57 protein-coding genes (1 of these 57 running past the window's edge) are annotated in these 57671 nt (G+C 50.5%); 18 read left to right on the top strand and 39 right to left on the bottom strand.

The features are described 5' to 3' along the window. The 3 genes from Q0499_RS16630 to Q0499_RS23700 form a co-directional block, all read left to right on the top strand. On the top strand, nt 1–50 hold the 3' end of the coding sequence (locus tag Q0499_RS16630) for a DEAD/DEAH box helicase (protein ID WP_299201516.1). 1717 nt of this gene lie to the left of the window's left edge; only the last 50 of its 1767 coding nucleotides appear in the window; the start codon falls outside the window, past its left edge; it ends in the stop codon at nt 48–50. Between the two features lie 237 nt (nt 51–287). Next, nucleotides 288–680, top strand: coding sequence for a hypothetical protein (locus Q0499_RS16625; protein WP_299201513.1), 393 nt, complete (start codon nt 288–290; stop codon nt 678–680). A 204-nt stretch (nt 681–884) separates the two neighbouring features. Further along, nucleotides 885–998 (top strand): Na+/H+ antiporter NhaA, encoded by a 114-nt coding sequence (locus Q0499_RS23700; protein ID WP_363317816.1) that lies wholly within the window; start codon nt 885–887, stop codon nt 996–998. Nucleotides 999–1182: 184 nt separating this feature from the next. On the opposite strand, the gene Q0499_RS16620 is transcribed toward Q0499_RS23700, so the two are convergent. Then, the gene (locus Q0499_RS16620; RefSeq protein WP_299201510.1) at nt 1183–1698 is read right to left on the bottom strand and encodes a MerR family transcriptional regulator; all 516 of its coding nucleotides are present in this window, start codon (nt 1696–1698) and stop codon (nt 1183–1185) included. 197 nt (nt 1699–1895) lie between these two features. On the opposite strand from Q0499_RS16620, the gene Q0499_RS16615 reads away from it, so the two are divergent. Beyond that, on the top strand, nt 1896–2489 hold the full coding sequence (locus Q0499_RS16615; protein ID WP_299201507.1) for a LysE family translocator: 594 nt from the start codon (nt 1896–1898) through the stop codon (nt 2487–2489). Here the strand turns inward: Q0499_RS16615 and Q0499_RS16610 are convergent. The 12 genes from Q0499_RS16610 to sdhC all read right to left on the bottom strand — a co-directional run bounded on the left by Q0499_RS16610 (nt 2451) and on the right by sdhC (nt 15593). Further along, nucleotides 2451–3266, bottom strand: coding sequence for an AraC family transcriptional regulator (locus Q0499_RS16610; RefSeq protein WP_299201504.1), 816 nt, complete (start codon nt 3264–3266; stop codon nt 2451–2453). The genes Q0499_RS16615 and Q0499_RS16610 overlap by 39 nt on opposite strands. 113 nt (nt 3267–3379) lie before the next feature. Beyond that, complete coding sequence (locus Q0499_RS16605) at nt 3380–3874, bottom strand: MOSC domain-containing protein (protein WP_299201502.1); 495 nt, start codon at nt 3872–3874, stop codon at nt 3380–3382. A 5-nt stretch (nt 3875–3879) separates the two neighbouring features. Next, the gene (locus Q0499_RS16600; RefSeq protein ID WP_299201499.1) at nt 3880–4158 is read right to left on the bottom strand and encodes an HlyU family transcriptional regulator; all 279 of its coding nucleotides are present in this window, start codon (nt 4156–4158) and stop codon (nt 3880–3882) included. 155 nt (nt 4159–4313) lie between these two features. Next, nucleotides 4314–5189, bottom strand: coding sequence for a succinate--CoA ligase subunit alpha (sucD, locus tag Q0499_RS16595; protein WP_299201495.1), 876 nt, complete (start codon nt 5187–5189; stop codon nt 4314–4316). Nucleotides 5190–5191: 2 nt separating this feature from the next. After that, nucleotides 5192–6358 (bottom strand): ADP-forming succinate--CoA ligase subunit beta, encoded by a 1167-nt coding sequence (sucC, locus tag Q0499_RS16590; RefSeq protein WP_299201492.1) that lies wholly within the window; start codon nt 6356–6358, stop codon nt 5192–5194. Between the two features lie 159 nt (nt 6359–6517). Beyond that, nucleotides 6518–7951, bottom strand: a complete 1434-nt coding sequence (lpdA, locus tag Q0499_RS16585; protein WP_299201489.1) for a dihydrolipoyl dehydrogenase — start codon at nt 7949–7951, stop codon at nt 6518–6520. Nucleotides 7952–7991: 40 nt separating this feature from the next. Beyond that, a complete protein-coding gene (odhB, locus tag Q0499_RS16580) occupies nt 7992–9209 on the bottom strand; it encodes a 2-oxoglutarate dehydrogenase complex dihydrolipoyllysine-residue succinyltransferase (protein ID WP_299201486.1) in 1218 nt (405 codons plus the stop codon). 47 nt (nt 9210–9256) lie between these two features. Then, a complete protein-coding gene (locus tag Q0499_RS16575) occupies nt 9257–12088 on the bottom strand; it encodes a 2-oxoglutarate dehydrogenase E1 component (RefSeq protein WP_299201483.1) in 2832 nt (943 codons plus the stop codon). 292 nt (nt 12089–12380) lie between these two features. After that, a complete protein-coding gene (locus Q0499_RS16570; protein ID WP_299201480.1) occupies nt 12381–13085 on the bottom strand; it encodes a succinate dehydrogenase iron-sulfur subunit in 705 nt (234 codons plus the stop codon). Nucleotides 13086–13097: 12 nt separating this feature from the next. After that, a complete protein-coding gene (gene sdhA, locus Q0499_RS16565; RefSeq protein ID WP_299201478.1) occupies nt 13098–14873 on the bottom strand; it encodes a succinate dehydrogenase flavoprotein subunit in 1776 nt (591 codons plus the stop codon). A gap of 1 nt (nt 14874) precedes the next feature. Beyond that, complete coding sequence (gene sdhD, locus Q0499_RS16560; protein WP_299201475.1) at nt 14875–15222, bottom strand: succinate dehydrogenase, hydrophobic membrane anchor protein; 348 nt, start codon at nt 15220–15222, stop codon at nt 14875–14877. Continuing rightward, nucleotides 15216–15593: a succinate dehydrogenase, cytochrome b556 subunit gene (gene sdhC / locus Q0499_RS16555; RefSeq protein ID WP_299201473.1), complete on the bottom strand. Its 378-nt coding sequence runs from the start codon at nt 15591–15593 to the stop codon at nt 15216–15218. The genes sdhD and sdhC overlap by 7 nt, the downstream gene beginning before the upstream one ends. A 514-nt stretch (nt 15594–16107) precedes the next feature. Here sdhC and gltA point away from each other — a divergent pair. Both gltA and Q0499_RS16545 read left to right on the top strand, forming a co-directional pair. Then, a complete protein-coding gene (gltA, locus tag Q0499_RS16550; RefSeq protein ID WP_299201470.1) occupies nt 16108–17388 on the top strand; it encodes a citrate synthase in 1281 nt (426 codons plus the stop codon). Nucleotides 17389–17574: 186 nt separating this feature from the next. Next, nucleotides 17575–17988: a hypothetical protein gene (locus Q0499_RS16545; protein ID WP_299201467.1), complete on the top strand. Its 414-nt coding sequence runs from the start codon at nt 17575–17577 to the stop codon at nt 17986–17988. A 169-nt stretch (nt 17989–18157) separates the two neighbouring features. On the opposite strand, the gene Q0499_RS16540 is transcribed toward Q0499_RS16545, so the two are convergent. After that, nucleotides 18158–19369, bottom strand: a complete 1212-nt coding sequence (locus tag Q0499_RS16540; RefSeq protein ID WP_299201464.1) for an ammonium transporter — start codon at nt 19367–19369, stop codon at nt 18158–18160. Between the two features lie 363 nt (nt 19370–19732). After that, a complete protein-coding gene (gene rlmKL, locus Q0499_RS16535; RefSeq protein WP_299201461.1) occupies nt 19733–21931 on the bottom strand; it encodes a bifunctional 23S rRNA (guanine(2069)-N(7))-methyltransferase RlmK/23S rRNA (guanine(2445)-N(2))-methyltransferase RlmL in 2199 nt (732 codons plus the stop codon). Nucleotides 21932–22365: 434 nt separating this feature from the next. Here rlmKL and Q0499_RS16530 point away from each other — a divergent pair, with 434 nt between their 5' ends. Further along, nucleotides 22366–22572 carry a ribosome modulation factor gene (locus tag Q0499_RS16530; protein ID WP_299201458.1) on the top strand — a complete coding sequence of 69 codons (207 nt, stop codon included), beginning with the start codon at nt 22366–22368 and terminating at the stop codon, nt 22570–22572. A gap of 143 nt (nt 22573–22715) precedes the next feature. Here the strand turns inward: Q0499_RS16530 and Q0499_RS16525 are convergent, their stop codons facing one another. Both Q0499_RS16525 and Q0499_RS16520 read right to left on the bottom strand, forming a co-directional pair. Next, nucleotides 22716–23741: a quinone-dependent dihydroorotate dehydrogenase gene (locus Q0499_RS16525; RefSeq protein ID WP_299201455.1), complete on the bottom strand. Its 1026-nt coding sequence runs from the start codon at nt 23739–23741 to the stop codon at nt 22716–22718. Nucleotides 23742–23805: 64 nt separating this feature from the next. Next, nucleotides 23806–24024 (bottom strand): DUF2835 domain-containing protein, encoded by a 219-nt coding sequence (locus Q0499_RS16520; protein ID WP_299201451.1) that lies wholly within the window; start codon nt 24022–24024, stop codon nt 23806–23808. 361 nt (nt 24025–24385) lie between these two features. Between Q0499_RS16520 and Q0499_RS16515 the strand changes: the two genes are divergently transcribed. Beyond that, nucleotides 24386–26173: a BatD family protein gene (locus Q0499_RS16515; protein ID WP_299201448.1), complete on the top strand. Its 1788-nt coding sequence runs from the start codon at nt 24386–24388 to the stop codon at nt 26171–26173. Between the two features lie 54 nt (nt 26174–26227). Here the strand turns inward: Q0499_RS16515 and Q0499_RS16510 are convergent, their stop codons facing one another. Then, complete coding sequence (locus tag Q0499_RS16510) at nt 26228–27133, bottom strand: TIGR01777 family oxidoreductase (protein WP_299201445.1); 906 nt, start codon at nt 27131–27133, stop codon at nt 26228–26230. Between the two features lie 108 nt (nt 27134–27241). Here Q0499_RS16510 and Q0499_RS16505 point away from each other — a divergent pair, with 108 nt between their 5' ends. From Q0499_RS16505 to Q0499_RS16485, 5 genes are all read left to right on the top strand, one after another. Then, on the top strand, nt 27242–27850 hold the full coding sequence (locus Q0499_RS16505) for a riboflavin synthase subunit alpha (protein WP_299201442.1): 609 nt from the start codon (nt 27242–27244) through the stop codon (nt 27848–27850). Between the two features lie 393 nt (nt 27851–28243). Further along, nucleotides 28244–30106, top strand: coding sequence for a thiamine pyrophosphate-dependent enzyme (locus Q0499_RS16500; RefSeq protein ID WP_299201439.1), 1863 nt, complete (start codon nt 28244–28246; stop codon nt 30104–30106). Then, nucleotides 30106–30753: an indolepyruvate oxidoreductase subunit beta gene (locus Q0499_RS16495; protein ID WP_299201436.1), complete on the top strand. Its 648-nt coding sequence runs from the start codon at nt 30106–30108 to the stop codon at nt 30751–30753. The genes Q0499_RS16500 and Q0499_RS16495 overlap by 1 nt, the downstream gene beginning before the upstream one ends. Nucleotides 30754–30904: 151 nt before the next feature. Beyond that, entirely contained in the window at nt 30905–31819 is a 915-nt protein-coding gene (locus Q0499_RS16490) for a DMT family transporter (protein ID WP_299201433.1), read from the top strand. Nucleotides 31820–31899: 80 nt separating this feature from the next. Beyond that, nucleotides 31900–32988, top strand: a complete 1089-nt coding sequence (locus Q0499_RS16485) for an NAD(P)/FAD-dependent oxidoreductase (protein WP_299201430.1) — start codon at nt 31900–31902, stop codon at nt 32986–32988. A gap of 33 nt (nt 32989–33021) precedes the next feature. Here the strand turns inward: Q0499_RS16485 and Q0499_RS16480 are convergent, their stop codons facing one another. The 12 genes from Q0499_RS16480 to Q0499_RS16425 form a co-directional block, all read right to left on the bottom strand. After that, nucleotides 33022–34326: a DUF58 domain-containing protein gene (locus Q0499_RS16480; protein ID WP_299201427.1), complete on the bottom strand. Its 1305-nt coding sequence runs from the start codon at nt 34324–34326 to the stop codon at nt 33022–33024. After that, a complete protein-coding gene (locus Q0499_RS16475; RefSeq protein ID WP_299201424.1) occupies nt 34323–35306 on the bottom strand; it encodes a MoxR family ATPase in 984 nt (327 codons plus the stop codon). The genes Q0499_RS16480 and Q0499_RS16475 overlap by 4 nt, the downstream gene beginning before the upstream one ends. Continuing rightward, on the bottom strand, nt 35303–36511 hold the full coding sequence (locus Q0499_RS16470; RefSeq protein WP_299201422.1) for a DUF4350 domain-containing protein: 1209 nt from the start codon (nt 36509–36511) through the stop codon (nt 35303–35305). The genes Q0499_RS16475 and Q0499_RS16470 overlap by 4 nt, the downstream gene beginning before the upstream one ends. Next, entirely contained in the window at nt 36498–38033 is a 1536-nt protein-coding gene (locus Q0499_RS16465; protein ID WP_299201419.1) for a hypothetical protein, read from the bottom strand. The genes Q0499_RS16470 and Q0499_RS16465 overlap by 14 nt, the downstream gene beginning before the upstream one ends. Then, nucleotides 38020–39006, bottom strand: coding sequence for a stage II sporulation protein M (locus Q0499_RS16460; RefSeq protein WP_299201383.1), 987 nt, complete (start codon nt 39004–39006; stop codon nt 38020–38022). The genes Q0499_RS16465 and Q0499_RS16460 overlap by 14 nt, the downstream gene beginning before the upstream one ends. Continuing rightward, nucleotides 39003–39707: an RDD family protein gene (locus tag Q0499_RS16455; protein WP_299201380.1), complete on the bottom strand. Its 705-nt coding sequence runs from the start codon at nt 39705–39707 to the stop codon at nt 39003–39005. The genes Q0499_RS16460 and Q0499_RS16455 overlap by 4 nt, the downstream gene beginning before the upstream one ends. Nucleotides 39708–39722: 15 nt before the next feature. Beyond that, entirely contained in the window at nt 39723–41024 is a 1302-nt protein-coding gene (locus tag Q0499_RS16450) for a BPSS1780 family membrane protein (protein WP_299201377.1), read from the bottom strand. A gap of 171 nt (nt 41025–41195) precedes the next feature. Continuing rightward, nucleotides 41196–41390 carry a hypothetical protein gene (locus Q0499_RS16445; RefSeq protein WP_299201374.1) on the bottom strand — a complete coding sequence of 65 codons (195 nt, stop codon included), beginning with the start codon at nt 41388–41390 and terminating at the stop codon, nt 41196–41198. 299 nt (nt 41391–41689) lie between these two features. Further along, a complete protein-coding gene (locus Q0499_RS16440; RefSeq protein ID WP_299201371.1) occupies nt 41690–42280 on the bottom strand; it encodes a hypothetical protein in 591 nt (196 codons plus the stop codon). A 357-nt stretch (nt 42281–42637) separates the two neighbouring features. Next, nucleotides 42638–43024 (bottom strand): GFA family protein, encoded by a 387-nt coding sequence (locus tag Q0499_RS16435; RefSeq protein WP_299201369.1) that lies wholly within the window; start codon nt 43022–43024, stop codon nt 42638–42640. Between the two features lie 244 nt (nt 43025–43268). Next, a complete protein-coding gene (locus Q0499_RS16430) occupies nt 43269–43775 on the bottom strand; it encodes a DinB family protein (RefSeq protein ID WP_299201366.1) in 507 nt (168 codons plus the stop codon). Between the two features lie 43 nt (nt 43776–43818). Further along, on the bottom strand, nt 43819–44325 hold the full coding sequence (locus Q0499_RS16425; RefSeq protein ID WP_299201363.1) for a gamma-glutamylcyclotransferase family protein: 507 nt from the start codon (nt 44323–44325) through the stop codon (nt 43819–43821). Nucleotides 44326–44754: 429 nt separating this feature from the next. Between Q0499_RS16425 and Q0499_RS16420 the strand changes: the two genes are divergently transcribed. From Q0499_RS16420 to Q0499_RS16410, 3 genes are read left to right on the top strand one after another with little or no spacing between them, the layout of a single operon-like run. Then, nucleotides 44755–44895, top strand: a complete 141-nt coding sequence (locus Q0499_RS16420; RefSeq protein ID WP_299201360.1) for a hypothetical protein — start codon at nt 44755–44757, stop codon at nt 44893–44895. A 33-nt stretch (nt 44896–44928) separates the two neighbouring features. Next, complete coding sequence (locus Q0499_RS16415) at nt 44929–46446, top strand: ATP-binding protein (protein ID WP_299201357.1); 1518 nt, start codon at nt 44929–44931, stop codon at nt 46444–46446. Further along, complete coding sequence (locus Q0499_RS16410) at nt 46443–47087, top strand: glutathione S-transferase C-terminal domain-containing protein (protein WP_299201354.1); 645 nt, start codon at nt 46443–46445, stop codon at nt 47085–47087. The genes Q0499_RS16415 and Q0499_RS16410 overlap by 4 nt, the downstream gene beginning before the upstream one ends. Before the next feature lie 100 nt (nt 47088–47187). On the opposite strand, the gene Q0499_RS16405 is transcribed toward Q0499_RS16410, so the two are convergent. Beyond that, nucleotides 47188–47712 carry a helix-turn-helix transcriptional regulator gene (locus tag Q0499_RS16405; protein ID WP_299201351.1) on the bottom strand — a complete coding sequence of 175 codons (525 nt, stop codon included), beginning with the start codon at nt 47710–47712 and terminating at the stop codon, nt 47188–47190. Between the two features lie 250 nt (nt 47713–47962). Between Q0499_RS16405 and Q0499_RS16400 the strand changes: the two genes are divergently transcribed. Further along, the gene (locus tag Q0499_RS16400) at nt 47963–48589 is read left to right on the top strand and encodes a heme-binding beta-barrel domain-containing protein (RefSeq protein ID WP_299201348.1); all 627 of its coding nucleotides are present in this window, start codon (nt 47963–47965) and stop codon (nt 48587–48589) included. 158 nt (nt 48590–48747) lie between these two features. On the opposite strand, the gene Q0499_RS16395 is transcribed toward Q0499_RS16400, so the two are convergent. From Q0499_RS16395 to Q0499_RS16385, 3 genes are all read right to left on the bottom strand, one after another. Beyond that, entirely contained in the window at nt 48748–49407 is a 660-nt protein-coding gene (locus Q0499_RS16395; RefSeq protein WP_299201345.1) for a Vat family streptogramin A O-acetyltransferase, read from the bottom strand. A gap of 27 nt (nt 49408–49434) precedes the next feature. Beyond that, entirely contained in the window at nt 49435–49680 is a 246-nt protein-coding gene (locus Q0499_RS16390) for a DUF2164 domain-containing protein (RefSeq protein WP_299201342.1), read from the bottom strand. Between the two features lie 71 nt (nt 49681–49751). Further along, nucleotides 49752–50186: a GNAT family N-acetyltransferase gene (locus tag Q0499_RS16385; RefSeq protein WP_299201339.1), complete on the bottom strand. Its 435-nt coding sequence runs from the start codon at nt 50184–50186 to the stop codon at nt 49752–49754. 537 nt (nt 50187–50723) lie between these two features. On the opposite strand from Q0499_RS16385, the gene Q0499_RS16380 reads away from it, so the two are divergent. Next, the gene (locus Q0499_RS16380) at nt 50724–51470 is read left to right on the top strand and encodes a DUF533 domain-containing protein (protein ID WP_299201336.1); all 747 of its coding nucleotides are present in this window, start codon (nt 50724–50726) and stop codon (nt 51468–51470) included. Between the two features lie 160 nt (nt 51471–51630). Here Q0499_RS16380 and Q0499_RS16375 read toward each other — a convergent pair whose 3' ends face one another. From Q0499_RS16375 to pqqE, 5 genes are all read right to left on the bottom strand, one after another. Further along, a complete protein-coding gene (locus tag Q0499_RS16375) occupies nt 51631–52479 on the bottom strand; it encodes a transposase (protein ID WP_299201333.1) in 849 nt (282 codons plus the stop codon). 515 nt (nt 52480–52994) lie between these two features. After that, nucleotides 52995–53453 (bottom strand): hypothetical protein, encoded by a 459-nt coding sequence (locus tag Q0499_RS16370; protein WP_299201330.1) that lies wholly within the window; start codon nt 53451–53453, stop codon nt 52995–52997. 390 nt (nt 53454–53843) lie between these two features. Continuing rightward, entirely contained in the window at nt 53844–54422 is a 579-nt protein-coding gene (locus Q0499_RS16365) for an alkylphosphonate utilization protein (RefSeq protein ID WP_299201327.1), read from the bottom strand. 110 nt (nt 54423–54532) lie between these two features. Beyond that, complete coding sequence (locus Q0499_RS16360; RefSeq protein ID WP_299201323.1) at nt 54533–56488, bottom strand: S9 family peptidase; 1956 nt, start codon at nt 56486–56488, stop codon at nt 54533–54535. Nucleotides 56489–56534: 46 nt separating this feature from the next. After that, the coding region (pqqE, locus tag Q0499_RS16355) for a pyrroloquinoline quinone biosynthesis protein PqqE (protein ID WP_299201320.1) at nt 56535–57671 on the bottom strand (1137 nt) is incomplete at its 5' end.

The following is a 57671-nucleotide window of genomic DNA, read 5'->3' as shown; positions in this document are numbered from 1 at the left end:
GCAGTGATCGCGGAGCTCCGCGCAAGCCACGCCCACGTCGCGACGCGTAAACCGCTTAGCAGAAATAGATCAAAGAGAGCTTCAGGCTCTCTTTTTTTATTTTCCGATACACAATATCACTAACCACCTGAAAGTTACCCCTTTAACTCAGACTTGATCCAGCCCACTAGATAATCCTCCTACTCATCAGTATCCTATACTGATGCAACATACAATTGTCGCCATAGATCTGAACAGACACTAAAACGTATAGCGAACAAGATAACTCTGGCTGAAGGAAATAAGTTATGAAAAAGTTGATCACTCTGGTTTCCGCACTAACTATTATCACCGCTTTACCTGCCTTTGCAGAAGATCACACTAAAACTGAGATCACCCCTGATTATATTGCTGGTTTCCTTGCGGGAGCAGATCTTACTGATGGCGCGATTATTGACAACATCAACTCAGACAATGAAAGTGATTTTATCCAGCGTGCTTACCGCACCCGCCTAGGCAAAGAGCATCCAAGTGAGCAGCCAACTTATCTGGCAGGCTTCTGTATTCCTGAAGGGATTAGCGAAGACACGTTGATCAGCAATATCAGTGCTCAACTGAAAACAACCACCATGCCCGTCAACACTCAAAGAGACACGATTGTTTACAGCGCAATCAAGACACTTTACCCCTGCAAAAAATAGAACACAGCACTGACCAATCAAAACGCGCATAACGCAATAGTAGTGTTATTTCTGGTGGCTGGAGGGAATATAAACAGGAGCGTAAACCGGATCTTAAACGGAAACTACGTGTAGGCTAGCTGGCAAATATTAAGCAAGCATCTCGGCCTATTATTGCCCCTGCTGGCGAATTGATGTGTAGGATTCCCCAGACCGACCGTTAAAATGAAAGCCAGCGACCTACCTTCCGGCCTTAACCTTAATCACATCATTGGCGTCGCCTTTATGGGGGGTATCGGCTTTACCATGTCAATTTTTAGGCTTTGCCCAACCTCCTGATGGCTTAGACAGGCATCCTGTTCGCCTCAGTAATATCAGGCCTGATCGGTTTTAGCTGGCTGCACTGTAAATCACCCAAATCTGATTGATCACGCAATTCTTTTGGACAGATTAAAGAGAGCCTGATGACTCCCTTTATCTATTACAAAACCGCTTTACCCGAAGATCCGCTTCAGCAACATTCTCAACAACGCGACCACGCCCGAATTCGAACGATCTCCTCTGCCTCTATCTGCAAAGACTGAAGAAACTCCTGATGCGCTTCAGGCTCCAGTGTTTCAAACTGGATGTGCCAGTTATGCATATCATCATCACTTAGCCCTGCGGCGCTCATGATCTCTGTCCAGCGCTCTTTCGTCACCATACTATTCTCCTCAGTGTCTGGCTGTTTCATAAATTTAAGAATCGCCATCTGCTGCTGGTGAAGCCGCTCTATCTCTGCCTGTAGACGCTGCAACTGATCCTGCAGAATTCGCTTCTGCTCACCGTTTCCATCCAACAACCGCGCTATCTCCGAAACAGGAACGCCCAGTGCCCGGTAGCTCACTATCTGCGATAGCCGGGACAACGCCTTGTCGCCATAAAGCCGATAGCCATTGCGATCCCTCTTAACGGGGCGCAACAATCCTTCCCGCTCATAATAGAGAATAGTCGTCCGCGAAAGATTGAACTTTTTAGCCAGTAAAGAAATAGTCAGCACATCAACACCTCAGTCACGATTCACAGGTAGCCTAAGGGCATCACCTGTAGACAGGTCAAGAGACTTTCTGTAGCACGCCAGAAATAAATTGAACCATTTCACCTGCCAGCCCTATTTATCTGGATAAAAATCAATTTTGTTCAATATCTTGCTCATCGGCAACGGCATACTCAGCTCTTTTCGTTCAGGAGAACATCATGAGCCTGTCTATAATTTTATCCATGTCGACCTTTGCGCTGGCTGCATCTATCTCACCCGGGCCGGTGAACCTTGTCTGCCTTAGTTGCGGCACAAGATACACCATCTCCACAGGACTAGTATTTGTCACCGGTGCTACTCTCGGCTTTATCGCTTTATTTATCGCTATCGGGCTTGGCCTCTATACTACTCTTGAAGCAATCCCTGCTTTAAATAGTATACTGCGCTGGGGCGGGGTAATTTTCCTACTTTATCTGAGCTTTAAACTTGCCGTTTTTGACGGAAAATTGTCAGAAAACCAGTCAGATCAGGCTCCGAGCCTTATAACCGGTGCGATGATGCAGTGGCTCAACCCTAAAGCCTGGCTCGCCTCAGCCTCAGGAATAGGCGCATATACCAACGGTAACGATATTCAGCAGGTTCTTCTGTTTGCAGCTATTTATCTGCCTATCTGTTGGCTGTCTCTGGGGAGCTGGGTTTATGCCGGCGCGTTCTTACAGCGCTATGTAAACCAGCCATCAATACTGAAAGTAATCAACCGGATACTGGCAGCACTACTTGTGCTGAGCGCTGTTTACCTTATTGCTAAGTAAAGATTGCCGGTACTGGTTTGGGGTTGCGGCGACTACTCGCTTGAAAGTACGCTGAAAATGCGGCTGATCGGTAAAGCCCGTCGTCAATGCAACGTCAACAATTGAGCTGCCTTGCTTCAACGCCGCCTGCCCCTGCTGAATCCGTCGATTGATCTGATAGGCATGGGGCGTAAGACAGAAATACTGCTTAAATGATCGGATAAGATGACCGGAGCTGTAACCGGTGCGAAGACACATCTCCTCAAGTGCAACCTCTACTGCCGCATTCTCATCAAGATAGTCAGCAAGATCCCTGAGCACTACCGGCACTTTCTCTAGCGGCAAAGAACGCTTATCAGCAAGACACCTCATCAAGCCTGAAAGATATTCAATCACAGCGCTTTGCTTCTCTGACAGACCCACCTCAGAGTTCAGCAAGCAGGACGCGACCTGACTATACCCATCATAAAAACGCGACTCAGAGACGACTGCAGTGCCAATATCTTCCCACACAGGCTCATCGAGGAAACCGAGCTGATAGCGCAGAGCCGTCAACCACTCAGCATCGATATAGAGCATCAGGTAAGCCCAGGGCTGATTATCGATAGGGTTACAGGCGTGGACCCAGCCAGGATTCATAAGCACCAGATCTCCGGCAGCAACCTGGCATCGATCATCACGATAGCAAAAAGTGCTTTGGCCTGCGGTAATAGCGCCGATAGACCATTGCGCATGGCTATGAGGTGCATAGCATACCTCCCGCCCATCAGAGACCATACGCAGCTCAACATGCGGCATTCGCGAATCACGCCAAAAAACAGGCTTAGATCTACCCATACAATCGCTATTATCTGACAATATTTTATACCTCTGGCCTGCCTGAAATCTCAGTACACCCGATAACGATTCAACTAGCTTTCCAGCGGGATAAGCAGATCACCGACCCTTATAACCCCTGACTCAAGAATCCGCGCGCAAACCCCGCCATATCCGAGCATAGCGGCGGTACCACCCTGCCCCAACGCCTGATCCATCCGCACACAGGGATGACACAGAGCCGTGGCCTCAAACCGTGCTGCGCCAATACTAAACTGCTGATGTCTTAATGCGTTAAGATTGATGCCACTGACCACCAGATTGCGCCGCAGAATCGCTGGATCAATCTGTTCAATTCCAGTGTAGGCTTCGATCATCTGGATAAACTCAGCAGAGATCAGCGTAACCTGCCGGGCAGATCCCGGAGTTTTACTACAGCGGTGATCACCTTCCAGTCCCAATCCCGCCAACGCTTCAACAGAATCGACAATATGCAGATCCTCTTTACGCTTTGGCCGCAAACCAATCCACTCGAGCTTGCCGGGCTTAAGATCCTTAAGATAACGGGCAAATAGTTGTTTCTGTGTCATAACGATTAAAAAATCCCATCACCCTGCTGGTCAATCATCTGCTTCGCTTTACGGATCATCTCCTCGGCACAGCTATCACTGGATGACAACATATCTGCGCGGATATAACGATGACTCTGCTCCCCCTTGGTAATCAGACCATTCACTCGATAGCCGCCATCTTCACGAATCGGCGCGGGCGTAATGGTAAAGCCCTGATACTCTTCAGACGGGAGCGCTTCAGGCTCTTTAGGGCCGCTTTCAGCAGAGGCAAATATTGATTTAATAGATGAAAACAGACTCATAACAACTCCTTAAGAATATAGGCATCCAGAATACCCGCAGAACTAACGTTAACTCAATCCGCAGACACAAAAAAACCGCCCTAAGGCGGTTTTTTTAATCTAGCGACTAGTAAGTGACGAAGTCACGTCTAGCCACTGGAATAATCGCTAAGCGATTATTCCCAACCCGTCACTTCGCGCAGACCGTCAGCGATCTGAGCCAGTGAGCGAACAGTCTTAACGCCTGCAGCTTCAAGTGCAGCAAACTTCTCGTCTGCAGTACCCTTACCACCAGAGATGATCGCACCAGCGTGACCCATACGCTTACCCGCAGGTGCAGTAACACCGGCAATGTAAGACACAACAGGCTTAGTTACGTTCGCTTTGATGTACGCTGCAGCTTCTTCTTCAGCAGAACCACCGATCTCACCGATCATAACGATCGCTTCAGTCTGTGGATCGTTCTGGAACAGTTCCAGAATATCGATGAAGTTAGAACCCGGAATTGGGTCACCACCAATACCAACACAGGTAGACTGACCGAAGCCTGCATCTGTAGTCTGCTTAACTGCTTCATAAGTCAGTGTTCCGGAACGGGACACGATACCGACTTTACCTGGCAGGTGAATGTGACCCGGCATGATACCGATCTTACACTCTCCCGGAGTGATAACACCCGGGCAGTTTGGTCCGATCAGACGAACGCCCAGATTGTCACAGACAACTTTACACTCAAGCATATCCATAACCGGAATGTGCTCAGTGATACATACGATCAGCTTGATACCGCTGTTCGCAGCTTCCAGGATAGAATCCTTACAGAAAGCAGCAGGTACGTAGATAACAGAAGCATCAGCGCCAGTAACTTCAACCGCTTCAGCAACAGTATTGAATACTGGCAGGCCCAGATGTTCAGTACCGCCTTTACCCGGCGTAACACCACCAACCATCTGAGTGCCGTATGCGATAGCCTGTTCAGAGTGGAAGGTACCCTGACCACCAGTGAAACCCTGACAGATTACTTTGGTGTCTTTATTAATCAGAACGGACATTATTATTTACCCTCCGCTGCTTTCACTGCTTGCACAGCTGCATCAGTCAGACTGGTAGCGGCGATGATAGCCAGACCAGATTCAGACAATAGCTTAGAGCCCAGCTCAGCATTGTTACCTTCCAGACGCACCACAACAGGCACTTCTACGCCTACCTCTTTAACCGCACCAATGATACCTTCAGCAATCAGGTCGCAACGTACAATCCCGCCGAAGATGTTAACCAGTACCGCTTTAACCTTGCTATCTTCAAGGATGATCTTGAATGCTTCGGTTACACGCTCTTTAGTCGCGCCGCCGCCAACGTCAAGGAAGTTAGCCGGGAAGCCACCGTGCAGAGAGACGATATCCATCGTACCCATCGCCAGGCCTGCACCGTTAACCATGCAGCCAATGCTGCCATCCAGCGCTACGTAGTTCAGTTCCCACTCAGCCGCGCGTGCTTCACGCTCGTCTTCCTGAGACGGATCCTGCATCGCCTGAAGGTCTTTATGACGGTAAACAGAGTTACCATCGATCGCTACTTTAGCATCCAGACAGTGCAGGTTGCCTTCGGTAGTGATAACCAGAGGGTTAATTTCCAGCAGCGCAAGATCTTTCTCTTTAAACATCTTAGCCAGACCCAGAAAGATCTGAGTAAACTGCTTGATCTGAACACCTTCCAGACCCAGTTTGAATGCCAGTTCGCGAGCCTGGTAAGGCTGCGCACCGGTCACCGGATCAATGGTGGCTTTCAGAATTTTTTCTGGAGACTCTTCCGCAACTTTCTCGATCTCAACACCACCTTCGGTGGATGCCATGAATACGATACGACGAGAAGAACGGTCAACAACCGCACCCAGATACAGCTCGTTAGCAATATCGGTACAGTCTTCTACCAGAATTTTGGAGACAGGCTGACCATTTGCATCAGTCTGATAGGTCACCAGGTTTTTACCCAGCCACTTAGCTGCGAATGCCTGAGCTTCAGCAGGAGAGTCAACCAGCTTAACGCCACCAGCTTTACCACGTCCACCCGCGTGAACCTGAGTTTTAACAACCCACTTATCACCGCCAATTTTCTCGGCAGCTGCAGCAGCAGCTTCCGGAGTATCCACCGCGATTCCTTTAGAAACCGGCAGACCATATTCGGCAAACAGTTGTTTGCCCTGGTACTCATGAAGATTCATGCTCTAATCCGTCGTCTTTATCACACTTATCAGGAACCTGCAAAACGATATAAGAGAGAGTATCTTTTCACAGCCCAATTGCTTCAGGTGACAGTGTTTCACCCTCAACAATAATCGACCGGGTCACCCCGGTCGAAATTTCAAACTATTGTACAGCGATTAACGCTTTTTGCGATTAGCCATATGGATAGCATGACCATCAACCGCCAGCGCAGCTTCGTGCACTGCTTCAGATACCGTTGGGTGAGCAAACACCGTCAACTGCAGATCTTCAGCGGTAGAGCCAAACTCCATCGCGATAGCTGCCTGAGCAATCAGCTCAGATGCGATACCGCCAACCATATGCACACCCAGGATCCGATCAGTCGCTTCATCAGCAATCATCTTCACGAAACCATCGGTATCATCAGCAGCCATAGCACGACCAGAGGCTGCAAATGGGAATTTACCCACTTTGATAGCAACACCAGCAGCTTTCAGCTCTTTCTCAGTCTTACCAACCCACGCCAGTTCCGGGTGAGTGTAGATGATGCTTGGAATAACATCGTAGTTCAGCTGCGCATGATGGCCGGCAATAATATCAGCAACCATAATGCCCTCTTCAGACGCTTTATGCGCCAGCATAGGACCACGCACAGAGTCACCCACAGCGAAAACGCCAGGCGCTTCAGTACGGCATTGGCCGTCAACAAAGATAAAGCCGCGCTCATCCAGCTTAACGCCGGAATCATCCGCCAACAGACCCTGAGTCTGTGGACGACGACCCACCGCAACGATCAGCTTATCGACAACCAGCTCTTTGTCACCTTCAGCGTCGGTATACTTCAGGGTAACTTCGCTACCGTTAACTTCAGTACCGGTGCAACGGGCACCCAGCTTGATGTCCAGATTCTGCTTTTTGAAGATCTTGGCAGCTTCTTTGGCAACATCCGTATCGGCCATGGACAGGAACTCATCCATCGCTTCCAGCACAGTCACTTCAGTACCCAGACGTGCCCAGACAGAACCCATCTCAAGACCGATAACACCCGCACCGATGACACCCAGACGCTTAGGAATCTCATCAATGTTCAAGGCGCCGACGTTATCCAGAATCAGACCTTCAGTCAGTGGTGCTGGCGGAATCTCAACCGGAACAGATCCGGATGCCAGAATCACGTTCTCAGCTGCATAAACAGACGCAGTGCCATCAGCGGCAGTTACCTGAACCTGCTTATTAGCCAGCAGCTTACCCATACCCTGAAGCAGTGTTACACCGTTAGCCTTGAACAGGCCTGCGATACCACCGGTGAGGTTGCTGACGATCTTATCCTTACGGGCGACCATCTTCTTAACATCCATGGTGACGTCACCGGTCTGGATGCCGTGCACATCTGCATGCTGAGTCTTGTGGAACTGATGAGTCGACTCAAGCAGCGCCTTAGACGGGATACAACCTACGTTCAAACAGGTACCACCGAGGACAGCTGCACCCTTATCATCAACCCACTTTTCAACGCACGCAGTGTTCAGACCCAACTGGGCAGCACGAATCGCAGCGACATATCCGCCAGGTCCTGCACCAATTACAATTACGTCAAATTTATCAGACATTTATTACCTACCTATCTATTCGTTCTAGTAAGGGACCGACTCAGACTTCCAAAAGCATACGTGCAGGGTCTTCCAGAAGGTCTTTAATAGTCACGAGAAATTGTACTGCTTCCTTACCATCAATCATACGATGGTCATAAGAGAGCGCCAGGTACATCATTGGCAGGATCTCTACCTGTCCATTCACCGCCATTGGGCGATCCTGGATCTTATGCATACCCATAATGGCAGTTTGTGGCGGGTTCAGGATCGGGGTAGACATCAGGGAACCGAACACACCACCGTTAGTGATAGTGAATGTACCACCCTGCATATCATCAAGACCCAGCTTGCCATCACGACCGCGCTTGCCAAAGTCAGCAATAGCAGACTCAACACCCGCCAGGCTCATGCTATCTGTATCACGCAGAACAGGCACCATCAGACCACGTTCGGTAGAAACCGCGACACCGATATCCTGATACGCATGGTAAACCATATCGTTACCATCGATTGATGCGTTAACCGCAGGGAAACGCTTCAGTGCTTCAGTTGCTGCTTTTACGAAGAAGGACATAAAGCCCAGACGCGTACCGTTATGGGTCTTCTCAAACAGATCTTTGTACTGCTTGCGCAGTTCCATGATCGGTTTCATGTTGACTTCATTGTAAGTCGTCAGCATTGCGGCACTTTGCTGTGCTTCTACCAGACGCTTAGCAATAGTGGCTCGCAGACGGGTCATCGGAACACGTTTTTCAACCCGCTCACCGGACGCGATGTTCAGTGCGGCAGCATTATCAACTTTAACCGGTGCAGACGGTGCTGCAGCAGGCTTATTCTTGATGAAGTTAACCACATCTTCCTTGGTGATACCGCCATTCTTGCCAGTACCTGGAATCTGGTTAACATCCAGACCATTTTCTTCGATCAGTTTACGAGCGGCTGGCCCAACTTTTTCAACATCAGTTTCACCTGATGCAGCAGCGGGTGCAGCAGTCGCTGCAGGCGCAGATGCCGCTGCCGGTGCTGCTGATGCCGCAGCGCCCGCTTCGAAGATCGCCAGGAGCTCTTCGCTCAGTACGGTATCGCCTTCACCTTTGAGGATCTCTTTGATCACACCATCACAAGGGGCGACAACTTCCAGAACGACTTTATCAGTTTCAATATCAACGATCAGTTCATCAGTAGAACAAGCCTCACCAGGCTGTTTGTGCCAGGTCGCTACAGTACCGTCGGCTACGGATTCAGGGAAGGTCGGCGTTTTGATTTCGATTGACATGTTTTTTCCTTTCTCAGTGCTACTAACAGGCTTTTTTGTCGGGCCTGTTAGCCATTGATTGCTTCATTAACCAGTTTTTCCTGCTGCTCAAGGTGTACAGAGATGTAACCTACGGCAGGAGCTGCGGCGTGCGGACGACCCACACCTTCCATATGAATCTTGTCGTTATGACGAGCCAGCGCATGGCGCATATGATGCTGTGAACAGTACCATGCACCCTGGTTCATTGGCTCTTCCTGACACCAAACAACCGATTCAAGGTTAGTGTAATCTTTGATCGCTGCGAACATCTGATGTTCCGGGAACGGATACAGCTGCTCGATACGAATAATAGCAACATCGTCTTTTTCAAGTTCTGCACGACGGTTATACAGGTCGTAATAGACCTTACCGCTACACAGCACCAGGCGCTTAACCTTCTTCGGATCCAGCTGATTAGTTTCAGCGATCACCGGCAGGAACTCACCATCAGACAGTTCTTCCAGAGTCGATACAGCCTGCTTGTGACGTAACAGACTCTTCGGCGTCATCACCACCAGAGGCTTACGCAGAGGCCGGACAATCTGGCGACGCAGCAGATGGAAGATTTGCGCTGGCGTGGTTGGTACACATACCTGAATATTATGCTCTGCACAGAGTTGCAGGTAACGCTCCAGACGGGCTGAAGAGTGCTCTGGCCCCTGTCCTTCGAAACCATGTGGCAGCAGCATTGTCAGGCCACAGAGACGCGCCCACTTATGCTCACCACTGGTAATGAACTGATCAATAACTACCTGAGCACCATTGGCAAAATCACCAAACTGAGCTTCCCAGATAACCAGTGAATTCGGCATAGTCGTCGAATAACCATACTCAAATGCCAATACCGCCTCTTCAGAGAGGAAGGAGTCATGCAATGTGAGTGGTGGCTGATCTACAGCAATATTTTTCAGCGGTTCATACACTTCACCATTGCGCTGATCATGAAGCACAGCATGACGATGAGAGAATGTACCCCGGCCAACATCCTGACCGGTCAGGCGAACAGGATAGCCTTCAGCCAGAATCGTGGCATAGGCCAGTGATTCAGCCATACCCCAGTTCAGTTCCATCGCACCGACCGCCATACGTTTGCGGTCATCGTAAATTTTCTGCACCTGACGCTGCACCTGGAACCCTTCAGGGACTTCACAGATCTTGGTACCCAGTTCCTGTAGCAGTTTATTGTCAACACGGGTATCGCAATCAAATGACCACTCGTGGCCAATATAAGGCGTCCAGTCAACAAACAGTTCCTGATTCGGCTCAAGTACCAGAGAATGGGTTACGTGTTTGCCATCTTCAAGATCTTTACGGTAATCCTGCTCCAGCTGCTTACTCTGATCTTCAGTGATGACGCCTTCAGCAATCAGCTGCTGGGCATACAGTTCACGGGTAGACTTCTGAACTTTGATCTGTTTGTACATCAGCGGCTGAGTACCAGACGGTTCATCCGCTTCGTTATGGCCACGACGACGGTAACAAACCAGATCGATAACCACGTCTTTCTTAAACTCAGTACGGTAATCAACGGCCAGTTGAGTCACAAAGCGAACCGCTTCCGGATCATCACCATTCACATGAAAAATGGGTGACTGAACCATTTTAGCAACATCAGTACAGTACTCAGAAGAACGAGAGTCTTCCAGTTTGTTGGTGGTAAAACCAACCTGGTTGTTGACCACAATATGGATGGTACCACCGGTTTTATACGCACGGGTCTGAGACATCTGGAATGTCTCCATCACCACGCCCTGACCGGCAAATGCCTGGTCACCGTGGATGTTGACAGGTACAACGGTTGTACCGACAGTGTCCTGACGACGATCCTGACGAGCACGCACGGAGCCTTCAACAACGGGCGCAGAGATCTCCAGGTGAGATGGGTTGAATGCCATCGCCAGGTGAACTTCCCCCCCCCCGGTCATAACGTTGGAAGAAAAGCCCTGGTGGTACTTTACGTCACCTGAGGTTTCCAGCGTTTTCTTACCTTCAAACTCACCGAACAGTTCTGCCGGGTTTTTACCGAAGATATTCACCAGAGTATTCAGACGTCCCCGGTGAGCCATGCCGATAACGACTTCACGGGCGCCCTGCTTACCAGCACGCTGTATTAGCGTATTCAGGGAAACAATCAGAGATTCACCACCTTCCAGACCGAAGCGTTTTGCACCGGCAAAGCGGGAACCCAGGTATTTTTCCAAACCTTCAGCGGCTGTTAGTCGCTCAAGCACCATCATTTTGCGGTCGACATCAACGACAGGATGGGAGCGGACAGGTTCGAGTCTGGACTGTATCCAACGTTTTTCCTGAGTATCAACAATATGCATATACTCAGCACCGACTGTCGTACAGTAGGTCTTCTTGAGATCGTTAATAATCTCTTTCAGGGTTGCTTCTTCAGTTCCGAAGAACAGAGAACCCAGCTGGAATGTCGTATCGAAATCCGCCTCAGACAGCTCATGGAAGCGTGGATCAAGATCTGGCACCGGTTCACGCTGCATCAGATTAAGCGGATCGATATCGGCAGCCTGATGGCCACGTACACGATAAGCGTTGATCATTCGCAAAACGCGAATTTGCTTCTTCTCATGCTCAGAACTTTGACCACCGCCCGCAGCAGGTGCTGCACGACGCTGGTTTTTAGCCAGATAGAGGAAATGATCCTGTACCGTAGAATGAGGAACATCCTGGGTCAGGTTATCGCCGACTTTGGGTAGTCGATCGAATTCTTCACGCCATTCCTGAGGAATCGCGTTGGGGTCCATCAGATAGGATTCATATAGCTGCTCAATGTAAGACAGGTTGCCACCGTATAGATGGGCATTCTTCCACATCAGCTCCATTATGCCTTCTTGCATTCTTGATCACCCTGGCTCAGGGGTACTATCGAAGTCCAGGATGCACCACGTCCCGTCCAACTGGCCTGTTCCGGCCGTCCCCTGTTTAGTTACCGTTTATAATTTCTCACGTATATAGCCTGATAGAGGTACAGGTTACGGGACGTGATTCTACGCTTTTTATGGCGAGGTTTATATATCAATGCAGAGGGAATTCTAAAAACTTTCCTCACAAACAGATATAAGTCTTTTGACTAGTACCCGGGTAAAAGTCAAAAAAAACGGCTCCCAATGGGAGCCGCTCAGTTTGCTATCAGGTCGCTTGCGAAATCAGCATATTGCGAATCTTACCAATTGCCTTGGTGGGGTTGAGCCCCTTAGGACAAACGCTGACGCAGTTCATGATGCCGTGGCAGCGGAATACGCTGAACGGATCATCCAGCCCTGCCAGACGCTCTGTCGTTGCAGTATCACGACTGTCTGCCAGGAACCGGTATGCTTGCAGCAAACCGGAAGGACCGATGAACTTATCAGGATTCCACCAGAAAGATGGGCAGGCAGTAGAACAGCATGCACAGAGAATACACTCGTACAGACCATCCAGCTCAGCACGCTCTTCCGGCGACTGCAGACGTTCGATAGCCGGCGGCGGCGTATCGTTGATCAGGAACGGCTTGATCTTCTCGTACTGTTTGTAGAACTGAGACATATCTACAACCAGATCGCGAATAACAGGCAGACCCGGCAACGGACGAAGCACCAGCTTGTCGTTTTCTACAACTTCAGACAGAGGGGTGATACATGCCAGACCATTACGGCCATTCATGTTCATACCGTCAGAACCACACACACCTTCACGGCATGAACGACGGTAGCCCATTGTCGGATCTTTATCTTTCAGCAGTTGCAGCAGATCCAGAACCATGATGTCTTTGCCACCCGGGATATCAATATGGATATCCTGCATGTAAGGCGCATCATCAATCTCAGGATTATAGCGATATACACTTACCAGCATCGTAACAACCCCTTAGTAAGTACGGATTTTTGGTGGAAATGCTTCTACTGTCTTCGGCGCAAAGTTAACATCACGCTTAGTGATCTCTTTGGTCTTAGGATCAAACAGTGAGTGGCACAGCCAGTTTTCATCATCACGCTCGGTAAAGTCGTTACGGGCATGTGCACCGCGACTTTCCGTACGAGTCAGAGCGGCGATAGCAGTCGCTTCTGCAACTTCCATCAGGTTTTCCAGCTCCAGCGCTTCGATACGCGCAGTATTGAAAGACTGAGACTTATCTTCAAGATGCAGATTTTCCACGCGAGTGCGGATCTCTTTCAGCATCCCAAGACCCTTCTCCATGCTTTCGCCTTCACGGAATACACCGAAGTACAGCTGCATGGTTTTCTGAAGATCAGCACGAACCTCAGATACACGCTCACCACCGGTAGAGTTATTCAGGCGGTTAAGACGCGCCATCGCACGCTCAACATCAGCTTCAGTCGCATTTTCAGCGGAGTAGCCAGCAGCCATCTGCTTCTCGATCTGAATACCCGCTGCGCGACCAAATACAACCAGGTCAAGCAGTGAGTTACCGCCCAGACGGTTAGCACCGTGTACTGATACACAGGCAACTTCGCCACAGGCAAACAGACCATCAATAATGTAATCATTGCCATCCGCATCACGACCAATAGCCTGACCACCGATGTTAGTAGCAACACCACCCATCTGATAGTGACAGGTAGGCACAACAGGTACTGGCTCTTTAACCGGATCTGCATGCGCAAACGTCTTAGACAGTTCACAGATACCTGGCAGACGGGAGTGCAGCACTTCCTCACCCAGATGATCCAGCTTCAGGAATACATGATCACCATTCTCGCCACAGCCACGGCCTGCCAGAATTTCGAGAACCATGGAACGGGCAACAACGTCACGTCCAGCCAGGTCTTTCGCGTTTGGAGCGTACCGCTCCATGAAGCGCTCACCGTCTTTATTGACCAGGTAACCACCTTCACCACGACAGCCTTCTGTCACCAGCACACCTGCGCCGGCAATACCGGTTGGGTGGAACTGCCACATCTCCATATCCTGAGCAGGAACACCTGCACGCAGAGACATACCCATACCGTCACCGGTATTGATAAGAGCGTTAGTCGTAGACTGGAAGATACGTCCTGCACCGCCGGTCGCCAGAACAGTTGCCTTGGCTTTGACGTAAACCGTTTCACCGGTTTCGATACAGATCGCGATAACACCTACAACAGCACCATCAGCATTCTTTACCAGATCAACCGCATACCATTCGTTCATGAATGTTGTACCGGCTTTCATATTCGCCTGATACAGCGTGTGCAGCAACGCATGACCAGTACGGTCAGCTGCAGCACAGGTACGGGCAGCCTGACCACCCTCACCGAAGTTCTTCGACTGACCACCGAAAGGACGCTGATATATACGGCCCTCTTCAGTACGGGAGAATGGCATCCCCATGTGGTCCAGCTCGTATACAGCCTGAGGACCTACAGAACACATGTACTCGATAGCGTCCTGGTCACCGATATAATCGGAGCCCTTAACGGTATCATACATGTGCCAGCGCCAGTCATCGTTCGGGTCAGCACTGGCAATTGCACAGGTAATACCACCCTGAGCAGAAACAGTATGCGAACGGGTTGGAAATACTTTAGTAATACACGCGGTATTCAGGCCACCCTGGGCCAGTTGCAGTGCCGCACGCATTCCCGCGCCGCCACCACCAATAACAATACCGTCAAAAGTCAGCGTACGTAACTTGCTGCTCATCTTACACTCCCCACAGAATCTGAATGCCCCAAACGACGTAGATAAACGTCAGAAGACCACAAGCTGACTGGAACAAGAAACGAATGCCCGTTGGCTTAATGTAGTCAGTTGAGATTGACCACATACCGATCCATGCGTGGGCCGCCATTGACAGCAAAGCCATCAGTGTAAAGATCCGCATAGAGGTGCATTCGAACAATTCTTTCCACTGCTGATAATCCAGGTTCGGACTAAACAGCATGTATCCAATCATAAAGACTGTAAAAGCAAGTAATACGACAGCAGTTACACGCTGGATCATCCAGTCGTAAAGACCGCTTCGGCCAAAACTTGTAATTGAAGTTACCATATCCATACTCCCGCCAGCAGAATTGCAACAGCAGAAACAACCAGGGTCACCTTGGCTGCCATCTTACCGCTTTCCAACTCTTCAAAATGACCAAAATCCATCACCAGGTGTTTGATACCGGCAAAGAAATGATACAGCAACGCTGAAACCAATCCCCACGCGATCAGCTTCGCAAAGAAGCTCTCCGTCAGCATCTGCGCAGCAGCTTCAAAGCCCTGCTCAGATTCAAGAGACATCCCAAGTGCATACAGCATAAAGAACGCGCCAAAGAACAGCGCAAGCCCCGTTACACGGTGCAGTATGGAAGTGATAGCCGGAAGTGGCTGTTTAATAGTTCGTAGATCTAAGTTTACGGGTCTTTTCTCGTTCACGGCTCTTGTTCACACTTATGTTAAGCCCGATTGCAGGGCCAGGTTGTTAAAGGTAGTGTACAAAGACAAAGATAAGCACCTCGGTCCAGCGCCCGCACCCCATCCCGAAATGAGGAATGCAAGCTGGTGACGGAGTATACCAGCAAATTACCGCAATACAATTAACCAACACCCTTCCTAAGCCTATTGTCTAGTGTTTTTTTTATCAGACACTCAGCCCTAACGCCCTACAACTAAATGATTATTCAGCTAATTTCAGTTTCCTGATAAACCATACTTTCAACGCATTAGACCTTTGCTGCATCGCGGCAAAACTAAGCTCGATTGAATTGACAAACGCATTCAACTCTCTATAGTGTCAGAGTCCTATTTCGAGCTAAAACTCTTAGATTGTGACTGAATTAAAGGGCTCAAAGCGCCCGCAGGTTTAACTGCAAACCCTGCTGTGGCATGTGATTACCCTTCTACAATTTATAAAGTCATTCAGATTAAACAGAAATGATAGGAGCCTATAATGGCTGACAAGAAAGCACGCTTAACAGTCGACGGTATCGACGAGGTTTTTGAATTGCCGGTATATTCCGGAACAATGGGACCTGATGTTATTGATGTTCGCGCTCTGACAAGTAAAGGCCTGTTCACCTATGATCCAGGCTTTGTTTCTACCGCAGCTTGTGACTCCGCTATTACCTATATAGATGGCGGCCAGGGTGTTTTGCTACACGGCGGCTACCCCATTGAGCAATTGGCAGAAAATTCTGATTATCTGGAAGTATGCTACCTGCTACTCAATGGCGAACTGCCGACCCCTGAGCAAAAGCAAACATTCGTAGACACTGTTAAGAACCACACCATGGTTCATGAGCAGATGCTGCACTTTTTTAACGGCTTCCGCCGTGACGCTCACCCTATGGCGATCATGGTCGGTGTTGTTGGTGCACTGTCTGCCTTCTACCACGACTCTCTGGACATCGATGACGCTCATCACCGGGAAGTCTGTGCCTACCGACTGATCGCTAAAATGCCAACCATTGCTGCCATGTGTTACAAGTACAGCATTGGCCAGCCATTCCAGTATCCTCGCAACGATCTCGATTACGCAGATAACTTCCTGCAGATGATGTTTGGTAATCCATGTGAAGACTATGTGACTAATCCAGTACTGGCTAAGGCGATGGACAAGATCTTCCTGTTACATGCTGACCATGAACAGAACGCTTCGACATCAACCGTTCGTCTGGCAGGCTCTTCAGGCGCCAACCCATTCGCCTGTATTGCGTCTGGTATTGCCGCCCTGTGGGGACCTGCTCACGGCGGAGCTAACGAAGCCGTACTAACAATGCTGAATGAGATTGGTGACGAGTCTAATATCGAAGAATTCATCCAGCGCGCCAAAGATCCGGACGACTCTTTCCGTCTGATGGGCTTTGGCCACCGTGTTTACCGTAACTTTGACCCACGGGCAAAAGTTATGAAGCAAACCTGTGATGAAGTTCTGGCTGAACTGGGTATCGAAAATGATCCTCTGCTGAAGATCGCCAAACGGCTTGAGCAGATCGCCCTGGAAGATGAATATTTCGTTGAGCGTAAACTCTACCCGAACGTTGACTTCTATTCCGGCATCATCCTGAAAGCAGTAGGCATTCCAACCAACATGTTCACTGTTATATTCGCGCTGTCCCGGACTATCGGCTGGATCTCTCACTGGAGTGAATTCCACAGCAGCCCGAACAAAATCGGTCGTCCACGCCAACTGTATACTGGCCCTGTTATGCGTGATTACCCAACCAAGTAATCCGCATAATCAAAAAAAGCCGCTATCACTAGCGGCTTTTTTTTGCCTGTTAAAACGTTATAAAGAAGCAGATCTAACACGGCGTGAATAAATTTCATCTTACAAACTAGATAATTCTCTCAGATTAATACTAATATCCATACATGGGTAGGGGATTTAACTAACAATCTGCAAAAGGCGATTATTATGCGGCTTCCTACACCGGTCTATGAGAGCATTCCCTATCTCTACTTTGCAACATGTTCATTACTGACGGTTATCTACAATGAAAGCACCGGAATACTGTTAGCAGCCCTGGCACTCTATTTGAGCGGCAGCGCAATCTGGATTATGCGTTCCAACTATCGTCGTCATGACCGCCGCCAACACCGCCTTCTCCTCGCTCAGATATCCCGTGGATCTGCTGAAGGCTATACTCCCGAATGGTTTTATGAAGCACAGCCGTTTGCCTATCTGGGTTTCGGCGTAGCCTGCTACTCACTGATACCAAACCCGCTGGGCTTAGTCAGTGGCACACTGCTGGTACTGGCCGGAATGATTGTTCTGAGAGTGCGGATACACTGGAGACACGAGCTTACTCAGTCCGCATCAAACGCATAAGCGTGAAGATTGTGCTAAGCAGAAGACTGAGGCTGCGTATTTAGCAAACGCCGGTAAATAACAGCCTCCTTCCAGCACTCATTAAAACGGGCCCTGCAGCCCGTTTTAAGCCAATCGGCCTCAGCTAATCACTGAGAAGCGCTACATATTGATAGTGGCGCCTCATTGGCTACGAGTCGATAGAGATCGATTCAATCTTATGAATTGCCAGGTCGGCGCCGTTAAACTCCTCTTCCTCACCAAGACGAAGCCCCATAACAGCTTTAATACCGCCATAAACGACAACCCCACCGATTACAGCAACCCCGATACCCATCAGTGTACCGACAATCTGCGCAGTCAGGCTAACGCCCCCCAGACCACCCAGAGCACCTGACCCAAAGATACCCGCTGCAATCCCGCCCCAGGCGCCGCAGAGGCCGTGCAGAGGCCATACACCCAGCACATCATCAATCTTCCAACGATTCTGCACCACAGTAAACATCCAGACAAACAGCGCACCCGCAATACCCCCAATCATCAAGGCACCAATCGGATGCACAATGTCTGAGCCCGCACATATCGCTACCAGACCCGCCAGCGGACCGTTATGGATAAAACCCGGGTCATTTTTACCCAGTAATAGTGAAACAATAATACCGCCTACCATCGCCATCAGACTGTTAACGGCAACCAGCCCGGAAATACCATCCAGCGTCTGCGCCGACATCACATTAAACCCAAACCAGCCGATGCAGAGAATCCATGCACCCAGCGCCAAAAAGGGGATATTAGAGGGCGGAAACGCCACCAGTTTGCCGCTTCTATAGCGCCCCTTACGAATACCCAGCATGACCACCGCAACCAACCCAAGCCAGCCGCCAACACCGTGCACCACAACTGATCCGGCAAAATCATGGAATGCAGCCCCGAATGTATTCTCCATCCATGCCTGCACACCGAAGTTTCCATTCCAGACAATCCCTTCAAAGAATGGGTAGACAAACGCAACAATCAGCGAGGACGCAATCAGAAAGGGCCAGAACTGCGCTCGCTCAGCAATGCCGCCAGACACGATCGCCGGAATCGCCGCCGCAAAGGTCATCAGGAAGAAAAACTTCACCAACTCATAGCCATTCCCCTGAGCCAGCGTTTCAGCATCCTGAAAAAAGGTGACATCATAAGCAACCCAATACCCTATAAAGAAATAGGCGACTGCGGAAAAACCGAAGTCCGTCATAATCTTAACCAGCGCATTCACCTGGTTCTTCTGGCGCACAGTACCCACCTCAAGGAAGGCAAATCCGGCATGCATCGCGAACACCATGATGGCGCCCATCAGAATAAACAGTGTATTTGAACTCTGAACGAGTGTTTCTACCGCACTATTAACACTTTCCACGAAGATCTCCCACCAACTTTTCGCACCTTTTTGATGCCAATTAACATAATTAGCACATAAATAGTGCGCTTTTAATTATTCGAACACTCCGGATTCCGCTATCGCCAGCCTACACCCGCCATAAACACAGGAATGAACCAGTAATAGTCGTTATTGCTCCAGAAATGTGCGTTTTATTAAGCAGGTACTGTGCCAACAGCTAAAACCGCACCAATCGCAAGCAGGCGCTGCGCACCAAAAAAAACCACCTCGCGGTGGTTTCGGTCAAAGCAGCTGTCAGGCCAGAACGTTTTAGCCCTTAATACAGCGCTTCCAAATCAGGGCACTTAAATAAAAGCACTCAAATATCAAAGTACTGAAATATCAAAGTACTGAAATTTCAAAGCACTGATGAATTTTGCTGTTACGTTTAAAATCCAGATCAATCGTTTTACGGCTAATATCAACAACCTTATAACGTTCAGCCAACTGAGGATCTATCTTGAAACGACGGTAGTTATTAGAAAAGATCAGCTTGCCTCCAGGCCGCAAAAGCTCCATAGCCAGGTTAATCAGATCCACATGATCCCGCTGCACATCCAGCACATCATGCATCCGCTTAGAGTTTGAGAAGGTTGGCGGGTCCATAAAAATCAGATCATAGCTCTGCCCTTTCTGGGTCTTTAACCACTTAATACAGTCCTCCTGAAGAAAGTGGTTACGCGCTTCTGCATACCCATTCAGAGCAAAGTTTTTCTTTGCCCAGTTCAGGTAGGTCGCCGACATATCAATACTGGTGGTTGAACGGGCGCCCCCTTTTGCAGCATGCAGCGATGCAGTCGCGGTATAGCTGAACAGATTAAGAAAATCCCCGCCCTTCGCTTCCTGTTGAATCTGCATGCGGATCGGACGATGATCCAGAAACAAACCGGTATCCAGATAATCTTCAAGATTCACCAGAATTCGGCAGCCACCTTCAGTGACATCAATATAGCGCTCGGTCTGATCGCGCTTCTCATACTGACTTGCACCCTGCTGCCGACGACGCTGTTTCAGAATAATGTTTTCAGCCGGCACACCCAGCACCGATGGCAAAACCGCAACAATTTCCTGCAGCCTTGCAAATGCCTTAACCATATCGACACTTTTAGGCGCCTGGTACTCCTGAACATGCACCCAATCGTTATAGATATCGATAGCCGCCGAATATTCCGGCAGATCTGCATCATATAAACGGTAGCAGGTAATATCCTGGCGCTTCGCCCATTTGCTCAGTTGCTTGAGGTTCTTATTGAGGCGGTTAACCAGCATCTGAGCACCATCGCTCAACTCAACCGGAGGAACCTGAACATCGTGCTCAGCATCCAAAACGACCTCAGCATCAGATGCTGGTTGCTCAGGTTGCTTCTGAACCACCATCGCAGGTTCTGCACGGGCACGGATATTAAAGATCTGCAACTGACTGGGAATAGCACCGTTATACAACTTATAGGTTTTATCCGACGCCAGCTTCATCATCTTGCATAACTCGGGATTGCCGGTAAATACCGCCGCTTGCCAACCGGCAAAATCCGCTTTAAGACGCTCACCCAGGTGCTGATAGAGGAAGAACAGTGTTGGCTCCTCTCCAAGACGTTCACCATAAGGAGGATTGGTCACCACCAGTCCGCGTTCATCAGAAACAGAACGAGTCAGTCTTGACAACTCCCGACGCTCAAGATGGATCAGCGGCTCAACACCGGCTCTGCGAGCATTATCCCGCGCGATATTGAGCACTTTAGCGTCCGCATCAAAGCCCTCAAAACGGCTGTTCACTTTTTTCAGTCCGGCATCACGGCGCTCATTGGCCTCCTCAAGCAGAGACTTCCACAGCGCGTTGTTGTGTTGTGTCCAGTAAGTAAAACCATAATCCCGGCGAAACAGACCCGGGGCGATATCAGCGGCCATCAACACACCTTCTATCAGCAAGGTTCCCGAACCACACATCGGATCAAGCAACGCCTGCCCCTCGGACGCTTTTTCAGGCCAGCCACAGCGATACAGCAATGCTGCAGCAAGGTTCTCTTTCATCGGTGCAGAGCCGGATTGCAGGCGATAGCCGCGGCGGTGCAGACTGTCTCCAGAAATATCAACCGCAATCGTTGCTTCGCCCCGCTGCAGATGCACATTTACTCTCAGATCCGGTTTCATCCGGTCGACAGAGGGCCGCCGCCCGGTTTCATCACGAATCTGGTCGACTATCGCATCTTTAACTTTTTGCGCACCAAAACGACTGTGGTTAATACCCTCTGACTGACCGGTAAAATCGATCGTCAGAGTGCCTTCAGGACGCATGTGCTCAAGCCACTTGAGCTGCTGTACGCCGTGATACAGTTCATCCGCAGTTTCAGCCGGACAGCGGTGCAACTCAAGCAAAATACGGTTGGCTACCCGCGACCATAGACAGGCACGGTAAGCCGCTTCAAGACCACCGGAAAAATAAACACCCGCCAGGGTTTGTTTCGGCGCTTCAACATTCAGGGCCTGAAGTTCATCAAACAGAACAGGCTCCAGCCCCTTAGGGCAGGTAGCAAAGAATTTCATACTCAGGGAATACCTCATTTAAGAACGGGCATATTAACGGCAAACGCTTTTAAGACCAATGACAAAGATACGAATTCAAAAGAAACTACAGTAAAGTGAATTTTTTTCAATCAGATCTCACTGTTTTAAAACCCCGGTGCAAACCATTGAAGTAATGATCTTTTTGCAGATGCGTTTGTGACAATTTTATTAAAATCGAATTCTTAATACTTTTTTTTAATTACACACCCGATTCCGTTTAAGCCATTGTGGATTTCTGTGAAGTTCAAAATTTAATCAGTCAACACACCAACCACAGGAGCAATTGAGTCACAGTAACCGGGTTTACTGAGACGGCAGGGAATCAGAAAGACTGACAATCAGCTTTCGCACCAACGGCCGTGGTATCAGTAAACTGCCTGAAAATATTAAGAACTATATAGAGGCGTCTTTATATGAAGAGACAAAAACGTGATCGTTCTTCAGTACTTTTCAACCGCGGCTTTACCGCCGGACTCGTAGGCAAATCAAAAGACGAGTGCCCAGTAACAATCGGAGACCTCAGAACCCACTGGATGAGTGGGTGGCGTGAAGGTCGTGAAGCACATTGGAATGGTCAGTCGGGTGTCTCGGCTATACACATTAATCCATCTCTGCACTAACCGAACCACTGACACTTAATCAACCTGTTAAGAACATACAAGAAAGGCTCCTTCAGGAGCCTTTCTTACGTTTGGGATTACCCGCTTAGGTTCAGCTTATAAGCTTATCTAAAAAGCTCAACTAAATGGCTCAACTAAAAGGCTCAACCAGAAAGCTCTGCAATCGCCTTAACAGACTCAGAGATCAGCTCAGGTCCACGATAGATAAAACCGGTATACACCTGCACCAGTGAAGCCCCCGCCTCTATCTTTTCCGCCGCATCAAAACCGTTAGTGATACCGCCCACACCAATAATCGGCAGCGCACCATCCAGCTCACGAGCCAGAATGCGGATCGCTTTCGTGGCAGCATTTCGCACCGGCACACCACTCAGCCCGCCAGCTTCCTGTGCGACCGGCGAATCTTCAACACCATTTCGCGACAGGGTTGTATTCGTCGCAATCACACCATCCATCTCATAGGACTTGAGTGCAGCGGCAACCAGACCAAACTCATCTTCACTCATATCCGGGGCAATCTTCACCGCCACCGGAACATATTTACCATGCAGCTGAACCAGGCGAGCCTGTTCTGTCTTCAGCGCCGCCAGCAACTCGTTCAGGGAGTCACCGAACTGCAATGAACGTAACCCGGGGGTATTGGGAGAGGAAACGTTCACCGTAATATAGGTAGCCTTGTCGTACACCTTGCGCATGCAGATCAGATAATCATCAATAGCATTCTCGACCGGCGTATCAAAATTCTTACCTATATTGATACCCAGAACACCGTCGAAACGACTCTTCTCTATATTTTTCAGGAGCCTGTCGACACCCTGATTATTAAAGCCCATACGGTTGATAATCGCCTGATGCTCCGGAATCCGGAATAACCGGGGCTGAGGATTACCCGGCTGCGGCCTTGGGGTTACCGTACCCACCTCAATAAAACCGAACCCCAGCGCCGCCATACCATCGATAGCGATGCCGTTTTTATCCAGCCCGGCGGCCAGTCCAACAGGATTCGGGAACTGAATTCCCATCACTTCAACCGGTTGGCTAAGTGTTTTTACACGTAAGAGTGTATTTAATCCGACGCTGGACATCAGGCTCAAACTGTTCAGCGACAGGTCATGGGCCGTTTCAGGGTCGAGCTTAAACAACAGAGATCGGGCAGCTTGATAGAGCATGGGTTACCACAAGTCAATTTAAAGTGCGGGCATTATATGCAATGCCGCGGGCGCTGTAAAAAAATCAGAGTCGTTCGATAGAACTAAACTTTCCCGCATCGGTAAACCAGATGCGAAAACTACCCTGAATTCCATTATGTAACAGGTACGGTTGCAACAATGCGGATGGAAACCGCACTCGTCTGCCATCTCGACTCACAGCCACAACATCCTTGACCTGCTGGCGATAGTGAGCCAGATACTGTTCCTGAGTTAAACTGATATCAACAATTATCTGCTGCATAGGATCATATTAGATAGAAAATCATCGCCCGTAGGCTGGCATGTGGCAGTATTCTACTGTCAGCAACCGGGCTGCGCCACTGCTATCGACACCAGCCGGCCCACGCAGTATCTCCGGATCGTTTTCGGGTAATTAGATAGTCCTGCCGGAATGTAAAGATCAAATAACACTGGATGAAACTGATATTCAGCAAAAACAATAAGTTATATCTTGGCAAAAGATATCTTTTCCTTCCTTTTTTCAGTTATGCTACGGTTGCATCAGCGGTACGACAGCCGCCCAGCGGGCAGCATTAATCTGTATCGAACGACCAGTAATACGCGTTCTGGAGCCGGCCTCAAAACCGGAGATAAACCCACTTATGTCGCAGACGTTTCATCATACCCATTACCTTATTGCCGGACTTATTGCCGCACTGATGGCGTTTGCTACGCCCACAGCCTGGGCGCAGCTGACTGTTTTTCCTGACCGCTTTGCCATTACCGAAGGAGAAACAATCCAACTCACCGTTGAGGTGGATCAGCGCACTGCCAGCCGCCCGGACTTTTCCCCACTAACCCGTGACTTTCATTTTCTGGGTAGTAAACAGATGACGGTTTCCAGCTATGCAAACGGAGCCAACCACAACACTACTCGCTGGAAAATCCTGCTGCGGCCCCGCCGGACTGGTGATCTGCAGATTCCTCCCCTGCAGCTGAATAACGAATATAGCCAGCCACAACTAATTACAGTGGAAGGTATTGCCGGCGCAGCTGCACTAATCAGCAGCGATGCGTTTCTGGAAAGTTCAACTGATAGTTACGAGGTTTATCAAAACAGCCAGCTGCTTTACAGCATCCGTCTGTTTCATCTTGACGAGCTGCCACCCATGTCTACCCTGTCTGAACTCGTAATTCCGGGTACAAAGGTTTTACCACTGGGTGATAAGCAGCAATACACCCGCCAGATGAAGGGGCAGGCCTACCTGGTCACCGAGCAAAGTTATGCAATATTTCCCGAGCAGAACGGCCCGTTCACGATTCCCCCGGCGCACTTCAGTGCTGGCCCGGGAACCCCTGAGCTCAACACAGACCCGATAAACGTTGATGTATTACCCCGGGTATCGCAGACCATTCGTGGTTACTGGTTACCCGCTGCCAAACTGACACTCGAAGACCTCACCACTGAGGACAACAGTCTGGTGCTGGGTGAAAGCCAGTTACGTATCCTGAAAATCAGCGCTGAAGGGCTGATGGCAGATCAGTTACCCGCCCTGATGCCGCTACGCAATGAACTGGCACAGATCACCGTAGAGGATGTCAGCCTTGAGCAGAACGTCACCGTTAAAGGTATTTCCAGTAGCCGGACAGAAACAGTCCGCATAACCCCGGCAGAACGGGGTGAAGTGACACTGCCGGAGATCATTATTCCCTGGTGGGATATAAACTCAGATAAAAGTGAGAGAGTCCGGTTAGACAAGGTTGTTCTTAAAATTGAACCGGCTGCGGTTGAAGAAGCGTCGGTCAGCGCCACAAAAATGGCTGAAGCGCCTGTTACTGAGGTCTCTGCAAGCCCTCCTGAAGAGGATCTCAATAACAACAGTATGCGGGTATTGGTCTGGCTGCTAACCGCCATAGCCATTATCTCTTCACTGGGGTGGCTCTATAGCCACTCATCCCAGCGCCGCAAGAAGTTCGATATAGGCGAGCTAGACGATAAACCAGGCACGCTGTTCTCGGGTCATCGACAAAAAAATGTTGCCGCTAACCCGGCTTCAGAGCATCTTCGTCGGAACTCGGCCAGCCAACAGAATATTCCTCAGGACAGGGCTCAGGAAGACAGTGCTAAAAGTGAAAGCGGACAAAACCAGCTCAAGCGGATGTTGGAAAATGAACAGCAAGCCTTCAAAAAAGCGCTCGATGCTTGCTATAACGACCTTCCGCTTGAATCCCGGTTGTTAATACTAGACTGGGCAAGACTATTCTGGCCCGGCAATACATTGTCAGACAGCCTCGACCTGAGCGAGGTAAGTAACAGTAAAACCCTCGAATTACTGTTAATGGATATGGAAAGCTATATCAGTGGTTCCGAATCCGGCCAATGGTCCGGAGACCTCCTGGCTAAGGCGCTTGAACATATCAGAGACAGCCAGTTACGAAATACCCGATAATCCTGATCATAAAAGACAATCTCTTGTATTAACGCGTTTGTCTCATAGGCTCTGTCAGTCTTTGTGCGCCAGCACCTGATTTAGCGCAGTTGTCAGATCCGGGTAGGCAAACTTATAACCGGCGTCGAGCAACCGTTTAGGGTAGACCCGCTGCCCCTTAACCAACAGATCACTGCCCTCTCCCAGCATCAGATCCAGCACCACCGCGGGCACCCTTAGCCATGACGGCCTTGACAACGCCGCAGCCAGCCCCTGACTGAAGTCGTCATTGGTCACCGCCTCAGGGGCCGTCAGGTTATAAGCCCCGTTAAATTCAGGATGGGTGAGCATCATACTGATAGCTTCCACCTGATCGTCCATATGAATCCAGGACATCCACTGATCACCCCGGGCAACCGGGCCACCCAGTCCAAGCTTAAAAGCCGGCAACATTTTTGCCAAAGCGCCTCCTTCGCCCAACACGACACCGGTTCTTATCAGACAAACCCTGACCCCCATCGACTGCGCCTTAAGCGCTTCACTTTCCCAGTGTTTACATAACCGGTGGGTATAATCATCAACAACCTCTCCACGCTCATCCAGCTGAAGATCATCGCTGCGACAACCATAAAAGCCGATAGCAGAACCACTGATCAATACCTCAGGGTTGCGTTCAAGCCGCATAATCAGCGAGATCAGATCGGCAGTCATGTCGATACGGCTGTCGACTAACACCTGCTTACGCTCTTCACTCCAGCGCTTATCCGCAATCCCCTCACCTGCCAGGTTGATGATTGCGTCAACCTGCTCATCATTGACAATCTGTTTCAGATCGGTGATCACCCTGACGGAGGAACCAAACAGTGCTCGGGCTTTCGCTTCCGAACGGGTCAAAACCACCGGTTCATGGTCATAATCCAACAGCCGGGGGATAAGATGACGACCAATAAAACCGGTACCACCACTGATCAGAACCTTCATATAGATCTCCTCAAACATTGCAATATAAGCTGCCAGTCTTTATAAACATAGCCCAGTAATAGATAGTTCAGTAAAGAAACTCCAGTCAGAAACTAACAGGAAACCATTATGTTCACCGGTATTGTTCAGGGCACTGCCAAGGTTATTACGACAGTCATGAAAGATCAGTTCATGCAGCTGACACTCGAGTTGCCCCAACAGCACTGCGATAACCTCCAAACCGGCGCCAGTGTCGCCATCAATGGCACCTGTCTCACCATAACGGAATTTAGCGCAAATCAGATAAGATTCGACCTGATTATGGAAACCCTCAGAGTGACCAACCTCGGTGAATTAAAGGCCGGAGACAAGGTTAATTTTGAGCGAGCCGCCCGCATCGGTGATGAGATTGGCGGGCACATGCTCTCCGGTCATATCCACGGCATGGCCACCATCGTCGAGATAGAACAGCCCCAGGACAACCGCATCGTCTGGTTTGATGTGGAGCCCGCATTGATGAAGTATATACTGCCCAAAGGGTTCGTATCTCTGAACGGCTGCAGTCTCACCATCGGCGAAGTGCTCGGCAACCGCTTCAACGTCTATCTGATACCGGAAACCCTCACCGTGACCATTTTTGGCACAGCATCCGTCGGCGACAAGATAAACCTGGAAGTCGACAGCCAGACCCAGGCGGTTGTGGATACCGTCGAACGGTATATGCAGCAGAACTCTTAAGCCGCTAGAACGGCGCTTCGCGCCTGTTAGTGGCTAGACGGAAAGCTTCGCTTTCCTTGCTAGAAAAAGACGTTGCTCGGGATTATCCACCTCTGCCCAATCAACAACCTTCTTACAAAGCATCTATTCCCTAAATCACCCCTATCCTCAATAAAGAAGGCTTTTCCTAGCAAGTGGCGAAGCCACGTCTAACGACTAGCAACGGCTTTGACAGCGCCGCTGCTATCCCCCATCCGGGCCATATACGACCATTTGATCAGCAGTTGTCGGCTATCGTTGACACAGGTCAGCCTGGCATCGGCCTGATTCGTTTTAGAATCACTCCTTTATGATTCACTTTTAAACCAACAGCAATCAAAAAAACTATCAGGTTTAAAACGTAAGGAGCCTCTGTTGAACGCACCCCAACCCATCCGCCAGGATCAGCGTCAGTTTATTTCCGGTAATGAAGCCGTAGCACTAGCCGCGCGAGATGCCGGCTGCACTGTTGCCTCTGCTTACCCGGGCACCCCCTCCACTGAGATTCTGGAGTTTATCGCCGCCTATCCTGAGATCTACACCGAATGGTCGATCAATGAGAAGGTCTCGCTTGAAGTGGCTATCGGTGCCTCCCTGGCAGGTAGCCGGGCGCTGTGTGCGATGAAACATGTCGGGGTAAATGTCGCCTCTGATGCGCTGATGACGCAGACCCTGATCGGCGCAGTCGGTGGTCTGGTGCTCGTGGTGGCGGATGATGTTGGTCTGTCATCTTCGCAGAATGAACAGGATTCCCGCTACTGGGGCCGCTTTGCCCATATCCCCGTACTGGAGCCTGCGGACGCCCAGGAAGCCTATGAGATGACCCGGCTGGCGTTTGGCCTGTCAGAGCAATATGACGTGCCGGTAATGGTGCGCCTGACCACCCGGATCTGCCATGTTAAAGGGGTGGTCGTGTGCAGCCCGGCCGAAACCTATCAACGTAAAAACTTTACCAAAGACCCGGCCCGCTATGTCATGGTGCCCGGCAATGCCCGCAAACGGATTCCGCTGATGATGGCCCGCGACCTGACACTTAAAGAGGTCAGCGAGACTCATCCCCTTAACCGCATTGAAACCGGCCGTGATAACTCAATAGGCTTTGTTGCCTCCGGGGCAGCCTATTTCCATGTGAAAGAGGCCTACCCTGAGGCGCCGGTATTGAAACTCGGTTTCAGTCATCCGGCCCCCATCGAAAAAATCCGCCAGTTTTCGGCAACCGTCGATAAACTGGTGATTGTGGAAGAGGTTGAGCCGCTGCTTGAGACTGAACTCCGCGCCGCAGGGATCAGCCTTTATGGCAAAGATATTCTCCCCAGAATAGGCGAGCTATCACCTCAGGTACTAGCCCCCTGCATCGATAAACTATCGGGCAAGCCCTGTGAAGATAAACAAATCGCGACTGAGGAGCTGTTTCCCCGGCCACCGACCCTCTGCGTTGCCTGTCCCCATCTGGGTATCTACTACTGCCTCTCCCATATCAAAAACACTATTATTGCCGGAGATATTGGCTGTTATACCCTCGGCGCCGGTCATCCCTGGAATGCGCTGGATACCACCATCAGCATGGGGGCATCCCTGAGTGTGGCGCAGGGTATTGATAAGGGACGCAGTGAGGCAGATCAGAATAAAAACGTTCTGGCCGTGATTGGCGATTCAACCTTTATGCATATGGGCATGCAGGGGTTACTGGATATCACCTATAACAAAGGCAATGTCACCGTGCTATTGCTGGATAACCGCGCGGTGGGCATGACCGGTGGTCAGAACGCCCCCTCCTCCGGTTTGAATATCCACGGAGAGCCAACCCTGCAAATCGACTTCCGCAAGCTCTGTGAAGCACTGGGAGTGAAGCCGGAACGAATTCACGAGGTTAATCCTTACGAGCTTCCGACCCTGTTCAAAGCGCTGCGTGAAGAGGTGAAGATAAAAGAGCCGTCAGTGATTATCACCAATCAGCCCTGTGTCCTGACCGAGCGCTATAGCAAGCTCCCGCCTCTTAAAGTAGATGAGGACAAATGTACCGGCTGCAGCAACTGCCTTGATGTCGGTTGTCCCGCGATTCTCGTCAGCCGCAGGGAGACCGTCATCAAGCCCAATGGCAGAGAGAAAGAGCTGTCCTTTGTTAACATCGATACGGCGGCGTGTACCGGCTGCAACCTGTGCACCAACACCTGCGCCCCCGACGCCATCGTCGCGGCCTTCAATATCGATAAGATCAATGCTGTGGAGGTGAAGTGATGAGATCGCACGGGAATGCAGACGCAATCAACCCTGATACTGTCACCAATATTCTGGTCGTGGGCATCGGCGGACAAGGGGTAATGACCGCTGCTGATGTACTGGCTCAGGCCGCGCTGGCACTGGGCTATGACGTCAAAAAAACAGAGGTGGCCGGAATGGCGCAACGGGGCGGCGTAGTCACCTCCCATGTACGCTTCGGTAAAAAAGTGTTATCACCGGCCATCAGGCCCGGCGATGCGGATATGATGATCGGGTTTGAACCGGCTGAAGCATTGCGCTGGCACACTCATATGAAACCCGGCGCAGTGGTAATGGTGAATGACTACCCTATCATACCGCCGGTGGTCTCAATCGGCCTGTACGACTATCCTGAAAATCCCCTCAGCCAATTAGCAGACAGCTTAATTGAACTGCATCATTTCAATGCGGGTGAAGCCGCAATAGAGCTGGGCGATCGGCGGTTGGTTAACTCAATAATGCTCGGAGCGATTGCCGACCACCTGCCGTTTCCGCCGGAAACTCTGGAACAAGCGCTGCTGACCCGTTTTCAACGTAAGGGAGAGGCCCTGACCGAGCTCAACCGTCAAGCCTTTTCACTGGGACGCAAGGCATTTAGTCAGAGGGATAGCGTAGCCACTGCCTGATCGCTCAGACCAGACAATTCGAGCAGCAATCGGAGCTGATATCGGAGCAGCAATCAGCACGGACAAACAGCCATTTTCCCACCGTCCCATTGCGTAAAAAGAGCAGCCATCTACAATAGCCGCTCTTTTCCTGTTTTATGAGGTTCCATTGATGGAAACCCGCAATATCCGCGCCGACCTGACCCTGTTGCTGGTCGCTGCAATCTGGGGCTTTGCCTTCGTCGCCCAGCGTCTGGGCATGGACCACCTGGGGCCTTTCGGATTTAATGCCTGCCGCTTCCTGTTGGGGGCGGTTTCGCTGCTACCACTGTTACTGCTATTTCGCCCAAAGGCTGGCGCAACAGAACCCAGAGCGATGCTCCGGGGCAGCATCACTGCCGGTCTCATTCTGTTTCTTGGGGCATCATTACAACAAGCGGGTTTACTCTGGACCTCAGCGGGTAATGCCGGATTTATCACCGGACTCTACATCATTATCGTACCGCTTCTGGGGCTGCTGCTGGGTCATATCACCCGTCTGAATACCTGGATCGGAGGCCTGCTGGCGGTTGTCGGGCTCTACTTCCTAACCGTTACTACGAATTCAGGTGCCGATTTCACCATCAATAGTGGTGACCTGCTGGTGCTCGGCAGTGCTTTCTTCTGGGCCGCCCATGTGGTGGTGATTGGCCGATTAGCCAGTCAACTGGACAACCTCAGACTGGCAATCATCCAGTTTATGATCTGCGCCCTGCTGAGTTTTATCGTTGCACTGATCTTTGAACAGGACAGCCTGACGCTGTCCAACATCACTCTGGCATGGCAACCCATCGCCTATGCCGGTCTACTTTCAGTCGGAGTAGCGTATACGCTTCAGGTGGTAGCCCAACGCGACGCCCCCGCCTCCCATGCAGCGATCATTATGAGCCTGGAAGCAGTCTTTGCCGCCATCGGCGGTTGGTGGTTACTGGAGGAAGATTTCAGCAGTCGCGCCATGATCGGCTGCGGCCTGATGCTGACGGGAATGATTGTGTCACAGCTGAACCTGTTTAGACGTAAGCAAACAAAACAGATAAACGTTACTTAAAATACGTTATATTCTTATCGCAGGAAGCAACGATCTAAGTAAATTTCAGGTCACTCAGAAACACAACAAGGATGCAGTGTATGGATGATGATAATGAAGCAATATTAGTCATTGGCGCAGGAGCCAGTGGATTAGCGTTTGCACTTGAATGCATAGATCATGGGTTCAAAGTTCGCTTAATAGATCAACGTCCCGGCAGATCGATGATTGAAAAAGCGACTGGAATTGCACAGGGGGTCTGGAACCAGTTAGATAAATTTCAAATATCCCCACGTTCGATTGCCGACACGATTCCCATGAGTAATTTTGCTTTCTACGATGATGCTAAACTTATTTCGAATGTAAGTGTTCCCGCTATTAAAGGTAAACAACCAGCCCATCTGTTCCCTCAGGGCGAACTCGAGAAAATATTAGAACACCGTCTTGCAGAAATGGGAGTGCAGGTCGAATATGGCATTCAGTTCGTTTCGATTATTAAAAACAGCGATACCGCCACCGTCAGGTTAATCAGGAATGAGTGCAACACAGAAGAACTCGGTGAGTTTAAGTGGGTGATCGGTGCTGATGGTGCCCACAGTAGAGTACGTCGTGCGTTGGAAGTCCCCTTCAAGGGCAGAGAATACCCCGAACAGTGGTCCGTCGCTGAAATAAACACGCGTCAATGGCCCTCTTCACTTCAGGCAAAACTTCACCTCCAATCGGATGGCGTCGGGTTATTTCTTTCTCAGCCCGCGTTAGGAACGGTACAAGGGATTCTTAACGCCCCCGGCGCAGGTGTGCGACTGAAAGAGCACTTTAGCGACGCTGAAATCAAATATGAACGGGCGTTTAAAGTTTCACTACGCCGGGTATTAAGTCCCAGAGTAAAATGCTTCTGGCTGATTGGCGATGCTGCGCATGTTCAGTCACCGGTCGGGGGGCAAGGCTTAAATCTGGCAATCTGGGACGGGATAACGCTTGCAAAAGCGCTGATGAAAAACGATCTTTCTGTTGAAACCCAATTGGCTAAACGAGCCAGAAACGTTTTATTTTTTACTGACTTCGATTACCGGATGCTGGCAACAAAAAATACACTTATCAGAAACTGTCGGAATTATTACTGGTCAGCGGCATCAAGATATCCGTTTCTCGCTCGCTGGTTTTTCAAGATAATATCAGGCGTCTGGTAGCTGAATTATCCATACACTTTAGGGTAAAAACCCTTACAACCGCCCCGATGCCTTAACGGTTAAGTATTGGTTAACCAGCGCGACCGGCAGCTGCCTGGCCAGCAGATCCATTGGCATCGCTCCCTGGTGGCGCAGTTTTTCATGATTCTGGGCGCGGCTTTCGAGATACTCCTGCACGCCATGAAAGCGCAGCGCTGAATCCAGATCTGACACCCGTGCGGCCTGCGCCGTGTCGAGGATCTGCTCCCGCAGATCGGCCACCACAACCAGATGGCGGCGGGACAACAACCGCACCGCGGTAACCAGATCTTCACTGTCTTCATCGCGGGTATTAGTCACCAGTACAATCAGCGCCCGACGCCGCTGTAACGGCATTAGCTCACGGGCGGCTTCCAGATAGTCTGCGGCTTCCAGAGTTGCTTCAATGTCGTATGTACCGGAAATCATCTGCCGCACCACAGAGGTGCCTTTCACCGGAGGAAACCAGCGCTGTACCCCACCAAAGGTATGAAAACCAACCGCATCACCCTGCTCTGCCGCCACATAGGCAAGTAGTAACATCGAGTTCAACGCCTGATCCAAATGGCCGCCATCCTCTTCACGGTGACGCATCCGCCGACCGCAATCGAGCATAAACAGGATCTGCTGATCACGCTCATCCTGATACTCCCTGGAGATCAGTTTGTGATAACGCGAGGTGGCTTTCCAATCGATCTGGCGCAGCGAATCACCGGCACGGTACTCTCGCAACTGATGAAAATCATTACCTTCACCGCGACGTAGCTGATGTTTGATGCCCAGCTGGCTCAGTTGATTATCGGTGGCCAACAGGGTGTACTGACTGACGGCACGAAAGTTGGGATATACCTTAACCGTCTCAGCCAGGGCAACAAACTGCTTACGCTGCCATAACCCGAACGGCGACACACTGACCAGATCGACGCCATCAAACTGACCGTCTCCGCGCTGATCGGGTCGTACCCGATAGGTGGCTCTGGCTGTACGCTGCGCAGGTAAACTGAGTTGCAGCGGCAGACCTTCAACCGCGTATTCAGATGGATGATGGTCATGCAGTGTTAGCCACTGCGGGCGACCGGTGTAATTGGTCACCTGCAACCTGACGTCACTCCAGACGCCTACGGGAATACTCCCGCGTAGTTTCCGACTCACTTCGGCAGCCGGTTCTCGCCGGTGCAATAAAAAGTCCAGCAGCAGTGCCCCGGCAACCATTGCCGCAGTCAGATCACGCAGCAGCTCAAGCGATGGCCAGAACGAGGCAAGCAGCGCAAGCAGCAGAATAACAGTGACCAGCAGCACTGATCGGCGGGATGGAATCATACCCGGGGAGCCTGCACGTTGCTGAGAATATCCTTGAGGACATCATCCGGCTGATACCCCTCTATCTCAAGGTCGGCGCTGAGTTTAATCCGGTGGCGCAACACCGCCGGGGCCACGGCTTTAATATCATCAGGGGTAACAAACCGCCGCCCAGACAGCACCGCATTGGCACGGCCCGCACGTAGCAACGCAATACTGCCCCGCGGGCCACTACCGGTTTCAATACCACTCCAGTCACGGGTTGCCCTGACGATATTCACCGCATAGGCGACAATCTGCTCATCAACCTCCAGTTTCGAGGTATAGCGCTGTAAACTGAGAATCTCTTCAGGCTTCAGCACCTCCTGAATGGATGACACATCAAGTTTATTGGCCACGGAATCTGAGGTGATCTGTTTCACCATCTGCAGCTCTTCATCCACGCTCGGGTAATCGATATAGACTTTCAGCAGAAAACGGTCAAGCTGCGCCTGTGGCAAGGGGTAGGTGCCCTCCTGCTCGATCGGGTTCTGCGTTGCCAGCGCCAGAAACGGCAGCTGCAGCTCATAGGTCTGCCCTTCGATAGTCACCTGCTGCTCCTGCATCACTTCCAGCAGTGCAGATTGAGTTTTCGCCGGTGCCCGGTTGATCTCATCCGCCAGCAGGAAGTTACAGAATACCGGCCCCTTGCGTACCCGGAATGAGTCGGTTTTACGATCAAACATAATGTGGCCGCTGATATCGCTGGGCATCAGATCCGGGGTGAACTGCACCCGGTTGAACACGCCTCCCACAGCGGCGGCCAGACTGCGAACCAGCAGGGTTTTACCCAGCCCGGGAACCCCTTCAACCAACACATGGCCACCTGCCAGCAGTGCAATGGTGGTATCCCGGATAACCTGACGCTGTCCAATTACCGCCTTACCGATCTCCTGCTCCAGCTGCCCGAGTTTGCGCAGCACTTTGTCTGACAGTTGATCCTGTCCCTGCGATTCGTTCATCTTAACTCCCGCTGTTTTAAGCTACTGGCCAGCTGCTGCAGAACCAGCGTTGCTTTAATAAAATCCTGATCTTTTGCAATCGTATGATACAGACTCCGCTCTACCGCGCTGGCCACCATGCCGGTTTTCTCACCGATCCATGCAGCCCGCTGACTGTTATCCATCGAGTTAAGCGCCGGATGGCGCTTGCGCCATGACTGCTCCAGCGCCTTGCGGTTGTTCTCAAACAGGCTATAACCCCGGTCGATCCGCCAGGCATAACTGGCGGTGGCATCGATGTGCTCTAACAGATTGCGCCGCTGCAAATTTTGCAGCGTCAGACGGGGGCCGGTGTAGAGAAACAAACGCCAGCCCATCAGCAGTAAGAGCACGATTAGTGCGCAGACAACAAATGGGATTTTCTGCCATAAAAGCTGCGGCAGTGGCACTGCATCAATACTGTACTGCAACCAGACCTTGCGACTGCCGGCCACCAGGTAGCTCAGCAAAAAAGCATTATCGTCTTCGTTAATCCGCTCATTGGTAAACAGATCCAGGTCACTCAGCACCAGCACACGCCCCTGACCAAAGGCTAACTTGAGATAGTTTGCCCCCTGTTCAGAACCATACTTTTCAGACGCCCACTCCCCACTATCTCTGAGAATACGGCCCCGCCGAAAACTGACAGTAACCGGCTCCGCTTCACCGGCCAGGGATAGTTTAACCGGCAGATAAGCCGAACTCCCGGCCGTATTGCCGGTAACGTCCTGCGCTGAGTCGCTGTCAGCGGGCTCCTCGTCCACTGATTCAGGTGCCAGCATTTGCACCCCGAGATAATCCAGAAACGGATTATTGGTCTCGTCTTCTTCATAGAAATACTCTGGCGCCAAAATCAGCACACCACCCGCTTCGACCCATTGATCAAGAGTTTCAATCTGCTGGTCACTCATCTCCGACGGCATACGGCGAACCAGCAGCGCATCGCTGGTTGGCGGCAACACGGCAACCAGATCCCGGGCACGAAAACTCTCTGTTTCGTACTCAAGCGCGGTCAAAAAGCGCTCGGCGGCCAGGAAAGGGTTACGCAGCGCAGCAGGCGAGATATCGACCCGCTGCTCCTCGGTGACCTTTTCGAAGTTTTTGTAAAACCACTGCGTATACCAAACGCCACCTATCAGTATTAACCCGGCTAGCAGCCAGAGGAGAACACGGTTAGCTTTCAACATTGCCGTATACCTCCTGCCATTGCTGACACAGCATAATCACGGGTTCTTCCGCCGGGACAATATGGCCATAGGCCATCCGCAACCAGTGGTTCGTCAGGGTATTAAAATAGTCTGCTTCGGCTTTACTTCGGTAGTTTCTGACCAGACGTTCACACTCGCCCTCAGTAGCACTATCAGGTATCTCTATATATTCCTGAGTCACCAGATAGACCAGTGCACCACGATAAAGCAGACTCAGCGCCTCACGGAAAGCCCCTTGTGCGACCAGTCGCCGCGCTTCAGCAGCCGGGTCATCCGGTAACTGGTCGGGACGCAAGTCCAGACCAAAAAGCTCAACCGGCTTGTTTTTTTCCTGACGCACCCTACGGCTCTGAAAGTCGCTGAACCACTGGCTGTTATTTATAATCTGATAAATCAGAAAAACTACCAACGCAATACCAATAATCCAGACCAGTATTTTTCCCAGCTCAACCAGGTTGATACCTGTTTTGTTTGTGTCAGCAGCGGTCGTGTCCATACCTTTGAGTAAGTTTTCAAGCCAGCGAAGAAACCTGTTATCGGTACTGCTGTTCGATTCAGGCTGACCAACGTATTCCCAGCGGTGCGTCTGTTCATAACGACCAAAGGCTTCATCCTCCAGTACGTGCTCGATCAGCGGTCTGGCATCCCGGGCGCTAACCTGCTGAGCCGCATCTACAGGTGTACTGATCAGCGGAACGACGAACACCATAACAGCCGCCAGCACCAAAGATGCAACGCCAGTCAGTGAACGACGGGAAGATTCGCTTTTAAAGCGTTCGCTGGTGCGCCGGAAGTTTATCTCGATATCCCAGGCTTCCAGCTCACTACGGCGATTCAGGTAAAGAGTAAACCCGGCTGCCACATAGAACGGTGCAATAATCGACAGACAGAACAAAGCGCCGGCAAACTGCAACCAGTCCCCTAGTTTTCCCGGAGCCATAAACAGGTCACCGAAACTGGTCCAGCGCAGGTCTTCCGGAATCAGCATAAAAACAACTGTGATAAAAGCCATCTGCAACACTGTTTCCAGATGGATACCGATCACTGTCAGCCAGGCAGCCGCACTCTGGTTTCGTCCCAGCACCCGCAGACGATCACGGCGTGCCGCGCCTCTTAGTTGCTCCAACAGCGCCACCGGCAGCGTAAAGGATCGGGAGGGATTGAAACGACGCAAGGTGAGGTTAAGCAACAACTGCGGTCTGACCACTGACCACCATTGCCGCAGTACTGTTTTCACCGGCAGCTGTTCGCCAAACACAGCCCGGCTTAACCAGAACATCAGTGGTGGCTCGTACAACGGTTTAAACCACCAGATAATCAGCATCAACCAACCGAGCTCATCATATAAAAAAAAGAACAGAATCAGCCCCAGTGGCACAGCACTGCTTAGCCAGAGCAACCAGAGCGGCATAAACCATCGCCGCGCCAGTGCAAACCCCAGATCAATCGCTTCCCAGGATGTCCGTCGACGCAGGGATATTTCGAGTTTATCGAGCTCCACTCGTCCCCCTGCCCGCAAAAATAAAGTACAGAATCATGATGACCCAGAGGATGATAGCGGCGACATATTTAACCGAATTTGGCAGGCTGCTGGCTGACCAGAATGCCTCAATAAAAGCGGCCCCCAGCAACATCAGACCCGCCCCCATCACCAGCGGAACCGCTTTGCCAGCCTGCAGTTTGATCGCATCCAGCCGACTGTAGCGACCGGGACTGATCACCCCCCGACCAATCATCAGACCAGCAGACCCACAGATCACAATCGCCGTTAGTTCCAACGATGAATGACCACAGACAAATGCCCAGAATGTTTCAGTGTAACCCAGTCCGGACAGATGACCCGCCACGCCACCAATCGAGATGCCGTTATAAAGCAGGGTAAAAACAGTACCGACCCCGGCCAGAACTCCCATCGCGAAAGTGCGAAAGCCGATACCAATATTGTTATAGATATAGAAGCCAAACATAGCAAAATCGGAGTCGGCGCTGCGCTCAAGAGTGCGTCCGGGACGGGCATTGTCCGGACGATACATCTCCTCCATGTTACTGACTTGAGCAGTACTCATCAGGCTATGGATGAAAGTATCATCGAAAAAACAGTAGCTACCCACCAGCAGTGCTGGCAGCAGGAACAGCGCCAACGAGACCCAGAAATAGCGAATATTGCGCCGCAAACTAGACGGAAAGTCTTTGGCGATAAAGATCATCAACCGCCACAACCAGGCACCGCGACGGGTATAAAGTTGCTGATGACCACGCAGCACCAGCCGGTGAAGAAACTCAACAAGTTGAGGACTGTAGCGACGCGTCCGGGAGAGCGCATAATGATTACACAACTGACGATAGAGTTGCGGCAGATCTGCGGGTAACTCATCTGCTGCACGACGCAGACGAAACCGCTCTAACTGCCCTAGCTGTTGATCCAAACGTTGCCATAGTGGCTGATAACGTTGCTCAAACTGCTCCTGCTTCATCGACTCCCCCGGGTAAGCCAGGCTGCATATCCCAGTATCTCGTTCACGGCCGCAGCTCCCCGCTTTCCGGTTACCGGATAGAGCGACGTTGCCAGCTCAATCTGCCGCTCCTGACTCAACTGAGGGCAACGCTCGGCAAAACGGATCAACTCCCGCTGTTCGTCAACGCTCAAATCAACCGGGGGGCGAATAGCCTCAGCATCCGCCAGTTTAACCCGTACCAGATCGTTTTCCCGATAGACAACCAATGTACCTGCGGCCAGGTCGCCAAGACGCTGAAAATTTCTGTTAAGGAGCATCGACAGCAAGCCAGCGGCATAAAGGAATGGCAGAAAATCGGCGGCCCGGAGAAGATTGCGAATAAATGAGGCGGAGAATGTCACTGGCGTACCGTTGTCCTGAATAACCACCAGCCCCATCGACTTCTTACCCGGGGAAGCGCCGTTATACAGTTCAAACGCAACCGGATAAAACCATTCGATGAGGAAAAACATGATTAGCATCACGGAGGTGCCGACACCGCCGAAAAAGGCAAAAACACCTGAAACCAGAGCATACAGTATTGCCCGGATCAGCATATCGATGCTCCAGGCACAGGCACGCACCACAGGCCCCGCCAGTCGCAGCTCAAGCTGGATACCTTCAGGAGTTTCGTGACGTCTGACGGTGTCAGTCAGAGGTTTTAGAGCACACTCGGTCATCAGATTACGTACAGCTTAGCTGTAGAAAATCTCGCGATATCCTCTGTAGACTGAGGCGGCCATCATAGGTACAACCACCAGCAAACCTAAACCAAAAGGAATAGCACCAATGATCATCAACACGGCCGCTGAAATAAAATAAAGGATTCCCGGCAGGATATTTTTTAAACAGGCACTAAAACTCAGTTTCATCGCCTCTATCGCGGACATGTCGTTCAAAACAACCAGTGCAGGTGCAAACCAATATGCCATCAGAACCGGAAACATAGCCAGAGAACCTAACAGAACAGGCAACATTATTGCTGACATCATGCCCGAGCCCATCATTTCAGGGTTACCCGCGCCCAACATAAAGACAGCACCTCCGGCAAACAGGCCAATCACGACCATCACCACAATCACTGCAACCAGATAGAGCAATCCAACTAAAAATAGCTGCCCGGTATTTTTACTGAAGCCACTGAAGAGGTGAGCGATAGTGAAATCCCCACCCTCTTCCTGCGACTGACACCCCAACATAAAACCGGCAGTGATAACAGGCGATAGTAACGTGACGGCCAGGGAACCGACAAAAGGAATAAAACTCAGCACTGAAGAGATAATAACCCAGATAACAATCGCAACAATCCAGGCAACAGGATTACTCTTAAAGTGTCCAAATCCTTCTGACAGCCAAAACCAGCCATGGGACATAGGCACGGAAACAGGATCCGTCAGTTCACCCTCTTCATACTCCTGGCTCAGATCAGCCTCAGGAGCCTGATAAGGGTTATCCGTTGCAGCGGTTGCGTTGTAATCAAACGAAGCTGAGGATGAGTTTCCAGAGAAAGCGGCAGATATATTATCAGCAGGTGCAGCGTCTACAGCGCTTTTAACAGGCGCTGCGGTAAATGCCTGACCAGTCTCCTGGATCGCAACGTACTTGGAGATAACAATTTTGCAGTCTAAGCAGCGGTCATCTGCTGTCTGTTTAGAGCCGCATTTAGGGCAGGATTGCGAATTAGCAGCCGGGACAGAAACATCGTTGTTGCTGACAGGCTCATCACCCTCCAGCTCAAATGCCATAGAAGGCTTAGTAACCGGTTGCAGCGCAACCAGTTCAGTCTCAAGTCCCATGGCAACGAGTACTGACCGGTACTTTTCAGCCTTAGCCTTATCCAGGTCACTTTTGATGACGGTTTCCTTGCCTGCTAAAACCAGAGCACGTGCCTTCGCTTCACTGCATCTGAATTTTTCGGCAAATGCAGAGATTACCGTTTCAGCGTCGAAACCTTCAGTAATTTTCCCGCTGAAGACAACTTTAAATTGATCTGACATCTGCAAATTTCCCTGTCGCGCCCTGTTAGAATGGATTTCATTTTAACGTCAACACGATAATTCACAAGGCCTCAGGTCAATAAAACAATTTCAGAAAAACATCTGAAATTAGACAGTTACTCGCACTTAGCAGACTAACACTGAACCGTCATACCAGGGTTAGCCACATTATTACTCTGGCAGGTCAACACTTTTCACCGCGCCACCATACAGATGAACCAGATCATGGGCTTGCACATTCACCCGAGTAATAGCCGCTGGAATATCTACACCGGACAGCGTTCGGGTAAAGGGTTGCTCCCCTACGTGGGGATGAAGCAGTCTTCGGGTAGCTAAAATATTACCTTTTGAATCAACGACTTCCACTTATCAGCATAGTAATTCCAGCCACTGTCGTCGTGGCTTACTGTCACACTGAAGTCATAGCGATGGTTCCCGGTTTTACTGACCGTCACCTGCACAACATCGGCCTCCCCTGCGAAGCTAGTGGCTGTGAATAGAAGGCTTGTATAGCAAAGAACGGCACACAGGAAGGTACAACCTCTCCTGATGGAACAGATTTTTTTCATCATAGTCACTCTATAGCCGATCAGGGTAATCTTATAACGAAGCAGCACCAGCTTAAGAAGCTGGGCATATAAGATTAATCTCAGACAAGCCTGGTCTTAAGCAAAGACAGCCTTGCGCCGCCAGGCCACAATTATCAGTAAAGCGGTACAGGCCAGTGCAATCGAAAGGGGAAACAGCACCGTCGTCACGGAGTAACTCTCCAGTGCCAGAATCGCAAAACAGTTTCGCAGCATAAACGACAGGAAGAATAACTGACTCTCCTGATGGGGAAACGCATAGGCTTTACGAATAGTCGGGCCAAACCCCAGCAGGTCGACAATCGTCAACACTACAACGGTCCACAGCGGGTCCGAGGTCAGATACCAGAACGGTAAAGAGGCCAGTGCGGCACTGAAGAACAGCCAGTCGGTGCGAGTAATGCTGATATCGGCACGCTTCGTAAATGCCAGTATCGCCACGCCGACGGTTATAGCGCCGGAGATACCGATCGGCCAGGCACCGATCCCCCCTTTTGCTTCAAGCTGCGCGAAAAAAACAATAACGGTTGTGATACCCCAGATAAACCAGGAAAAAACATGAGGGCGGGTCGATCCGGCCAGTATCGAGCGGATATAAGGCACAAAAGCGACAAACGTCAGGCCGATGGCTAAGCCGCTGAATAGCAGTTTAATACTCGTATCAATCATAGCGTTTGTTATCCTGAATCCAGATCAGCCGAAACACTGCCCCATGGCATTTTCAATATACGATGCCATAACGTCAATGACCATTACCGACAGACTGAGGGATACCATTGACCTGTCTTCCACACGTATTCATCATCGATTCCGACTAATTTTTTAGCATCAACAGGAGCATGCACGTCAACGATCCCCTGATCGCTAATCCTCCTGCGGCATTCCACCTTTTACACCGGAACAGCGGTGCGACATGTCTAATCCACACCTTGACTATTACTGCACCACTGAGAGCTGCCCTAAAACGACAGCACTCAACTCGTTTCATTCCTATTCGCTGTTAAGAATCGCAATAACGCCCAATGGCTAAAACTCATCATGCTCTGGCAGATTATTGTGAATGGCATACCAGGGCGCCTGCTGCGATACCCAGATATGCTTCTCTTCAGCAACCTGCGGGTCATCGTCCAGCGATCCCAGACGCAAAATAACATGCTCGGTATTATCCCGTTTAGCGTAGATCTGAGTACCGCACTCAGGACAAAAGAAACGGTGTTTACCGGGGGAGGACTCAAAGGATTTCAGCACGCCTTGCCCCAGCAGATGAAAGTCCTTGTCCTGAACCGCAGAGACACTCGAAAAGGCAGCACCGTGCGCCTTACGACAGGTCTGGCAATGGCAATGAACAATCGCACCTGGCCGACCGCTAATTTGATACTTTACCTTGCCGCACAGGCAGCTACCTCTGATCATCGCAACTCCTGTTTCCGCTGACTGCAGATATAAATTATTAACTGTGGCGCTATTGCCCGGATTATCGCCCGGATCAGACCTTCACACCACCGACGATAAGCGCGGGAACATCAAACTCAACCGGCCCATCTCTCTATACTTATGTAAAACCGTTTCAGCGTCACTAAGCAGTAACGCTATCGCCAATGGTTGCCTCAGCTTGCCCCTCAAGAATATAGACGCACGCATCATCATAAAGTGGTTCCTAAATCAGAGCGCCCTCTCTGACCAGACGGATATAAACCGGCAGATCAGTCGTTGGGGGAGACAGACCAAAATGATACAACATATCGGCCACATGGCCCCGATGATAGGTGCTGTGATTCACCAGATGATAAAGCATCTCTGACCGGGTCATCTTAGCGTGCCCGCCCCCTATGAACTCAAACTCAACATCTTCAGTGGACTCAGGCGCTGTCAGCGTTTTCATATACTCAATCAACCGTTGGTTCAACGCCATTTGCTGTGTGTGCAAAGATGAAAAATCGGGGCAATCCCGCGGGTTTCTTGACGTAATACCATGCTGCTGACCGGTCAGGTTCGCTTTCCACACCCGATCCATCAGGTAACAATGGTTCATTGTACGGATCAGACTGCCAAAGAAGATCGGCTGTGGCTGTTGACGTTGTTCAGGGGAAAGCTCTGCAACACATCCAAATAACTCCGCATCAGCCCAGGCTTTATAGTGAATCAGCATTCTCAGGTTATCCATATCCGTCTTCCTTCTTATAAAGCTCTTGATAAGCTCCTGATAATTAAGCGTTCGCCCTGGCCTCAGTATATATCGCTCTCTCGCGGTAATCCCTGGCTGAATCCGCATCCTCGACAGACACAACCCGCTCGATCCTGTCGATATACTCAACCGGCAACTTCGCTTCCCTGGCCCCTACCAACAGATGGTTTACATACCAGTCATAAGGTTTGAGTGAAGGGTCGATCTGCAGTGCGAAGTAAGTTATCGCCTCAAGCTGCTCACCCGGTTCATTTTGCAACGACACAACTTTCTCACCATACCCCACCCCCAACCCTTCAGCCCGGTCAAGCGCGGGCTTCTCTGACAGCGGTATATCAAACAGGACACCGTAAATACGATCATCACTGCCGGTATAAAACGCATCACACTTTGCTGAACCATCCTGACCCGCTTTATGAAAACGCAGATCATAGCCATCAAGAAAATAACAGCCGATAACCCGGGCACCGGGCACCCGCTGCCGCAGTCGTGCCAGAGACATATTTGATCCGTAGGCAAAATAATTCATAGCTATAATCTGAGCCAAAGCCCCATGAGTTAATCGAAGAATTTTCACTCTAACGCAGCATAGCATATCGTTACCTGCCTCCTACAGGTTCAGCTTCAAGCTCACAAAAGCCAACGCCTTTGTCTTAAACAGCACATTTCTCAGCTGGCTGCTGTCATATAAAACAATAAGTTAACAACCGTTTTTAGTGGCACCTATCTTGCTGTCTCACTTAAACAGAAAGTGGGAGTTTCGTTTTCGAGGACGCCAATGCAAGGCAAAAACGGGCGAAATGAGGGAGTTTATACCTCATAAATGACCGATTTGAGCCTGTTTTTAACGCCGCAGTGGCTACGCAGATAGAAAATCCACAACCTGCAAAACGGCTCACCGTCTGTCAGGAGCAATTAACCCATCATGAAAACCTAACCATAGACCCCGGAGGTAACAATGAAACTACAGATTGGAAAAAGTTACGTCGAAGCTATGGTGGCAGAGTTTCCGGTTTTAGGAACGCTGAAGGAACAGCTACGCTTTGGTAATAAAGCGGAGGTCTCGTTCACCCAATTGAGCGACGCCCAGTTGAACTAACTGTACAGCTTGTATTGTCAGTCCGGCCCATCGATGCAACCGCAGGCAGCCCTGCTGAAGACAATACAGCGTTCTCGCAGTGACCATGAGACCCGCTATGGCCCCGATGACCTGGAACGGCTGATGCCGGATATCGCCCGATATCTGATCAAAGATGCGCTGCGAGGCTGGTTGTTCAGGGTCACCGGTGCGGGTAAAACCATGGCCTACCTGATTACCCGGCTTGATTACACGCCCCCCGGCGAAGAGGAATCGGGCCGTATTCTGCTTGAATTGAAAGCCAACTCAAAAGGCACGGTGGCGATTGAGAACATAGTTATTCGCACCCGGGACCTGACCAATCACAGCATTAGCGAGATTTTTCTGAATAAAGGCTATATCAAAGAGAACCTGGAGCTGATGGCCGCCTATGATGAATCAGTTGAGCGATATTTCAACTGGCGCGCACGCTATGGCGAGCAGTTCTCTGCCAGTGGCACCGGCATCTATACCGAAGACCCCTCTGCCAGCCATCGCAGCAGCGACTGGACCCGCAAGAATGTGGTGGTATTGTCATCCGGCGGTGGCCAGGCTCGGCTGGTAAATGATGAGGATATGATCACCAATCGGGTACTCACACTGGAAGCCTCGGGGGACATTCTCGGCGGCTTTCTTCGCCGTGCAGGTAAAAGCAGCCGTTATGATGAAAAGATGGAAAAACAAACCGAGCAGTCGAACGCTGAGATTCCTAAAGACCTGTTCACCGAACTGCCGGTACACGGCTATATGTTGATGTTCCATCTCGATCTGCACCACCATGTCTGGGTGCATGTCGACAACATGACGCCCTATCAGTATCAACCAGAACTGAAAGATAAGTTGGTTCTGCCCCCCGAGCAGATCGACCTGATCGACATCCTCACTGCCGAAATGGATCTGCTGATGGATGATATTATCGCCGGTAAATCAGGAGGCACCACGGTGTTATGTGCAGGCCCTGCGGGTGTCGGTAAGACTCTCACGGCAGAGGTCTATTCAGAAATTATCCGGCGTCCGCTGTATCGGGTGCACTCCGGTCAGTTGGGCCTGAATGTGGCGGAGATGGAGAAAACATTAAAAGACACCCTGATCCGCGCTCAGCGCTGGGGGGCCGTTATGCTGATCGACGAAGCCGATGTCTATATCCGCCGCCGCAGTGACAGCTTGTCATCCAATGCGGTGGTCGGGGTATTTCTGCGGGTACTGGAATACTTTAACGGTCTGCTGTTTCTCACCACCAACCGCATCGATGATATCGATGAAGCAATTATCTCCCGCTGTATCGCCATGATCAATTACCAGCCACCCGAGCGGGATGACCGGATCAAAATCTGGCAGGTGATGACGCAGCAGTTCGGGCTGCAGGTTGAAGCGGAACTGATTCCCGAACTGGCGGATACCTTCCCGACGGCAACCGGTCGGGAGATAAAAGGCTTAACCAAACTGGCAGGCAAGTTCTGTCAGCAAAAACAACTGACACCGACACTGGACGTCTTTAAACGCTGTTCAGTCTATCGGGGAATGAACCTATGACGATGAAATTTTATATGACACCCGGGTCATGCAGCACGGCGATCCATATTTTACTGAAAGAGGTGGAGGCTATTTTTGAAGTTCATCTGGTGGACCTCATGGCGGGCGACAATAAAACCCCGGAGTATCTTCAGCTCAACCCCAAAGGCACCATTCCGGTGCTGATCTCCGATGATGACCTGGTGCTGACTGATTTCCAGTCGATGGCCTGGTGGATCGCCCGGCAGAACCCAAAAAAAGCATTACTGCCCACTGATATCGCAGCGGAATGCAGGACGCTGGAGTTGATGAGCTATGCCGTCAACACCATTCATGGGCAGGGCTTTACCCGTATTTTCACCCCTGACCGATACAGCCTGCCGGGATTAGACAACGGTGCCGGATATGATGCCATTAAACAACAGGGAAAAGAGATTATCGCTAACGCGTTTGCCCTGCTTGAACCGGTCTTAGCCGGAAGAGAGTTGCTGTTTGATCGTTTCTCGATTGCCGATGCAGCGCTGTTTTATGTGATGTTCTGGGCCGACCGGATCAATCAGCCGCTGCCCGAGAGCTGTAAACACTATTACCAGACGCTGTTAACCCGGCCAACGGTTCGACAGGTGCTAAGCGAAGAGGGATACGGCGCGATGTTCAGGTGATCAGCTGGCGCAATCGGCTAAAAGTAAAACGGGCTGCCGATAAACTGCATTATTCAGCACGTTAAGCGTCCGTAGTACTCATTCAGACTTGATCTGACAGTTACCACAAGTCCTCCATAAACCAGGCGGTAAAACTAACCTTACTCGTAGTCCCGGATTTTTTATAAACACTGGTGAGCTGATTACGCACGGTTTTTTCAGAGGTATTCCTGAAATCCGCAATCTCTTTAGCGCTAAAGCCCTTGAGGGTAAACAGGGCGATATCAGACTCGCTTTCGGTTAGCTCCCATTTTATAAATTGTTTCGCTATCTCCTCACCAAACATACGCTTGGCACTCACCAGCTCTTCAGAGGCCTGGGCTGAATGGATTTTTGCCGCTTCAAGGTCAACCAGCAGTTGTGCATTGCGCTGTTCATGCGCCCGGGTATTCAAAAACAACAGCAGCAACAGAGAGAGCGCAAATACAAACACCACTGACTCTTGCACAATATGCAGGACATTCGCCCCCTGCAACACATCCGCGACGATATCCGAAAAACTGGTGATAACAATTAATACAAAAAAAACCCGGATAAGGACGTTCCACTTGTCTGCCTCGACCATTATGTCTCCATTACTCAGCATCCTTACTGCCTGAGCGAGTGCCTGATTATTTAACATTCAGAGCATGTGACAAACATCCTATGCTTTGAAATCAAATACTTAAAAAAACCACAGGGACGTAACTCCCATATAGCAACCGAGAGTAATGACATAACATCGGTCTCACCTACTGACTACCACTGCAAGTTTGAGTTCATTTTTGTTTGGTTTTTTAATCAAGTGTAGTGGCAGCAAGGTGATACTACCTATCAACATCAAAATGGAAATTCCGATGAAAACGTTTAGACACCTACCTGCGATAGCTCTGACGACTATCACTCTCTCACTGTCCTGTACCACACCGGCTATCGCTCAGGACGTTGACTTTGGGCCACTACAACCATTAATCGGTACATGGAAAAGCGTAACACCCGGCGTAGACATCGCCCCCGGAAGAACAGGCTCAGCCGTGGGTGAAGGCGGCAAAGCCATAGAACCCTACTACGAAGTCAGAACATTTGAAGCGGCGGCTGACGCGGTCAATGCCAGTGACCAGTCTCTGGTTGCGATCTACTACAAACAAGAGGTCTTCAGACAGCGTGATGATGCAAAATTTCATGACCAGCGGGGCTATCTGATTTACGACAAAAAGAACCAGATGGTCTATAACTCCTTCTGCGTGCCCAGAGCGGTCTGTGTTGTCGCGGAAGGAGCAGCGGGCGTGAAAATGACACTGACAGCGCCCCAGAGAGGTATCGCTGAGTCCTCCTATATGAGCAAAAATGCCACCAGCCAGGCATATTCCATGACGCTGGATATTGCTGCAGACACGCTGTCCTACACACAAACAACGCAACTCAATATCTATGGTAAAGAGTTCACCCATACCGAAGCCGCTACGTTAGAAAAGGTGCGTTAATGTTTTAACGCGGCGCTCATAACGAGCGGTGCATCACACACAAAGCCGGGAGACATCCCGACAGGCCAGCCTTTGGTTAGCGACACGAGCTAAAGGCTGGCTCTCTTTTGCCGCAAACTTTTTTCTATTCTCTACTGCGACGCCTGCGGGTCAACCAATCAGCCCTGACTTATACGTTGCAGCTCTGCAAGATCACAGCCCACTATCGCTGGCAGATTGTTGCTGATTTTCTCAGCACTCCAGTCCCACCAGGCGATTGCCAATAATTCAGCGATGGTCTGCGCATCAAAACGATACCGGATCACTCTCGCAGGGTTGCCCCCGACCACACTGTAGGCGGGAACATCACTCACCACCACCGATTTACTGCCAATTATCGCCCCACTGCCGACCTTAACCCCCGGCATAATAGTGGCTTCATAGCCGATCCAGACATCATTGCCAATCTCGGTATCACCTTTATAGGGCAGCGCATCGGCTTGCGGCATCACCTTCTCCCAGCCATTGCCGAAGATATAGAATGGGTAGGTAGAAAAGCCAGACTGCTGATGGTTAGCACCGTTCATAATGAACTGCACATCTTTCGCGATGGCACAAAACCGGCCAATCACCAGTTTGTCACCAATAAAAGGAAAGTGGTAAAGCACATTGGTTTCAAAGCGTTCAGGGCCTTCGGGATCATCATAGTAGGTATAGTCACCCACAATGATATTGTCAGAGGTGATGTAGTGCTTCAGATAGCCCACCTGAGGGAACCCCTTCATGGGGGACTTATCGTCAGGGCTTGGGCCCTGCTTTTCTAAGATTTTTTCGCTCAAAATAACACCTCATAAACTGGCGGCTTATTAACTTACCGGTTTCTCCAGTTCCTCAACCAGATAACCGATCTCATCGGCCTTTTCTGCAAAGATCACCCGCGCATCGGACAAACCCCGATTATAAAACGCGGGGCCGATCTGCCTGGCAAAGAAGTCGATCAGAAACTCCGCTTCAAAACCACCGATCTCCCGGTCCAGTTCATCGTTAAAGTATTTTTTAACATGACTGACAATGCGGTCAGTCTCCTCTTTAGTAAATTTGATATCACTCATAAAGATTCCCTGCAAACGCTGTTGTACATGCCAGCGTCTCTTTGCCCTCATTCGTTTTTATTTAGCGCGGCCTAAACATTATCGTTAACTGAACTGTTAAATGAATACATACTCACATCATCCCGCAAAAACCAGCCTGACTGTTGATAAAACGTCTGCGCCTTAACATTCTCGCGATACACAAACAGATGGGTTTTAGCGATACCCATCGCTGCCAGCGCTTTAACCGATGCAGCAACGAGTTGACGGCCTATCCCCTGCCCGCGATGTTCGCAAGACACTGCCAAATGCTGCAGATAGCCACGCCGACCATCAGTACCCACCAGAACAGCACCAATCACCACGTTGTTATCTGCAGCAACAAAACTCAGTCCCGGGTTGCGCTGTAGATAGACGCCAATACTGTGCTGCGAGTCAGCATCCCGCAGAGACATATGTTCAGTCTCCCCCCACAAATGGATAACAGCATCATAATCAGAAATACCCATCTCTCGAATCACTGTCACAAAAGAACTCCTTACGTCAAAACGAGCTATATACCGATTCAGGTTTTAACTAACAGAACTGATGGGAGCAACGGCTGTTGTCCATTTAACACCTACGCAAAAAACTGCGGGCGAACACCTAACTTTAGCGGGTAAAACGAGTCCTGATACAACCAGACAACCTGGATCGTCAGCGAACAAATTTAGCCTTGCTATGCAACCTTAGCCATCACCCGTTGTTCATACAAGCCACAACATTTACTGATATCAACTCTACTCCATCACGCTGGCTTTTCCATAAATGCCACCGTTGGCAAAGCCTTATCCGATCAATAACTCTGATTTAGCACCCCTGCTTTACCTGCCCTGCTATAAAGCCAGAAAACGTTGACTCCTGTTAACTGGATTTATACCCCGTTAACCCCTATAAACCGTGGAAACTGGTTGAGTGTTGGTGAACTAGTCAGCACTTTCAGGGACTAAGTATGCAGACTTGATTTTATTCAACTGCATTCTTATCTTTTTATAGACCGACAAAATTGCTAGAGGCTCTCAACCATGGATGTTAACTCACTCTTAAACAGCATTATGGGCACCGCGGGTAGTGGAATCGATAAAGCAGTGACAACTGCCAAATCCGGTTCTATGCCAGGTGGATTACTGGGTGGTGTTGCTGCCGGAGGATTAGCCGCCATGTTACTGTCCAACAAAAAAGCCCGCAAGATGGGCGGGAAGGCAATCAAATATGGTGGAATCGCAGCGGTTGGTGGAATGGCTTACAAAGCCTGGCGCAACTATCAGGAAAACCAGGCCACAGCACAACCACAGAGCGTTGCGCAAACATCTGGCGTAACCTCTAACTCAGGTGTCACCTACAATCAGTCTGCTGCCCTTCCTGCTGCACCCGTCGGCAGTATCTTTGATCTGGCCGAAGAGAAACAGACCCAACAAGGCGAAGACATGCGCCTGATCCTGGTAAGGGCAATGATTAGTGCCGCCAAGGCAGACGGTCATATCGACGCAACCGAACGCACCCGGATCGAACAACAGATCAGCGATCTTGGTATTGGCCCAGAAGAACAGCAGTTCCTGATACAACAACTACGTGCAGACAGTGACCCTATCATGATTGCACGTCTGTCTGAGAACGATGAACAGGCCACAGAGATCTACCTGGCATCAATGCTAGCGATTGATCTCGATACCGACGAGGAACGGCGTTATCTGGATCGCCTGGGTGATGCTCTTCACCTGCCAATGGAGTTACGCCAGAATATCGCACACGAAGTGCAAAGCGCTCAATAATTAAAAGAGCAGTAGCCAGAACGCGCTCTGCGCTTGCTAGAACAAGCGCTAGATCGCGCAGTGTACAAGGGGTTTTATTTACTTATTAACTCGTTCCCACGCTCCTGCGTGGGAATGCATACCTTTAAGACCATCCTCAGAAAAGGGGGGGAAACGGGGGTCAAGTCTTGCATTTTGCATCTCTGTTCACCGCCCTGCTTACCGTCGAATAACTGATTCCGAAATGCTCCCCTATCTCTTTCAGCGTATAGTGCTGACTTTGATAGGCCTTGATCATTGCTTCGTTTCGATCAGGATATTTTTTTGCATAATAGGATAGTGCCTTCAGTGGTCCGCTTTTCTGCAAGCGCGGAATCTCTTCTAATGACTGATCAGGTTTCAATTGGCATTGAACCTCGTCGACAAAAGCATCCGAACCCAGATAGACCTGATTTTTTAATTCCTCCCAGGGTGAAGGCTGATTAAGGCCGTCATCAACAAATAGACGGTACACCTGTTGCGCTTTTTCCTGTTTTAACCCAAACACTGACAGCACCGCTTCAAGCGTCAAACAGCTACGGGGCTCACTTAATCCCACCATTGCACGGTAACTACTCCATGGCCACTCTTCTGCGTTGTACACCATTCTTGCCCGTACAGGGTTAAGAGCAATGTAACGACTCAATTCCTGCAGGTAGCTATCTTTCTCAACCAGAATAGCTTTGTATCGCCCCTGAAAAAGATGTCCTACCCGACTATGAGTTCTATTGATGTATTGGGTAAACACGCCATTCAACTGGCGCATTCCTTTAGAAAGGTTTGCATCTGCCGTTTCAATTAATAAATGGTAATGATTATCCATCAGACAGTAGGCATGACATGCCCAGTTAAAACGATTACATACCTCTGCAAGCAATGTTAAGAATGCATCGCGATCTTCATCTGAGAAATAAATGGGCGCTCGCGCATTCCCTCTGGCCGTAACGTGATACAGCGCGCCTGCAAATTCAATTCTTAAGGGTCGAGCCACAACACAAATCCTGATAGTTACCTACCATTCAACTTAGTAGTATGTTTGCAAAATGCAAGACCTGACCCCGTTCACATTCAGGCCTTCGGTATCGAGAGTGATACCTACTATGCCCTCTGCTGACTTCTGTATTGCGTTCACGCTGAATTGCTTCAGCATCAGTTGTTCCTTCAACACAGTACAGACCTCCCAGGGTAAGACACTTAACTTTCCTCGCGTAGACGCCGGATTTATAAAACATAAGCCAAATGCAGATGGAGGGCTTAGCGGTCACGTGCCCGATGGCCCCACTTATGTCACACCTCATATCCGGTTCTTGTTCATCGCCCCGCGATTTTGCCTTGGGCTTCCTCCAGCCAGCCCCTCACGGAACTAACCTTGCCCTTTGGCTAACCTTCGGCTCTGCGAATACCTGGTACGAGGACTTTCACCTCGCTAGTTAAGTGCCATGCCTGGCACACACGTCCAAATTGAGGGGCGCGCCGCTTTTTGGCGCGTCCCACTCGAATGCAGTGTTAGCATTTTTTTCCAAAGACTGCATCCAATACCCTGAAAAAGGTCAATTCACGGGGTTTATCGATATTGTCAAGCATTGACTGAAGGTCTATTTCCCCAGGGGCATGGTCAGTAATCTTAATACGCTCCTTTGTTGAGACCTCCTCAAACACTGGCTCTCCACCTTTGACCTTCCAGCCAGGGTCTATGGACTCGATTTGCTGTATGAGGAGCGGCGTTACGTTTTCTCCGTCTGGAGTGAAATGCTCAGGCCCTAACTTTATGGACTGATGTTTGTGGTTGAAATTCAGATGGATGCTCCACGGTTCGACAGGCCTTCCATCGTTAGCAAAGCGACCCATTACATAACCTATCATTCGCAATACGGAGTGCTCATGCATGGCATAAGTTAATTGGTTTCCGTTTTGGACAATATAAAGGCTCCAGCGGAACCCAGAAAATTTATTGAGAAAACCCATCTACTGCCTCCATGATGCTAACATTTTAATACTACGCCCGCGCATATGCATGCCGAGCTGAATTGCCTAAAGGGATGATAACTATCAGATAGTAAAGAGGAATTTATGAACATCGCGATCTCCTTTAAAATAAAAACGAGAATGCGCATATGCATTCCTCACCCGGCTTAATATCGCACCGGTGCTTTCAACCTATCCCTTTGTTTTTATTATGTTTTGCAAAATATCTAAGCAGCAAAACGAGTCTTCTGTAACGATTAAATGAGCATAACCGCTGGACAGAATAAAATAAACTATCTACCTAAACAAATGATAACTTCCAGGGGATTATCTACTTTGGAGGAAACAAAAAACGCGCCCCGAGGCGCGTTCTTAGCATTCACAACCGAATCAGGATTTCTTGACAAACTTGGTCAGAATAACAATCCGGGTGCCGTTGACGCGGCCTTCGATATGTTCTGCGTTGTCCTGCACCAGTGAGATGCCCCGCACTGCGGTGCCGCGTTTGGCGGTGAAACCTGCACCTTTCACATCGAGATCTTTGATCAGCACGACGTTATCGCCGGCTTCCAGGGTCGCGCCATTGCTATCGCGGTGGATCACTTTTTCAGAGTCATCCAGATGATCACCGGTGGCTTTTGCCCAGAGTGAGGTTTCATCATCCAGATACATCATATCCAGCAGATCCTGCGGCCAGCCTTCGCTCTTGAGACGGTTGAGCATACGCCATGCGACCACCTGCACCGCTGGCACCTGGCTCCACATGCTGTCGTTCAGACAACGCCAGTGGTTAGCATCGGTGGTTTCCGGGTTTTCGATCTGACCTTTACAGGTGCTGCATACCAGTACAGAGTCATCGACGCCACCCAGTGAACCCGGCGGCACTTCGTAAACGCTCAGGTTATCAGTCGCGCTGCACAGCTCACATTTAGATTCGCTGCGATCCCGTAGGGCTTGTTCTGTACTCATGATCACTCCGGTAATTTATTCATGACAGTTAGTCACGATGCCTCTGCCTAATGGCAGCAGGATTAAAGACGATGTTGTAAAGTCGCGCATTGTACCAGAAGATTAGCGCATCAGGTCAGAAGACCCCGATAAAATTTCAGTTCGGCATCGAGACTGTGAATCTGATTTTCCGCCTGACGAAAGCCGTGCTGCTCGGCAGGGTAAAGGTGATATTCAACCGGGATATTCTGCTGCTGCAGGGCGTTCACCATCACCTCGGTCTGCTGCGGCACCACGACCCGGTCTTTGCCGCCCTGGAAGAAGATCATCGGGCATTGAATCTGTTCGGCGTGTTCCAGCGGGCTGCGCTGGTTATAAAGGTCGGCATCTTTTTGCGGATCGCCGATCAGCCAGTCTAAATAGTGGCTTTCAAATTTATGGGTGTCGCGGGTTAACGCTAGCGGATCACTGACACCATAATAGCTGGCCCCGCCTTTAAACCGGTCACTGAATATTAGCGCACAGAGGGTGGTATAACCGCCAGCGCTACTGCCTCTGATAAAGACATTATCCGCGTCGATCAGGCCTTCCGCCGCCAGATAATCAACCGCAGCTTCAGCATCCTGCCAGTCGGTCTCCCCCCAACTGCGGGCTAATCGCAGCCGGTAATCACGTCCGTAGCCGGTGCTGCCCCGATAATTAATATCGATGACCGCAAAGCCTCGGCTGGTCCAGAACTGGATCTTCGGGTTGTACACCGGATAGGCTGCTGCGGTTGGGCCGCCGTGACTGAAAACAATCAGGGGTGGTTTTTTGTCGCTCTCAACGGGAGATTGCGGCAGATAAACAAAACCATAGGCCGTTTCACCGGCCACAGGGTAGCTCACTGGTTGTGGCTGAACGGGTTTCAGCACAGGTTCTGAACCACCGGCAATAACGGTAACACCGGAGCCCGCAATAAGATCGCTGTTCGGCGACAGTTCGAGTATGGCTGCGGTGCGGTTTTTAGCCGAGGCAATACAGTAGATACGGCCACGAAAGCAGCTGATATGACGAAACAGGTTGTAGTCAGACGCCAGCTGCTGCTCTTCAATTATTGCGTGCTGATCTGCCGCTAGCACGCCGACGGCTAGGCGCCCCTCCCCCTGCTGCATATAACCGGCGACCCAGCGCTTTTCATCAAGCTGATCCCAGGTCGACACACCCAGCTGCCACTGGGGAATACCGAAATCGTTAGACCGGGACCAGACCGGCCGGACAATCCCTGGTTCTGATACTGCCCGCTCCCTTCCCTCTGTTAAACCGGACTCAGGCACTTCGCCTTCACTATTCGTCTCATCAAATAGATAACGGTATAAATTCCACCAACCACTTTTATCACTGATGGCGACCAGTGCGCTATCCTGTGTGAATCGCGGCTGCTGAATTGATTCCTGGGTTACCTTTCCCGCGACAATACGATGCTCAATTAAAGATCCGTCTGTATTGATATTGGCGAGATTGAGTCGGGTGCTCACCCAGGGCATATGAGGATGATTCCAGCTAATCCAGGCAAGTCTACGTCCATCATGACTGATTACCGGGCCGGCATAAAAATCATCACCGTTTGCCAGAACAATCACCTGCCCGCTGACGAGATCAACCGCAATCAGCCGGTGTGTCGGTTGGGTGGGATCATCGGTGGCTTGTTCCTGAACGGCGAGGATACGTTGAAAGTGTGGATCATATAGCAGGTCGCCATAGCGGCAATCGGGGGTGTCGGTGAGTTGTCGTGGAGGCTGTTGAACGCTCTGCAGCCAGATCTGCTGATCAGAGGCATTCACAAAAGCGATCTGCTGACCGGCTACACACCAGCTTTTGCCACCGTACTCATAGACACCGCTGCGGACGCTAAAATCACTGGGCGTAAGACAGGTGGTTTCGCCTTCCCAGCTGCGCTGCATCAGCAGATTGCGGCCACCATCGGCAGGCCGGTATTCGACCCAGAAAAGCCCCTGTTCACAGGCGTGTAGCTGACCATATTCCAGCCCCGCCGCCACCGCATTAGCGGCGCTGAGGGAGGATTCAAAAAAACCATACTTGGGCATAACCGGTCGCATCCGCTCAGGCTGTTGAGAGCATCAGGCTATCATATCAGCCTTTGCAGAACACCTTTGAGTTGCGCTCGTTACGGTAGATCGGTTCTTTGTGGGAGGGTAGTTCAGCCTCCTCCCGGGCCTGAATAATCAGATCGTGATGGGGTGATTTACTGCACACCGGGTCGGTATTGTTGGCATCGCCGGTCATCATAAAGGCCTGACAGCGGCAGCCACCAAAATCCTTCTCTTTTTCATCACAGCTACGGCACGGCTCTTTCATCCACTCATAGCCACGGAAATGATTGAAACCATTGGACTGGTTCCAGATCTGCTCGATACTCTGCTCCCGCACATTGGGGAACTCAATCGGCAGCATCCGCGCGCTGTGGCAAGGTAGCGCGGTACCATCCGGTGTGACCGTCAGAAACACCTGGCCCCAGCCATTCATGCAGCCTTTGGGGCGCTCTTCGTAATAGTCAGGGGTAACAAAGATAATCTTGATCGGATTGCCTTCCGCCGCCAGCCGGTCACGGTACTCATTGGTGATCCGCTCCGCCCGTTCCAGTTGCGCCCGGGTGGGTAGCAGATCGTTACGGTTTTCATACGCCCAGCCATAATACTGACAGGTGGCCAGTTCGACGTAATCCGCTTTCAGTTCAACACAGAGTTCGATAATACGGTCGATCTGATCGATATTATGCCGATGGGTGACAAAGTTCAGCACCATCGGATAGCCCTGGGCTTTGACCTCTCGGGCCATCGCCAGTTTCTGTTTAAACGCTTTTTCAGAACCCGCCAGCAAGTTGTTCACTTCCGGGTCGGCCGCCTGAAAGCTGACCTGGATATGATCCAGCCCCGCTTCACGGAAATCAGCGATCTTGCGCTCATTCAAGCCCACACCGGAGGTGATCAGATTGGAATAGTAGCCAAGGTTTCGCGCTTCCCTGATCAGTTCAATCAGATCCTGACGCACCAGGGGTTCACCACCGGAGAAGCCTAACTGCGCGGCCCCCAGTTCGCGCGCCTGCGTAAAGACGTCGATCCACTCAGCGGTGGTCAGCTCGCCGGTCTTGCTGGCAAAATCCACCGGATTGGCACAGTAAGGGCACTGCAGTGGACACTTATAGGTCAGCTCAGCCAGCAACCAGAGTGGCTGGCCGTGGGTTGGAACAGTGTTTAAATGGCTTAAGGA

Origin of the sequence: uncultured Amphritea sp. (assembly GCF_937127095.1) — a bacterium.
Taxonomy (GTDB): domain Bacteria; phylum Pseudomonadota; class Gammaproteobacteria; order Pseudomonadales; family Balneatricaceae; genus Amphritea.
This window is presented reverse-complemented; position numbering and strand designations above follow the sequence as displayed.

What these genes read in the sequence shown, in the direction of transcription:
- Q0499_RS16430 (WP_299201366.1), bottom strand. Translation starts at nt 43,775, where the DNA reads ATGGATAACCTGAGAATGCTGATTCACTATAAAGCCTGGGCTGATGCG.
- odhB (WP_299201486.1), bottom strand. Translation starts at nt 9,209, where the DNA reads ATGTCAATCGAAATCAAAACGCCGACCTTCCCTGAATCCGTAGCCGAC.
- Q0499_RS16370 (WP_299201330.1), bottom strand. Translation starts at nt 53,453, where the DNA reads ATGGGTTTTCTCAATAAATTTTCTGGGTTCCGCTGGAGCCTTTATATT.
- Q0499_RS16525 (WP_299201455.1), bottom strand. Translation starts at nt 23,741, where the DNA reads ATGCTCTATCAAGCTGCCCGATCTCTGTTGTTTAAGCTCGACCCTGAA.
- Q0499_RS16435 (WP_299201369.1), bottom strand. Translation starts at nt 43,024, where the DNA reads ATGATCAGAGGTAGCTGCCTGTGCGGCAAGGTAAAGTATCAAATTAGC.
- Q0499_RS16405 (WP_299201351.1), bottom strand. Translation starts at nt 47,712, where the DNA reads ATGCTGAGTAATGGAGACATAATGGTCGAGGCAGACAAGTGGAACGTC.
- sucC (WP_299201492.1), bottom strand. Translation starts at nt 6,358, where the DNA reads ATGAATCTTCATGAGTACCAGGGCAAACAACTGTTTGCCGAATATGGT.
- Q0499_RS16485 (WP_299201430.1), top strand. Translation starts at nt 31,900, where the DNA reads ATGGATGATGATAATGAAGCAATATTAGTCATTGGCGCAGGAGCCAGT.
- Q0499_RS16495 (WP_299201436.1), top strand. Translation starts at nt 30,106, where the DNA reads ATGAGATCGCACGGGAATGCAGACGCAATCAACCCTGATACTGTCACC.
- Q0499_RS16365 (WP_299201327.1), bottom strand. Translation starts at nt 54,422, where the DNA reads ATGAGTACAGAACAAGCCCTACGGGATCGCAGCGAATCTAAATGTGAG.
- Q0499_RS16520 (WP_299201451.1), bottom strand. Translation starts at nt 24,024, where the DNA reads ATGCAGCAGATAATTGTTGATATCAGTTTAACTCAGGAACAGTATCTG.
- Q0499_RS16410 (WP_299201354.1), top strand. Translation starts at nt 46,443, where the DNA reads ATGACGATGAAATTTTATATGACACCCGGGTCATGCAGCACGGCGATC.
- Q0499_RS16390 (WP_299201342.1), bottom strand. Translation starts at nt 49,680, where the DNA reads ATGAGTGATATCAAATTTACTAAAGAGGAGACTGACCGCATTGTCAGT.
- Q0499_RS16490 (WP_299201433.1), top strand. Translation starts at nt 30,905, where the DNA reads ATGGAAACCCGCAATATCCGCGCCGACCTGACCCTGTTGCTGGTCGCT.
- Q0499_RS16605 (WP_299201502.1), bottom strand. Translation starts at nt 3,874, where the DNA reads ATGACACAGAAACAACTATTTGCCCGTTATCTTAAGGATCTTAAGCCC.
- Q0499_RS16615 (WP_299201507.1), top strand. Translation starts at nt 1,896, where the DNA reads ATGAGCCTGTCTATAATTTTATCCATGTCGACCTTTGCGCTGGCTGCA.
- gltA (WP_299201470.1), top strand. Translation starts at nt 16,108, where the DNA reads ATGGCTGACAAGAAAGCACGCTTAACAGTCGACGGTATCGACGAGGTT.
- Q0499_RS16575 (WP_299201483.1), bottom strand. Translation starts at nt 12,088, where the DNA reads ATGCAAGAAGGCATAATGGAGCTGATGTGGAAGAATGCCCATCTATAC.
- Q0499_RS16360 (WP_299201323.1), bottom strand. Translation starts at nt 56,488, where the DNA reads ATGCCCAAGTATGGTTTTTTTGAATCCTCCCTCAGCGCCGCTAATGCG.
- Q0499_RS16545 (WP_299201467.1), top strand. Translation starts at nt 17,575, where the DNA reads ATGCGGCTTCCTACACCGGTCTATGAGAGCATTCCCTATCTCTACTTT.
- Q0499_RS23700 (WP_363317816.1), top strand. Translation starts at nt 885, where the DNA reads ATGAAAGCCAGCGACCTACCTTCCGGCCTTAACCTTAATCACATCATT.
- rlmKL (WP_299201461.1), bottom strand. Translation starts at nt 21,931, where the DNA reads ATGAAATTCTTTGCTACCTGCCCTAAGGGGCTGGAGCCTGTTCTGTTT.
- Q0499_RS16380 (WP_299201336.1), top strand. Translation starts at nt 50,724, where the DNA reads ATGGATGTTAACTCACTCTTAAACAGCATTATGGGCACCGCGGGTAGT.
- Q0499_RS16475 (WP_299201424.1), bottom strand. Translation starts at nt 35,306, where the DNA reads ATGAACGAATCGCAGGGACAGGATCAACTGTCAGACAAAGTGCTGCGC.
- Q0499_RS16600 (WP_299201499.1), bottom strand. Translation starts at nt 4,158, where the DNA reads ATGAGTCTGTTTTCATCTATTAAATCAATATTTGCCTCTGCTGAAAGC.
- Q0499_RS16420 (WP_299201360.1), top strand. Translation starts at nt 44,755, where the DNA reads ATGAAACTACAGATTGGAAAAAGTTACGTCGAAGCTATGGTGGCAGAG.
- Q0499_RS16400 (WP_299201348.1), top strand. Translation starts at nt 47,963, where the DNA reads ATGAAAACGTTTAGACACCTACCTGCGATAGCTCTGACGACTATCACT.
- lpdA (WP_299201489.1), bottom strand. Translation starts at nt 7,951, where the DNA reads ATGTCTGATAAATTTGACGTAATTGTAATTGGTGCAGGACCTGGCGGA.
- Q0499_RS16450 (WP_299201377.1), bottom strand. Translation starts at nt 41,024, where the DNA reads ATGTCAGATCAATTTAAAGTTGTCTTCAGCGGGAAAATTACTGAAGGT.
- Q0499_RS16440 (WP_299201371.1), bottom strand. Translation starts at nt 42,280, where the DNA reads ATGATTGATACGAGTATTAAACTGCTATTCAGCGGCTTAGCCATCGGC.
- Q0499_RS16510 (WP_299201445.1), bottom strand. Translation starts at nt 27,133, where the DNA reads ATGAAGGTTCTGATCAGTGGTGGTACCGGTTTTATTGGTCGTCATCTT.
- sucD (WP_299201495.1), bottom strand. Translation starts at nt 5,189, where the DNA reads ATGTCCGTTCTGATTAATAAAGACACCAAAGTAATCTGTCAGGGTTTC.
- Q0499_RS16625 (WP_299201513.1), top strand. Translation starts at nt 288, where the DNA reads ATGAAAAAGTTGATCACTCTGGTTTCCGCACTAACTATTATCACCGCT.
- Q0499_RS16515 (WP_299201448.1), top strand. Translation starts at nt 24,386, where the DNA reads ATGTCGCAGACGTTTCATCATACCCATTACCTTATTGCCGGACTTATT.
- Q0499_RS16570 (WP_299201480.1), bottom strand. Translation starts at nt 13,085, where the DNA reads ATGCTGGTAAGTGTATATCGCTATAATCCTGAGATTGATGATGCGCCT.
- Q0499_RS16470 (WP_299201422.1), bottom strand. Translation starts at nt 36,511, where the DNA reads ATGTTGAAAGCTAACCGTGTTCTCCTCTGGCTGCTAGCCGGGTTAATA.
- Q0499_RS16425 (WP_299201363.1), bottom strand. Translation starts at nt 44,325, where the DNA reads ATGAATTATTTTGCCTACGGATCAAATATGTCTCTGGCACGACTGCGG.
- Q0499_RS16455 (WP_299201380.1), bottom strand. Translation starts at nt 39,707, where the DNA reads ATGACCGAGTGTGCTCTAAAACCTCTGACTGACACCGTCAGACGTCAC.
- Q0499_RS16610 (WP_299201504.1), bottom strand. Translation starts at nt 3,266, where the DNA reads ATGCCGCATGTTGAGCTGCGTATGGTCTCTGATGGGCGGGAGGTATGC.
- Q0499_RS16480 (WP_299201427.1), bottom strand. Translation starts at nt 34,326, where the DNA reads ATGATTCCATCCCGCCGATCAGTGCTGCTGGTCACTGTTATTCTGCTG.
- sdhD (WP_299201475.1), bottom strand. Translation starts at nt 15,222, where the DNA reads ATGGTAACTTCAATTACAAGTTTTGGCCGAAGCGGTCTTTACGACTGG.
- Q0499_RS16460 (WP_299201383.1), bottom strand. Translation starts at nt 39,006, where the DNA reads ATGAAGCAGGAGCAGTTTGAGCAACGTTATCAGCCACTATGGCAACGT.
- Q0499_RS16530 (WP_299201458.1), top strand. Translation starts at nt 22,366, where the DNA reads ATGAAGAGACAAAAACGTGATCGTTCTTCAGTACTTTTCAACCGCGGC.
- Q0499_RS16415 (WP_299201357.1), top strand. Translation starts at nt 44,929, where the DNA reads ATGCAACCGCAGGCAGCCCTGCTGAAGACAATACAGCGTTCTCGCAGT.
- Q0499_RS16505 (WP_299201442.1), top strand. Translation starts at nt 27,242, where the DNA reads ATGTTCACCGGTATTGTTCAGGGCACTGCCAAGGTTATTACGACAGTC.
- sdhA (WP_299201478.1), bottom strand. Translation starts at nt 14,873, where the DNA reads ATGAGCAGCAAGTTACGTACGCTGACTTTTGACGGTATTGTTATTGGT.